A 57645-nucleotide genomic window follows, 5' to 3' on the forward strand; every position below is an offset into this window, starting at 1 on the left:
GCAAACAGCGAGCCCGCCAACCGGCTCGTGGACATCTTTTATAAGTGGAGCGAGTTTGAGTTTGGGGGCCGTCGACGGTAACTGGTATTTGCATATCCGCGCAAAAGATCTGGCGGGCAATATTACCGAGGAAACCTCTTTGCCTTTCCTCCTGGATAACACGGCGCCGCAAATAACCTTGCTGGGTAGCAATCCAATGAATGTGCCAGTGGGGCAAACTTACGTGGAGCCTGGAGCCGAAGCAACGGATAACATGGACGGGGTCTTGCCTCCAAGCAGCATCACGATTACAGGAGATGTAAACTCTGTCGTTCCGGGCGCTTATTCGGTTCTTTATACCTCTATCGACCACGCTGGAAATACCGCCTCACTTTCGCGGAACATCCGCGTCTACGCTGAACAAGTTCCAGCCATCTATCTAGTTGGTTCAAATCCGATGACCGTCGAAATTGGAAGTCATTTTACGGATCCGGGTGCCACCGCTTTCGATCCCGTGGATGGGGCTCTAGCTCCAACCGTGACGGGTACCGTTGATACAAGCAAGATCGGTTCCTACACCCTTGACTATAATGTTAAAAATTCCGCTGATCGCGCGGCGCCGACGGTTACGCGGACGGTTTACGTCAAAGATACCCAGCCTCCAGTCATCACTTTGAAAGGCAGTTCAAGTATATTATTGACGGAAGACGATTCCTTCTCGGATCCCGGAGCAACCGCGATGGATTCGTATGACGGGGATGTTTCCAACCAAATCACGGTAACCGGAGGCGTAAATGTTCATGTGCCCGGAATGTATGCCCTGCGCTATAACGTGAAGGATTTTTCCGGGAATACGGCAGCAGAAGCGGTTCGTACTGTTACGGTAAAAGCTAAATCCACTAGCGGCTCAGGATCTTGGAGTCCTCCGTTATCCGGCAATACCGATCTGAAAACCGTTCGCTTTCAGGTCAACGGAAACGTTCTCCCCATCTCCGCCGAACATGTCATCGAAACCAGCGCGGAAGCCATCCAGATTTATGCGGAAGCCGTTGATCCTGGCAGCAGTGTTTCTCTGCAGAATATACCTTTGACTGAACCAAAATCCATCGAGCTGATCCTTGGAGATAATGCGGTCAATCTGTCCGTCAAAGCTCCTAACGGTGCTGTGAAAATATATACCTATACGGTACACCGCTCCATTGCAGAAGTACCGATTTCGACGCTTTGTCCATTCACGGATATTAAAGGACATTGGGCGGAAGATTACATCTGCAAAGCGGGTACGGCTGGAATCGCTGCTGGGGATCAAACGGGGCGTTTTCATCCGGATGACACCATAACCCGCGCCGAGTTCGCGACGATGCTTTTTCATGCTTTACAAAGTGTAAATCCAGAAGCAAGCTCAGCCACCCACATTTTTCAGGATCAAAAGGACATTCCGGTTTGGGCGAAGACTGCAGTGCAATACGAGTTCGCACAAGGGATTATCGCGGGTTACCCGGATGGAAGCTTTCGGGGACAGCAATCCATTAACCGATTGGAAATGGCGGTCTGGATTGCCAAAGCGATGAATTTTGATATCAACGAAGCAGGCAAAACGGTGTTTAGCGATGATGCAGCCATACCGCAATGGGCGAAGCCCTATGTGGGAGTGCTAGCGCAAAAAGGCATTCTTCATGGAAAAGGTAATAACTTGTTTATGCCCCAAGATAAAGCGACTCGCGCAGAAGCGGCCGTCCTTCTCGTGAAACTGACACGCCAATAGCCCTAATCTATAAAAAAGACCTCCAATCCCGCATTAAAGCGGAGTTGAAGGTCTTTTTTACTCTTTAAGAAAAGTTGCGTCTCTCCTATACTTAACCTTATGCCGCTACGGTAAATGTCATACGTTCGGTATGGACAGCGTCAGCAGCTTATCCTTGTCGGTCAGTCCAGGACAGCGGAAATATGCTCGGTCGTAATGGACCAGTGAGATGTATTCCAGTAGGAGTGTTTATTTTTGATGCAGATGATCTGCGGAGATTGGTGAGTAACTCCGGTATCGGCTGCGATCTGGTTGGATACGGGCCGTGATTCGATCACTTTAACCAGAAGATAATCCGGTTCCGCATTGGGGCTGCCTGCCAAATAGTCATCATATTCTTTCAAAGCATTGGCGCTGACCGGACAGGTCGTGCTGTGCTTGAGAATAACGACCGGCTTATCCGTTGACGCTTCCAGTGCCGACTGCCACTCCTCGATCGTATCAATCTCTCTCCACTTCATCATCATCGCCTCTTTCTATGATTTATCGTTGTAAAAATAGTGGGTTGCTTCCGTCCCATTGCTGCCGATTTCCAAAATGCCATAGCTAAACTGCTTTTGCCAGCGCTTATCGGTTGGCGAACCGGGATTAAAGAGCAGAATTCCATCACTCACCTGCTTGTAGGGGATATGCGAATGACCGAAAATGACGACATCCGCCGTATCCTTGGCAAAAGCGGCGAGAGCCCGCTCCTCCGTTGTTCCCCGGAATCCGTCTCCATGAACGATGCCGATTCGTATGCCGCCAAGAGTCAGGAGCTTGCGCTTGCCGAATTGCCGGTAGATGTCGGGACCGTCATTGTTTCCTGTCACCCCATCGACCGGAGCGATCTGCTCCAGAAGCTCGGCGACATAAGGCGCCGTCCAGTCTCCGGCATGAAGTATAAGATCAACCCCCTGAAGCCCGGCAACAAGGGCTTTAGGCAACCTTTGGCCGCTGTGGGGCATATGAGTATCCGAAACAACGCCGATCTTCATTCCTTTCATCTCCTGCAAACATCCGGTTTATATCATTATAGCCTTTCGAATTAGCTGATTCAAACGCGAACAAACCCGCTTCCGCCGGAATAACTATTCGGCGTGCGGGTTTGCAGCTGGACAGCGTCCATCAAGGGAATTAGCAGCAAAAATGGTGATGTTTCATGCGTAAAATAATGACGAGGAGGACAAAAAGCACCAGGATGATGGGAATATCATTTCCGTGGGTCGGATAGACAGGCGCACTAACGGCAGCTTTTACCGGGTGGTATTCCGTCGGGGCAACCATCGTCGGATAGGGTTGATTGGGCATTGTATACGCCGGAGAGAGCTGAGTATTTGCTGCGGCAGCCATCGGGAAATAACTGTTATTTGACATCTCTCTTCTCCTTTTCATCAAAATGGACTTGGGTCATTACACCACATCCTATGTCAAAGGCGGAGAGACGCTTGTGCAAAAACCTATTATACGCTGCCCAATTCGTGATGATGTCCCAGTTCGGGTGTCGGAGTCGAATCAATCGTTTGCGATTTATACCTCGTCCACACGCTCAATAAACCAGTTCCAACCCTTCCCTACATCTTCTGGTTTATGGGAATCGGAACCGAATACGCAAGGGATTCCCTCTTCCTGGCATCGGGCCAGAAACCACTTTGGAACATAGGGTTTTCCGCAGGTGGCCACCCGCATCCCAGCGGTGTTTACATCAATTCCAACGCCGCATTCTTTTAGAAGAGGAATCAGCCGATGGAGCCTGTCGTTCATTTGGGCTTCATCCAGCGGCGGCAGGGCATCGCGGAATTTTTCAATGAGATTGACGTGTCCTAACCGCTTGCGCATGGACAACCCCGCTGCCCAGCGGATGGCAAGCTCGACATGGTCATAATAAGCGTCGACAACCTTCTCCATCGCGCCATATACCGATAAGAGCCCATCGCGAAAATCCGCCGGTGTGAAATCCAGGCAGCGCATTCCCCCGAAGCCTGGGAGAAAATGAACGGAGACGACAGCATCTTCTATGCGGCTGCCGAAGCGGCGCACAATCTCGTCGGAGTAATCCGTCCGCCCATGCAGATAATCCATCTCTAGGCCGACGGTCACTTCCAGCTTGCCGGCATACTTCGCTTTCGCCTGCTCCACCGCAAGAAAATACTCGGCAAGCTCATGATCCTCCATGGCCAGCTCCCGCATTAACGGTTCATTATCCACCCAGCCTGCAGGAAGCGGCGGGTGCTCACTGATGGTATATCGCTCAAATCCAAGGCGAAGCGCTTGTTCCACATACTCTTCCATTGCTGCTGAGCTGCCGTGGCGGCAGAAAGAAGAATGAGTATGCCCGTCCCATTTGAAATTAGCTTCCATCGTAGGGTTCCTTTCTATTTCCACTTGATCGTTTTCCAGCTAAAACCGCTTTCCGGCCATTCCGGCCGCGATAGCGTCCGTTTTGGCAGCTTCCATTTGAACCGGACCGAAATCATTCTTAATAAAATAACGGAGACGAATAAAATCGCTAACTGGGTTGGCGTTACCGCCAGTTTGAGTCCGACGAACACTCCGCCGATCATCGCCCAGACGGCATAGATTTCATCCCGCAGCACCAGCGGTTTACGGTTTGCCAGCATGTCGCGGATGATACCGCCGCCGATGCCGGTCATCATGGCAGCGACTATGACTGCGCTGACCGGCACTCCCTGCTTGGTTGCAAATAACGCTCCTTGAATTGCAAAAGCAGCAAGGCCTATGGCGTCAAACAACGTCTCCCAAATCTTCCACCGCTCAATCCATCGATGGGGAATGACAAAAACCAAGGTAATGACCGCGATTGCGGTCTTAATCAAGATTCCTTGTTCCCACAAGGTAGTCACCGGAATACCAATCAACAAATTACGGATGATGCCGCCTCCGAAAGCAGTCGCAAGTCCCAAAACATAGACACCGAGAATATCATACTCTTCTTCCATGGCGACGATTGCTCCGCTTACTGCAAATGCGATGGTACCGATCAAGCTGAACAATTCCCAATTCACGCCTTGTTTCTCCCCTAATCCCCTGTTTATATTGAAAATGCCGTACCTACCGTAACACAAAAAAGGAGAATTGTATTTCTACAATTCTCCCCATTTGCCTTCCTTTTTGCAACAGAGTTTCGTCTATTTTCCGTCCAATAGATTGCCAAGTCCACCGAGTATGCTTCCTTCCTCCCGACCTCCGGGAGCGCGGGCTGCAGACAGGACGCGGTCTGCGAGCCGACTGAAGGGAAGCGATTGAACCCATACCTTTCCGGGTCCCCGCAGGGTTGCGAAGAATAGACCCTCACCCCCGAAGAGAGCGCTTTTGACCCCTTTTACAAATTCGATATTATAATCAATGCCGGAGGTCATGGCGACAAGACAGCCGGTATCGAGCCGGAGCACTTCTCCCGCACGGAGCTCCCGTTCAAGCACCAGGCCACCGGAGTGAACAAAGGCCAGGCCGTCGCCTTCCAGCTTTTGCATAATAAAGCCTTCACCACCGAAAAAGCCGGTTCCCAATCTGCGCTGAAATTCGATGCCGATGCTGATTCCTTTTGCCGCGCAGAGAAAGGCGTCCTTTTGACAAATCAATTTACCGCCTAACATGCTCAAGTCCATCGGAATGATTTTTCCCGGATAAGGAGAGGCGAAGCTTACGCTTTCCCGGCCATAACCGGCATTGGTGAATATGGTCATAAACAGACTTTCGCCGGTTAACAGCCGCCTTCCGGCACCCATCAGCTTGCCCATAACCCCCCGGCCACCAGCCCCGCTGCCATCGCCGAAGATCGTTTCCATCCGGATATTTTGATCCATCATCATAAAGCTTCCCGCTTCCGCGACGACGCTTTCCGACGGGTCCAAATGGATCTCTACAACCTGCATTTCCTGGCCGATAATACGGTAATCAATTTCGTGTGCGTTCATGTAGTCCTCCCAATTAATGAAAATAGTCCTTTTTTAGTTCTGCCAATTCATGCAGAGACCGGTCAGCGTATTCCTTTTGCTGCTTAAGGGAAGCGACTTCCGACTCCAGTGCCTCCTTCAGAGATTGTTTGTAATCGGGAACCGGCCCGATGTGGAAAACAATGGTCGGTAAGGGAACGATGATCGTCTCGTTGAGCGCAAGAGCTCTCCGCTGATGAAAAAAACCGATATCGGAGTGATGTGGCTTATGCAAGTCGCCTTGAGCGGGATGCTTCAGTACCGCGAGAACCTTGACGGCAGCCCGGCGATCGGTGAGTTCTACCACTTCGGCTACGTATTCGCCTGATTTATAAACCGCTCTTACTTTATCGCCGACGGCTATGATAGACATTATTCAGCACCTTCCTCTACTAGATATGATCATCGGCTTCACTCAGCCGTTTTCTTCTTGATCATGTATATGGCGAGCACGAAGTTCCGCCAGACTTTCCTCCGCTTCGATCCGAGGCAGTCCGCCTCGCTCCAAAATGTCATCCTTTTTCTCCAACAGGTTGAGGTAAAAAGCAATCCCCTCTTCTACCGCGCTATCGCGAACACTCGGCTGAACATCGGAGTTAAGCAGCCAAAATAATTCGTCCTCGGCATGAGCCCACTCTTCTATGCGGACATAATATCTGAAGAGCGGTAAAGCTAGATTGACAGGAAGCATGTATGGCTTGAGCTTATCAGCTAGCTCGCGGATTCGTTCCATTCCCATAGATCGGGTATCGCCATCATCCTGCTCTAACACGGCCAAAGCCAGGTAGAGCGCTTTCATATAGCGTCGGTACGCCTCGTCCGTCTGATTCAGACTATCGTGAAGTTCTCCCTCCTCCTGCATCAGCTTGCAGAGCATGAGGATTTTTTCTTGTTCCAGAAAGCCGTTAACGGAGAGCATATCGAGAATGTCTTTCGGCGAGAGGGTATCCAACAGCTTGGAGTTCAGCCGAAAAAAGCGACCCAGCAACTCATCCACGAGTTCAAATGCCTGCTCCTGCTTCAACTGCTTCCGAAGGCCCGTCACGGTGCCGATCATTTCCGCCATTTGTTCGATCATACGTAAAATATAATCCCTCTGAAACATGGACGGACTCCTTCTCTTGTTGATTAATGCGAGCTATGTCCTATGTACGAAAAAAGAGCCCTCCGGTTTCATCTTGGAAAAAGCTTCGATAAAATGAACCGCCTTCCATCTTGAAAGGTTCAATAAAGCGGTTCAAGGAGATCCTCAAGAGTTGCCACCATATGCTCAAGCAAACGGGGCAAATCCTCTATCACCTCTTCTCCGAATTTGCGTTCAAAATCAATCTGGATTCCGTTATGAAAAACAGAATCCAAACCTCCATATGGATAAGACAAGGTTTGAACGACTTTCGTTTCCTTGCCCCAAATGTTCTCCATGTTCGTCTGGATGGCCGGGCATTCCCGTTCAGGATCGGTTATCTTCATGCGAAAGGATAAGTCGATTCGGCAGCCCGGCCGAATGCGGGGAAGCTCCAATATTTCTCCGGCCAAATCATCGGTACCTGCCGACAAGCGGATGCACGCCGTCGCTCCAACGCCTCCTCCTAATTGGAAGGAGAGGGAATACTGCCGCGACATCGTGGACAGCTCAATACTGTCCTGGCGGTCCGTCACGATAATGGTCCCGCCAAGGTCGAGATCATAAACCGCTCCCTCGCAAACGACTTTAATATTATCGAAAATCGTCGGGTCAAACATAATCTTCCCCCATCTTTCCATTCCTCAAAATTCGCAGTTACGTTTCTATTATGAACGATGAAGAGATGGCTTACAAATTGAAATGGGTTATTTCCTCCTACGTAAAAACAAAAAAACCGGCGATTCGAATCGCCGGTTTAATCGGTGTAATTATGCGTTCATTTCTTCCCGAAGCTTTTGAATTTCGGGGTTTTCCAGGTATTCGTCGAAGGAGGTCAGCCGGTCGATGAGTCCTTTTGGAGTAATTTCGATAACACGGTTGGCAATGGTTTGCAGCAGCTGATGGTCATGAGAATTGATGATCATCGTGCCGTCAAAATCCCGCAAGCCGTTGTTCAAGGACGTGATGGATTCCAAGTCCAAGTGGTTCGTCGGTTCGTCGAACATAAGCACGTTGGCGCCGGATAGCATCATGCGGGAGAGCATGCAGCGTACTTTTTCGCCCCCGGACAGGACGGACGCCTTCTTCATCCCCTCTTCGCCGGAGAACAGCATCCGGCCGAGATAACCGCGAATGAACTGTTCGTCTTGATCCTTGGAGAACTGGCGCAGCCAATCCACCAGGGTCAAGTCAACGCCGTCGAAGTAACTGGCATTTTCCTTCGGGAAATAGGTTTGAGTCGTGGTCACACCCCAGTTATAGCTGCCGGTATCCGGTTCAAGCTCGCCTGCAAGGATTTGAAACAAAGTCGTTTTGGCAAAGCCGTCGGGGCCGACGAAGGCGACTTTATCGCCTTTATTCAGCACCAGGTTGATGTTGTTCAGTACCGTTTGACCGTCCAACGATTTGCTCAAGTTTTCTACGGTCAGGATTTGCTTGCCCGCTTCTCGTTCCGGTTTAAAGTTGATGAACGGATATTTCCGGTTGGACGGACGGATATCCTCCAGCGTGAGCTTTTCCAACTGCTTTTTCCGGGAAGTGGCTTGTTTGGATTTAGAGGCATTAGCGCTGAACCGGCGGATGAACTCTTCCAGTTCCTTACGCTTTTCCTCGACCTTCTTGTTTTTATCGCCGATGAGCTTGGTCGCCAGTTGACTGGACTCGTACCAGAAGTCGTAGTTGCCCACGTACATCTGGATCTTGCCGTAGTCGATGTCCGCGATGTGCGTACAGACCTGATTCAAGAAATGACGGTCGTGAGATACGACGATGACGGTGCCCTCAAATTTGGACAGGAAGTTTTCCAGCCAGTTGATAGATTCCAGATCCAAGTGGTTGGTCGGTTCGTCCAGCAGCAAAATCTGCGGGTTGCCGAACAGCGCTTGAGCAAGCAGTACGCGCACCTTTTGATTGCCTTCCAACTCGCTCATCTTGAGTTCGTGCATAGAACGGGGAATCCCCAGACCGATCAACAGTTCGGCGGCATCTGCTTCCGCTTCCCAACCGTTCAACTCAGCGAATTCGCCTTCCAGCTCGGCGGCTTTCATCCCGTCTTCATCGGAAAAATCCGATTTCGCGTAGATAGCATCCTTTTCGACCATGATTTCATACAGACGTGTATGACCCATGATGACGGTTTTCAAAACTTCGTACTCATCATACTCGAACTGGTTTTGCTTCAGAACGGCCATCCGTTCATTGGGGGAAACATGGACTTCGCCCCGGGATGGCTCAATTTCACCGGAAAGGATTTTCAGGAAAGTGGACTTCCCGGCGCCGTTGGCTCCAATCAAGCCATAGCAGTTTCCTGGGGTGAATTTAATGTTGACGTCCTCAAAAAGGGCGCGGCTCCCATAACGGAGTGTAATTCCATCGGTACTGATCATTTGAGTTCTCCTCTATCATTAAAATGTTGATTTCTTCCCGGCGATTTCCTCCACCAAGGCGGACAGCTCCGCCCAGCGGTCCATAGCCTGCTCCAACTCCGCATCGACCCGCTGCTCCTCTTCGTAAAGGTCGCGGACTTTATCGTAATCGGCGGCATGTTCCGCTAACTGCTGTTTCAGATGGGCGCTTTTTTCCTCTAGGGCGGCAATCACCCCTTCGATCTGCTCCCATTCCTTCTGCTCTTTGTAGGAGAGCTTGCGTACAGGTTCTTTTCCCCGGTTGGTCGCGGGGGTGTCGTTTGCGCCTGCCGCCGACGATCCGACGTTGTTGCGTGGCGAGTTTACGCTGAGGCTGTCTTTTTCCGCAGCTGCCTCTTCGGCCTTCAATGCATCCATATATTCGGTATAATTGCCCTCGAATTTGCGGATATGGCCGTTGCCGTCAAAGATAAACAGCCGGTCGACGGTGCGGTCCAGAAAATAGCGATCATGAGAGACGGAGACGACCGTCCCGGGGAAACCGTCCAAGTAATCCTCCAGTACCGTCAGGGTCTGAATGTCCAGATCGTTAGTCGGTTCGTCCAGAAGCAAAACGTTAGGCTCGCCCATCAAGGTTTTCAGCAGATAAAGCCTGCGTTTCTCACCGCCGGACAAGCGGGAGATGAAGGTCCATTGCAGCGGGCCGGGAAAGAGGAACCGCTCCAGCATCTGGCCAGCGGTAATCGCCTCTCCATCTGCCGTATGAATGATCTCTGCCGCATCCTTGATGTATTCGATGACCCGTTTGCTTCCTTCCAGCTCCTCATTTTCCTGGGTGTAAAACGCCAGCTTCACCGTTTGACCGGTATCGACGGCGCCACTTTCCGGTATGACACGTCCGGCCAGCATATTGAGCAGCGTCGATTTGCCACTCCCGTTGGGGCCGACGATGCCGATCCGTTCACCGGGCAGGAAAATATGATTGAAGCCCTCAAACAGTTTTCGGCCACCCAAGGTGATTCCCGCATGATCCAGCTCCAGCACCTTGCGGCCGAGACGACTGGCGGCGACGGAGAAGTCGATCCCCTCTTCGGGACCAGCGGTCTTGCGGTCCCTCAGCTCCTCAACCCGCTGGATGCGTGCTTTCTGCTTGGTGGTGCGGGCTTTGGCGCCTCGCTTCAACCATTCCAGCTCGCGGCGAAGCAGATTTTGCCGTTTGGCCTCCGAGGATGCCTCCTGCTCTTCCCGCTCCGCTTTCTTATCAAGAAATACCGAATAATTCCCATCATAACTATAGAGCTTGCCGTGATCAAGCTCCAAAATTCGGTTTGTCACCCGATCGAGGAAATAACGGTCGTGGGTAACCAGGAGCAGCGCGCCCCGATAGCGGGACAATTCGCCTTCCAGCCACTCCACCGTCTGGTTGTCGATATGGTTCGTCGGCTCGTCGAGGATGAGCAGATCGGCCGGCTGGATCAAAGCTGCCGCTAGTGCAACCCGTTTGCGCTGTCCGCCGGACAGATGTGCTACTTCTTTCTTATATTCGCCAACACCCAGTTTGTTCAAAATCGCCTTCGCCAGGGCTTCCGCCTCCCAAGCATGTTGAGTGTCCATTTTTTGCTGGGCGGCGAACAGTTTCGCCTGTTTCTTCTCGTTGGCAGGATCCAGTTCAAGCTCCAGCAATGCTTCCTCATACTCTCGCATGGTACGGATGAGAGGCGAGTTCCCACGGAACAAGTGATCCAACACCGTCACACCCTCGTCAAACTCCGGGTCCTGAACGAGATATTCCACGCGAAAATCTTTGGCGTGGGTGATTTTACCGCTGTCAGCCGGCTCTACACCGGCAATGGCTTTGAGCAGCGACGATTTGCCCGTGCCGTTGACGCCGATCAGGCCGATCCGCTGCCTTTCCTCCAATGTAAAAGAAATATCGGCGAACAGCACTTTTTCTCCATAGCTTTTCGTTAACTGCTCGATGGTTACCAAACTCATGAATCATCACCCTATTCTATCCTGAACGCAGCTAGTCGACGACAGATCCGGTTCAGGCGACTTAACGGTATTCTAAGATTGTGCATTAAAGCGCTTGTGCGTCCTCCAACACGTAGGCGGCAAGCAATGCAATGGTATTCCACAGCGCTTCCTCGTGAGTGCGCTCCATTCCGTGGGAGGCATGGACACCCGGACCGATCAAAGCACCCTTCAGGTTGGCGCCACCACGCAAGGCTGCAGAGGCATCCGAGCCATATTGCGGGTAGATGTCGACAGCAAAGCTCAACCCTTCCCGCTCCGCCAGCCGGATCAGCTTGGAGACCATTTCATAATCGTACGGGCCGGAGGAATCTTTGGCGCAAATAGATACGTCCTTTTCTGTGCAAGATAGGTCGTCACCGATAGCGCCCATATCCACCGCCAACAACTCTGCCACGTCGGCAGGTAAATACGAAGCTCCGTGGCCGACTTCTTCATAATTGGTGATAAACAGCTTGAGTGTTCTCGCCGGCTTGCGGCCTTCCCGCTGCAGCATCTCCAGCAACCCGAACAGACAAGCGACACTGGCTTTATCGTCCAGATGACGGGATTTTAGCCAACCTTCTACCCGTTGCACCCGCGGATCAAAGGAAACGAAATCGCCGACGCGAACTCCACGCTCCAACACCGCCTTTTTGCTGTCCGCATCGATGTCCAAGCGGATTTCCATATTGGCTTCCTCGCGTTTTTGCTCGCGAACGTCTGGGTAAACGTGCACAGAGGGATGGGTGCTGAGAATGGTCCCGCTGATCGTGCCGCCGTCCCGGGTATGAATGAGGCAATATTCGTTTTCCACCGAGCTCATGGCATAGCCGCCGACAGGTGTAAACCGGATATAGCCGTTTTCTTTAATGGAACGGACCATACCGCCCAATGTATCGACGTGTGCAGTCAAGCCGAGCACCTCGTCGGACTCCCCGGGTACCGTGATGATCCCCATGCCCTTCGGGGTTTGGGTGAAGGAATAACCTAAACTCTCTACTTCCTTGCCGATTCGTTTCATGACTTGCTGGGTAAATCCTGTCGGACTCGGCGTCCGCAGCAGTTCCTCGGCGAATGCCAACACATAATCCCGGTTGATCGCTTGTTTCATAACGGCAGCACATCCTTATCGGAATTGGTAAATGCGAGAACACTCCCCGCACAGAAAAACAGTGCAGACCTCCCTTACGGATCCTACACTGTTGGAAAATTGGTTCAATTTTGCGCGCTTGTTTTCGGTCGGCGGTATGGGCGGTATGTATAAACCTTCATCCAGCCGGTTCATCCGATTGCTTCTCAGGCGGTTGACAGTGGGCTGCCCATCTTCAAGTTCTTGATCAGGTTTATCCCGTAATGAGTGATTTTGGCTACCATCTGGCCATTCTCCGCTTTGAAGCGAATCAAGCCTTTATCCGCCAAATACTCGAGTGCAAAATATTTTTCCGGGTCCCGATCTTCAAGGTTGCCGGGGATTAGCGCTTTCTTACCTCTTTCAACGAGATGAAATTGGTAAAGCTCCTGGAGCATATCCATGCGCAACTTTCTTCTCTTGTCCGAAGCCATGACTATCCACTCCCTTAGTCACATCAACAAAAAAATAATTCTTATCTTATGATATATGATGTTGACCAATTCGTCAAACCTATGTAAAATAGAACGTCGCTTCAAAGGGCCGTATTTAGTTGTGAGAAAGCGCACACAAAATTAATGTCAATAAATCGACACAACTCAAAGATCCGAAATATAATCAACCGCTACTGAAGGTTCTCTCAGTGCATCTTTCATATAAGCAAGAACAACCTGGTGAACCGGGTGAACTTGATAAGCGTCCAAATCCTCCAAGGTTTCCACTTTCGTCACAAGGGCGATGTCATAAGCTCTTGCCGCAGAAACGACATTAACGCCGACCTCAATGTGCTTAAGCTGGGGAACCTTTCCCTTCATATTAAGAAGAACTTCGCGAGTCTTGGCGATTCCTTCCGGACTTGTATCCTTCATGCGAAAAAACACGATATGGGTAATCACGAACGTTCCAGCTCCTTTCCCCTTCATTTGACCGTATAACCACCATGCATTATACCATCAACCCTTGGAAATAGAAACTCCCCCATCCTCTCTCCGAAAAATGAACCTCACTCCCGCCGCATCGATCTCATCGCCGTCAACAAGGGCATAATCTTTAAAAGGCAGCAACTCCTGTCCATTATGGCGGGTGCCGTTTTTGGATCCCAGGTCTCGTAGGATATAACCATCATTTGACTTGCGAATTTCTGCATGCTGCCTGGAGATTTCCATCTTCGTCAGGAAAGGTTGAGATAGCTCCGGCTCTCTGCCGATCATGAAGCCGCTCTCCTGCGATGGAATGATAACCGGTATACGCTGGGCGGTACCGTCCTTTTCCCATTCCAGAACGTATCGGGGCTCCTCAACCGAATCCGCTGCATCTTCTTTTCTTAACAATACAGTTTCCTGACTATCCCGTCTGAGCAGTTGAGTTTGTGCAGACAAGCTTGCATAATACTGCTCGGGTGAGACCGGCGAAATGGATTCGTTCTTAGGCTCCTCCTCATGCAATACGGGTTTCTTAAGCTGCGTTTTCGGTTTTGCCTTCGATTGTGCAACCAGACCAGATGTTTTCGCGCCTGGATTGCGCTCCTTCGATCCCGCCCATTTCCGCCAAACGTAAAGACCGTCTGCAGCCAACATCGTCAATCCCAAATCAAAATAAAGCAAACCGTCGCTTGGAACGGTCAGATAGCGGTACCAGCCGATTGTGAGCAGCAGCGCCGCAGAACCAAACGCCAACTGGCTGTTGGTTGGGAAGCTGCGTTTTTTCGCTGGAAGTTCCCCCGTTGAAGAATGAAATTTCTCCGCATTCTTTACCTTCACAGTCGGCTGAGCGCTTATGATGTGTTCCGGCAGAATGGGCAGATTCGTTTCCGTTTCGGGAAGACGCGGAGTTGGCGAAGATTCGGTATACGCTTTTAGCTGCCGCTTGAGAAGAACCAAATCGAAATCTTCTTCGGAGATATTTTCCAAAAGGTTCTGTAGGCTTAGGGGAATGGGGAGCAATGTGCTTACTCGATTTACAAGACGCTTGAGACGTAGAGGTAGAGCGGGAACTTCCTTCATTTGCACAAGAGGAATATACATGAGATAGAGATCTTCCAGTCCTGTGCCGAAATAAATATATTCCAGCTCCAAAATAAAACATTCCGGACTAAGCAAATATCGATCGGCTTCGCCCAACACACTGAGCAAGGCAATCAGAAAACGAACAAAACGTTTTTCCGTCAAGCTGCGATGAGATAGCTCCATGGATAGCGTACGCAAGCCAGTGCGTTTATAGAGCAGCGTAACTTCCCCGTTCCACTCTTCAACTTCAATCGCCAGCAGATGAGGCACTTGATAATGGCGCAACATGTTCCAGTCCGGCTGCAACAAGTCCGACGGCGCAATTGGCGTTTTACCCGTCAACCGCAATAACCGCTGACTCTGAATTTCAACGGATTCGCAGTGAAAATGTTCTAGTTCAAACACTGTCTTCTCTCCTTCGCAATCGTTATGCCCACCATCCGCCCTGCCGCGCCAATAATGTCAAAACAGCCGGAAGCACGGCATACATGAACGGAAAGCGCAGCATCTCGCTTTTTTTCATTCTTAGTACTGTGGTATCCCTCCAGCCCACGAATCCGATGATGCCGAATATCACCGACCCTAATCTTGCAAACAACAGTTTCTTTCCTATTAAAATAGAAAGACCGATTGCACCGGCATAAAGGATCGAACAAATGGAGCTTTCAATGGCGAAAGGTGCTCCCATAAAGGCGCCAATAGCCGCGAATAGCTTCACATCACCAGCCCCAAGAGCTCCGAATAAGTAAAGCACGAACATGATGGCAAAGCCGACGGCCATTCCTTGAGCGGAAGCAAGCAATCCCTGCCACCCTTCTGCAAAAAATCTTCCGCCACTGGCCGCGTTTCCGCTTTGGAGAGCAGGCGTCAGGAAGCCGTTTGCCAAACCAAGCGCTACCCCGCTCAGTGTTAGCGTGTTGGGCAGCTTATGTGTTCGAATATCCGCATAAAATCCCGCTAAAACAAAAACAATCAGCAAACAGCTTGCCGTAACCACAGCTCCACTTCCCATCCGATTAACTACAAACGCAAGATCACCAAGCTCCGATCCAAGCGGTTTCCACCGCCTTTTTCCGTATCGTAATCGTTTTATGGAAAAAGGGAATCGGCAAGGTATAGCGATACTCCAGCACAATCGCCAGCTCCGTCGTTTTATGGCTGTCAAAATCGGGCAGGATCACTTCCTTAACCGTTAATCGATCCGATTTCAGGTAGCCGTCGTCGGCATAATGCAAAACAATCGGTTTGAATGCGGCATTGACAAGAGGATCGACGGATCGGTGCACCAACTCGTTGGCAGTATCCTGGCCGGTTGCCTCCAACTCTACCCGCCGCGCTTTTTCCCATTCTACCCACTGAACAACTGGATCGGGGAGAATGGAGCCCATCCCTTCCGCCATCTCCTCTGCGCTGGTCACTTTGCTGCGGGCATCCTCGATCTTCCCGATTGTGTCTGTTAGCCATATCGAAGCTTTCGTGCCTTGCCATTTCTCTTTGGCAGCCTCATACAGCAGATCGACCGGCCCCATGTGAGTCCCAAGCACTTTTACCGTTTCTCCAGCGGCTTTTTGCACTTTGGAATCTACGACAGCTATACGTATCATGCAATTGAGCGTGATCAGAAAAGCGAGAAAAAAAGGCAGGATGAGGGCGGCTTCCAGCACTATGCTGCCTTCCGTCCGTTTCCAGAAGCGAATGGTTTTAATAACTCATCACCACCGTCTTGGCAATGGTGTACCGGCTTGTCTTTAGCTTGGCGGGCATGAGGCTCTCGCCTAGAGACGCTGCGATCTGCGGCAGAAACCACAGCTTGACGGATGTTTCCGCCCGGGTTTGCACGTACACCGTTTCCTTGGTTAAATCTAGTTCACTGTTCAGTTCAATCAGCGCCTGCATACGGGACAACATGCGCTTGTCATTGCTGTGCAGTAAATAGAAAAGCCGCAAGCAATCCTTGTAGTTGATTTTTATCGCCTGGACTTTCCGCAGAATGGGAACCTCTTTTCCCTCCATGATTCGAGTTGTGTCCAAGAACGCCTCACCAGCAGCTTCTGCAGCAGCAACGAGAATGACCAGCAGCGGCGAACCGACGTTCAGTACTTCGTTTTTCGGATCTGCCAGCTCTTCCGCAATTCGTACAGCGAAAAACAAGAGAAAGGTTTCGCTATAAGCCGCAGTGCGGTTGGCGGCACAAGAGCCGAAGCCGTACAAAATATATTCCGCTTCTTGACCGGAAAGGGCATGGCCAGGAAAAGATGACTCAGTCGAAAGCCGGTTCGTAAAGCGAGCCAAAGCGTACTCGTTAGTGTACATCTCATTGCGCAAGTCTTCGGCCAGTTTGCCTATGCGGCTTCCAAAAGACATCGCCTGCTTTGCGGTTTCCATTGGGCTTCCGGATACTGCTGCCCCTTCTGTGCCAATGACGGCATTATCCCCCGAATTCAACCGGAAGTATTTTTGATATAATCCCGTCTTGCCACTCAAAGGATCGCCATTCAATTGTTTGTAACTGGCGGAATACGCGTCCCCCGATCCAGAAAACCTGCATTGATCACCAGATGCCTGATTTACCTTGTCCAAAACTCCGCTGATTTCTTTTTTCTTGCTGTCCTCTTTATTTTCCAAATCTTTCAGCTTCGCCTTCCGTTTATTTTCCACATCTTGCCTTTGAGTTTTATAGGACTCAATTTTGGCAGCGTATTCGTTTAACCGGTTTGCAGCTGCTGTATAAGCCTCACCCGCGAGCAAGCCTAACCCGTTCCAATAGGAGGCAATGCCACTTGCCATCGATGCGATTTCACCCGTTGCGGTTTTATATTCGGAAAAAAAGGTATCATCCCATGGTACGACAGCATTGTAAATCGCCTTGTCACCGGCAGCAGTTCCATCCGTCGTCTGGGAGAGGAGTTTATCTCTTTCTTCTATTAACTCTTGATTCGCAGCCTTTGCCTGATCGAGCTTACCGGAAAAGCTTGTGTAGCGATCGTACACTTTTTTCGCATCTGGACCGATCTGCTCTTTCGTTTCCGCAAGAAGGGCGGCATATTCAATGATTGCCTCCAACATTTTTGCAACATTGACTTTCTGATCTTGCAGCTTGGTCTTCTCAGCATTTGCCTGGTTTAGAGAGCTTTCCAGTGAATTTATCCGGGTTTCCAGTTCCTTCACGGCATCGGTCGTATCGTTTGCCGATGAGCGGAGCTGAGATAAAGAAGTTTCAGCGGATTGAATGGAACGATGCAGGTCGTCGGTGGTTTTAACCAGAGAAACCAAACTGTCTTCGATGGATTTTAACGAGGCTTGCAACTGCTCCAGAGTATTCAAGCCAAAAACATCGGCGAGAGCATGTAATTGCTCCAACTTGGAGCTGTAATTGCTTTTAAATGAGGAGGCTTCCTGACAAAGTTGGAGCGCCTCATCCCAAGCATCATCCAGTTTTTCATTGACCTCCAGCCATTTCTTCTGCAGCGACTCCGCGTGGTCGATCACTTGCGAGGCGCTGTCCACTTGATCGGCCGCCTTATTTTTCTTGACTTTGGCAAAAATTTCAGTGACGAATTCCACCGGCGCCCGGTATTTCATATCCTCTAAAATTTGACTTTCGAAAATTTTATGATTAGCCAAGCTGTATATGGCCTGTACCTTCGTTTCTTCCGGTATAAGCTTCGTATCGATATAGCGAAAGGATTCTAAGCCGTTATCGCCGGACAAATTACCCGAAACAACAGAAGAAAAGGAGTTTGACATTGCCATTTCGTCGTCTTTTCGCCCGAAAAGCCCATATTCCCGAAGACCCTTATCATATTCGGCGAGGATGGAGCGAGCACCGGCTTTGACGGCATTTTCCGTTTCCCGCTCTGCCAGCTTAATGCGGACGAAATCAATCAAAACAGCATGAAACAGAAAAATCGGAACGATGATGAGAATGAGATAGATCGAAACCGTGCCGTCTTTATTGAAGAAAAACCGCTTCACCTTCCTCCTCCTTCCTTTTTTCTGGACTCGATTGCTAATGCATCACGATCACGATGCCGTTTGCTTCAAGAGCTGCTTTTAATTTGGCGGATAGCTCGTATTTGCCCGTTCCTTTAATAGGGAAGATATGCCAGACGGAGACTTTGATCGCACCTGTTCGTATCAGTTCTACATCCTTTTGAATTTCTTCCATGCTTTGAGCGTCATTACGCAGCGTATACTTCGCTTCATGGGCAATTCCATCCGCGTCTAAAGCATCCAGCTTCCGTTTCCCAAGACTCGTCTGCATATCCGTTTGCTTACCGCCTACCAGATCACGCAAATACGCAGCAGCAGATGCTTCCGAGTTAATGACAACGGGAGGCCGCTCCGCTTTCGGTTCCTTAAAAATATCGGTGGAGCCGCCACTTGAGAAGTATTCTTTCAAGCGTGCCGCATACTCCGTGACAAGATCCACATTTCGGAGAAATTCCACCGGCTCCACGATATAGGAACCGGCGCTCTCTCGATTAGCTTCATTTGGATGGATAGAAAACAGCTCAGGCGTTTGGTTATCGCGATGCAACGCGGCTACCACATAGCGCTCGGCAATTCGATTCCGGTATTCCAGCGTCCCACCCGCTTCCGCGGGAATGTCTGTTGCAGCGTGCAAGAGCTTTCGCTCTGATAAATTTTTTGCAGAATCTTCTGTTGCCGGTAGAGTGATCTTCAATCCGGATGCACCAAACAAACCGAAAAATGATGACCATTCTGAGCCGGAAAGCCGCCAATATAAACCATCGCTTGAGGTTACGGGATACTCCCCCGTCTCAGGATCTTTACTGGAGTTGTCCCATGCAAAGGCAGCTCGCTCCGCCGCTGTCTCTGCCGAAAAGTCAAGGCTCGTTCCGTGAAATAGGAATAGGCAAAAAAACAGGACCGCGATGGTAATCAGCATAATGATCGGAAAAACCATTGCCGTTTCTACCGTCACGCTGCCGGTTTCATCCGACAATCGGTTCGGCTTACGTCCACACTGTCTTAGTAGCTTGAATCGTACCTTCCGATTTCGCTTTTTTCTCATCCTGGTTCTCTCAAGGTCAATGAGAAGCGCGTGCTCATGGCGTCGGAGTTGCCAAATCGCTGGAATCCATCTGATCCGTCACACCCTTGTCGGTTTTTTCAAACAATGCATTCACCCATTTAAAGATCCATTTCCGGAATGCGATAGCGATGAGGACAAGCACCGCGAGAATGAGCAGCAGTTCCAAGGTGCCGATTCCGTCCTCATCCCGGTAAAAACGAATCCATCCATTTTTCACATTAGCAAGCATAGATACACAACCTCTCATTAAATTTGATCCATCATAAACACGGCTGGCGCCGCGACGACAACAGTAACCACAAGGAAAATGACAATCATCGGAAAAGCCATTTTGGAGGACGCTTCTTCCCCCATCGTTTTTGCCAACGACTTTCGTTTCTGCCATAGCTGCCGGTTCAATTCCCGCAGACTGGTTACAAAGTCGTCCCCGCCTCGGTTGTAGTTAAGCAAAATGGTATTGGTGAATAGCGATATTTCCTGAACGCCGCATCGCCTGCTGAAGCTTTCCATCGATGCCTGAAATGATTGATTATGATCCAAATCCCGTACCACCTGATCCAGTTCGTTATAGAGAACGCTTCCGGTTTCATGACGTTCCAGGCATCTCTTCAGCGCTCTCTGCACCGTTTCACCGGCGCTGACCATCAAAGTCAGCTTGCTCAACAACTCTGGCAAATCCAGCAAGATTCGCATCCGCCTCTTCCGTATTCGGATATCGAGATTCCGATACCGGATAAAGGGGACAAAGAGCGTTAATGAACAGCCCGTCGAAAGCAGCAGCTGGTCGCCTGCCAATCCTCCCCCTGTAATGGCAAGGGCTAGCGAAAAGAGCATACCGGCAAAAGTTCGGCTGCAATACCGCCTGGCGGTTTCGGGAGTCGCCTTGGATCCATCCAAAGCGATCAGTTTGAGATGAATCAGCAAAAAAAGCTTGGAAAACCGTTTTTCAAACTGAATTAGCCTGAGTAATCCGTCGCCGATCCTATCCATTAATCGGTATAACGTCATCCTTATACCTCCAACTTCAAGATTCTGCCGCTAACCCAGAAGCAAAGCACCAAAACAGCCATGGATCCCGTCATCACCGCCGCTCCCCGCATGTTTCCATAAAGCGGCTCCATATAATCCGGTGAGGAATAGCGCAGAAAAGCAAGCACCACCAAAGGAGCGACAGACATCACCCGGGATTCGAACTTCTTTTGAGCGGTGAGCACGGCAATCTCCTGCTTGACTTCAATTTTTTCCGTTAACACGCTTGCAGTCCGACGTACGGCCTCCACCAAATTGCCTCCGGTTCGCTTGCAAGTGACAAATACATCTGTAAAGCTGCGAATGTCTTCCACATCCGCCCGTTCTGCAAAGTCGGCCAAAGCCAGTTCAATGCTTTCTCCATTTTCCAGCTTGCCGTTTATCCGCTCCAGCTCTCGAAGAATCGCCGTATCCGGGTCAGGATATAGCAGCTGCAAGTCACCGATTGCCGTGTGAAAAGCATTTTCCACCGAATGGCCGGCTGATAGTAGAGAGGACAGGGAAAAAAGCAATTGCTTGAACTGAGAGGTCAGTTCGTCCTTTCTCGCCTTGATCTTGGTTTTGCGGCGAAACCGGGGATAAACAAAAGCAAGAGGCGTGAGGAGCAGTGCGACGACGGTATTGGAATAAAACAGCATCCCGATACAAAACAATCCGCCCCCTGCAAGGGCAAGGGTGAATACATACTCAAGGAGATTGAACCGGTATTCGTTATAACGAACAACCTGAAGCGCTGCCTTCCCTTGAACGGGAAATGCCGGATTTCTTCCGTCAGCGATTGAGCTTGATCCTTCAGCATCGTGTCCTGCCCGCTTGACTCTCCCTTCCAGCAGCCTGATGGCAAGCCATACCATTAGTCCGCAGGCTAAGGCTATTGCCAGCACCATCATGCCATTTTCCTCCTTTGATACAGGCTAATACCGGACATTGCCAGCTTTCGCTTTTCCTGAAGCGGATTGCCAGTAAAGGTTAGCTGCGCCTGCTGATTCTCATCTTCCTTCAGTAAATAAAGAGGGTTCAGAATAATCTCCCCATCCCGCATCCCGGAAACCTCATGAATTTCTGTCACTTTTCTCGTTTTATCTCTCATCCGCGAGAGATGGACGATAATGTCCAGGGCGGAGGAAATCTGTTTGCGGACGACGGGCAGGGGCAGCTCGGCACTGCTCAGGACCATCGTTTCCAGCCGGCTCAGCATATCCGCAGCCGAGTTCGCATGGCCCGTGGACAAGCTTCCCTCATGTCCAGTGTTCATCGCCTGCAGCATATCCAGCGCCTCCTTCCCTCTCACTTCGCCAACGATGATCCGGTTCGGCCGCATGCGCAGGGATGCCCGTATTAAATCGCGGATGGAGATTTCACCCCTTCCTTCCGTGTTGGCATTGCGGGTTTCCATCGCCACGAGGTTGGGAATGCCGCGGATCTGCAGTTCAGCCGAATCTTCGATGGTGATGATCCGTTCATCAACGGGGATATACTGAGCCAACGCATTCAAAAAGGTGGTTTTCCCAGAGCCGGTGCCCCCGCTTATGAAGATATTGAATTTTGCCCGTACGAGATCGATTAGTAATTGTGCGGCATCGGAAGAAAGCGCCCCACGATTGATCAGCTCCGAAAGAGTAAACGGATTTGCCGGAAATTTGCGGATCGTCAAGGTCGGACCACCTAGAGAAATCGGCGGCAAAACAGCATGAACCCGGGAACCATCGGGCAGGCGGGCGTCGACTATAGGCGAGCTCTCGTTGATGACCCGGTTTACTTTGGCGACTATGGCTTGAATCACATCCTCCAGCTTCTGCCGACTTTCAAATCGACCTTCATAGCGGGTGACAGCCCCCTCCTGTTCGATAAAAATCGTCTCATGACCGTTGATCATAATCTCCGTAATATCCGGGTTGTCTACCAAAGGCTGAAGGATATCCAGACCTCGAAAAGAATGAAAGATCCGCGCCGCCATACTTTTCTTCCCTTCCGCCGTCAATGATCTGCAAGCGGGGTTACGGAACATTTCTTCTTCGATCAAACCGTGAAGCTCATCGTCGGTCAGGGTCGGGGAGCGATCAAGCAACTGCATGATATGGCTCCTCAACTGGGCTACCAATGTATCCTCCTCAGCCATTTGTTCAACCCCTAATCTGAAAAATATCGGCGGATCAAAGCCGCAGCTTCCTCTTGCAACACCGGTTCAGCCAACAATTGCCCGGGATCGGTCACCGATTTCCACTCAGGCACATAAGGCAAGAACGTGGTGCATACGATTCCGAAGGCGGATGTGTCGTTAGCAAAAGCGCCCGTATACTTATTGGCGGCAAATACCGTTTTGTCGATTCGACCGCCGGAATCAAGCGCCAGCGTCCATTCCCGGTGCTGCCGGGATGTTTTGTGCAAAGAGTTGATATCGTCGGTGACGAGCCAGATCACCAGATCGCTGGCATCCATTGCGCCAAGAGTTCGATCATGCAAGCCGGAATCCAGATCGACGACGATATACCCATATCCACATCCAGCTAATGCCTTAAGTAATGCCGCTGCTTCCTCTCTCTTCAATTGCTCCATTTCCTGCTTGGACTCAACAGGCTCCAAACAATCTGCGTTTAGTCGCGGGTCGCGATGAACGAGCTGAGGAAGGCGATAAGGAATTTTTGCCGGATCGGTTTTCAAACAAAACAGCAAACGCTCATAAGATTGCCCTTCGCTGGATGCTTGAGTAAAAGGGAGGGACGGAGTCGCTTCCAGTTGCAGCAGCATTACCCGGCTGCCGTAATAGGCCAGCGCTTTAGCTAAATTGCCGGCTGCAACAGTCTTGCCGCTTCCCCCTGCTGCCGAATATACGGAAACGATCCTGCAGGCACTCGCATCATTCGCTTTTGCCGGTCGGCCGCTGGATTCCCCGTATAACCCGGCAAGCTTTTCTAGAATGCGGTCAATGGGCTGATATTTGTGAACAAAAGGGATTCCCTCCGACAAAGTGACAGGAGAGTCTTCCCCTAATGCCACCTTTATTCCAGGGTGATTCCTGACTTTTTCCGCGTGGATTAAAGGTCCATCCGCAAGGAGGATATCCAACCGTTCCTGGTTCAGGGAATTGCCTAAAAAGTGGGAAGAAGTATAGAATTTCAAAGCGAACCGATGACTCTCCGCTCCGAAGCGGGCATAAGCGCGAAACCGGTTCAAGTACTCCTCGTCATCCGATAAAATGCCAAGTTCGATCATGTTTTCCTCCCTTTCCTAGTCGATCATCATCGCAAGACCGGCTGCAATAAACGCGAGCGCCACTGCCAGTACAACAAGAGCCGTCCGGAATTCCGCAAGTTTGTTCAACCCATATCTCCCCTTTATCCGAAAAAAATAAAACACCGCCGACACAGGATTTCTCCTGTAACGGCGGTGCTTCCGCTCTTATGTATGAATTTAGCACGAGTATAGCACACCGGACAAAAAATGCAACAACCTTTTTTGCGCTTCAGCTTCCAAGTCCAAGTAAACGGCGAAGTGACTTTTTAGGGCGAAACAGCAACTCATCTGGCAGCAGCCTGGATAAAACCGGCTCAAGCGCCTCTTGTAACGGCTCCCTGTACTCGCTTCGATCCTGGGCCAACTCCCCTTTCCACTCTGCGGTAGCCACATACTCAGTTGCAAGCTCCGGAATACAGGCATCTGCCCTGAAGGGCATCGACCTTCTCCATTCTCCGCTCCCAGTGAAATCGACAAACCGGTTTGCACAAAAAACAACGGGGTAGCCAGACTTTTGCATCCCAAGAAGGAGTTCGGATGACTTGCGGAAAAAGGCGCCGTTCAGCTTGGCTGGAGACATTCCGGTAACGCCGATGATCAAGTCTGCCTGATGGCACAGTTCAGCAACGCCGGGTGTCGCCCAATCTGCAGAGATGTCATATACCGCGATTCGGTCTTTTAACGATCGTTGCAAGCGATAGCGCTCTTCCGAGGTGGCCATCGGATGATCACCGCCGGGAATTTGCGGCACCCATGCCGTAAAGCCGTGGGTCCAGCTTTTTTTCCCCGCCCAACCGCAGGAATCAAACAAATCCTGTAAAAAGATAGGCTGAGCCGGAGCATAACGATCTCCGTAAAGCTGGGCATACAATTCCGGTTCTCGCGTAGAAAACTCGATCAAAGCATTTGAAATGCCCATTCGAGCAAGGACCCGGCATAGCGTTACGCCGGCAAAAGTAGCTCCCGCGCCGCTGTAGAGAGCTCCGATAACAACTGTTCGGCTAAATGTTGACGATTTTGCAGGATGAGGTTGATTCCGGGTACCGGCTGATTTGGATTGAGGCTGGTTGTTGGATGAGCTGTCCGGTGAGGGGGGAAAGATTTCCCGAAAAGGCATCGTCTCCAAATCCGCTTTTAGCGAAGCGGCATCGCTGTAGCGGAGAGCGGGATCTTTTTGCATAAGCTTGTACAGGATACGAGCCATTTCCTCGCTGCATAGCCCATCTAGCTTCTTCTCGGCGTCACCTCTTTCGGGTAAATAATAACTGCCCGTAAAGAGATAAAACACCATCGCCCCGAGGGTGTAAAGATCCGTCCGCTCGTCTGTCTGAACTCCGCCGTATTGCTCTGGCGCTGCGAAGCCGACAGTTCCAAGCATGACCGTATCGGCACGGTTGCCGCTGTTACGGCGGCGGGCGATGCCGAAATCGATAAGGCGTACATTGTCCTGATCGTCAATCATCACGTTGGCTGGCTTTAAATCCCGGTAGATAACAGGCTGGGGCTTTAAGCCATGAAGATAGGCGAATAAATCGCATAGCTGCAAACAATATTTCGTGATTTTGCCGCTTGTTAAGCGTCCTCCTTCATACAGGGACTGCAGGTTTTCTCCCCGCACAAAATCCGTCACCAGAAGACTGTACCCATCCGCTCCAGGCGGATAAAAATCAGCCACCTTCGGCAAGAACGGATGGTCCAGTCTGGCCAGCATGGATGCTTCCTCAGCAAAACCTCTGGGATCCTCCGCGTGTCGGCGGGAAGCTTTGACCGCCCACCATTTCCCCGGCAGCTTCACGTCTTCCGCCGCGTAAACGGTACTCATCCCTCCCCTGCCCGCAATACTGCGAATCAAATACCTTCCCTCCACAATCTCCCCGATCTGGAGCGGACCTGTTTGCTCGTGATAAGCGTTCGTTAATATCCCTCCCATGCGTCATTTCAGCCAATGTTAGATATGGCCGCACCTTTCTTCGGTTCAAAATTATAAGCAAAAAAAGGAAATTTTGTCCAGAATGAATTTTATTTAATGCTATAAATGAAAGTAGTTAGCCCTATTAATAAATAAAGAAAAGCCGGCCCTCCTTGAGGAGAACCGGCAATTTCGAAAGAGACTGCTGAGAAATTATTTAAATCGATCCCGTCACCTTGAGCCAGGAGCGGCCGCCATACCAATCCACCGCAAGGGGAACCTGGAAAGCCGCTGACAGGTGTTCCGCTGTCAGCACATCGGCTTTTTCGCCGCTTGCCACTAGCTTCCCGTCGTCGATAAGGGCGACATGGGTGAAGACGGGCATGATTTCTTCGATATGATGGGTGACGTAGATCATGAGCGGTCCTTTATCCTTCATATGCTGGACAATGTTCAGAAATTTTTCCCGTTCGTATAAGTCCAGGCCGGCGCATGGCTCGTCCATGATGAGAATGTCAGGCTCGGTCATAAGCGCACGGGCCAGCAGGATCTTCTTGCGCTCTCCCTGGGATAAGGTACCGAGAAGCTGATCCTTGACCTTGCTAAGTCCGACGAACTCCAACATAGCATGGGCCTTTTCCACCGTCTCCTGGGGAATTGTCTGATAGAAGCGCAAAAAAGCGTAAGCTCCGGTGGCCACCACTTCCCATACCGGGTCTCGCAGGTTCAATTTTTCGAAAAGCGATTGGCTGATATAGCCGATCCGCTTGCGCATTTCTCGCAAGTCGACCTCGCCGTAAAGGTAGCCAAGCACCGTCACCTTGCCCGAACTGGGAAATTGATAGCCGTTCATCATCTCCAGCAAGGTTGTTTTGCCTGAGCCGTTTTTGCCGAGAATGACCCAGTTTTCGTCCTTCTTCATGTGCAGATTGATGTTTTGAATAATGGTTCGCTGTTCCCGGCGAAACACGATGTCTTCCATCTTGATCATTCTATCACCACGCCGTGTCCGTTATAAATAATCTTTACCATTGTAATCGGATTACGGCGGGATTTCTACCCGTTATCAACAATAAGACTATGCCTGTCATGCCTCGCTAGCCAGCTGTCGCACCAGTTCGATCTCCTCGCGATGGGTGCCGTCTGCTCCTTTTTCCGTCTCGAGAATGAACAATTTATCATGCAAAAAAGGCGACTGAGCCACCTCCTTCATCCACGCCAGGCCGATGTGCCCTTTCCCGACGGGGGCATGACGGTCTTTCCGCAAACCGGTAGGATAGCGAGAATCGTTAAAATGGATGGCAATCAGCTCACCCCAATAGCCTAAAGCGTCACCCTGCTCCTCCAGTTTCGGCCAGTTTCTCCCATTCCAGGTTCCGGATGCAAAGAGATGGCAAGTGTCCAGGCAAAATCCGATCTTTTCCGGCGCCTCAGCCAGCTTGCGTATTTGCGCCAATTCGATCAACGTAAGCCCTAGATTATGCCCTTCCCCCGCTTGGTTTTCCAGCAATATCTTGGCCGTACCTTCCCAACCGTGCAATATCCCGTTGAGTGCTGCAATGATGGTGGTGTAATGCTCGAGGGGATCGCCGCCTTTGGCAGTGCCGAAATGCACGACAACACCCAGCGAACCGCAAGCTTCGGCAATCTCCAGATCGTTCCGTACCGAGGCGGCGATCATCTCCCTTTGTCTCGGTTCCGTAGCCGCCAAATTCGTTGGGTAAGGCGTGTGGGCGATAGACATCAGTCCGTGCTCCCGACAGAAAGCCGCGCAGGCGGCGGCATCTGCCTTGTCGAAGGCTTTTACCCCGAGACTGCGGGGATTTTTCGGAAAATATTGAAAGGCGTTGGCTCCGATGGCGATAGCCGTGCGCGCTGCTTCCCGGTAGCCGTGGCGGATGCTGATGTGGCTGCCTGCGTACACCCTTCTTCACTCCTCTTTTCCGCTTTTAGCGAAGATTTGAAGATTAGCTTTGGCACGATTCGCAGCAAAAGGATTTGCGCGACCCGATGTCCCTCCGAACCAAGGGAGCCCCGCAGCGCAAGCACGGCTCATAGGCGCGGTCGTACACGCGGCAAAGAGCGTTGAAGCCTCCAGTGAGCTGGTCGCCAACGTATAGGGGCATCTCCATATAGCCTCCAGCGCGAACCCCTTCACCCAGCACGGCGGAGATCGAGCGGTAAAGGGATGCTTTCTCTGCCGCCTGCAGCGATTGCAGCGTTCGCACCGGCAAAATACGGGCAGCAAAGCAAATTTCGTCGGAATAGCAGTTGCCGATGCCAGCGAGAAAACTTTGATCCGTCAGGGCAACTTTCAATTTGCCTCTCTTCTCCGCCACAAGCCGGTTGAACTCGGCCTCCGTAAGTCCGGGCTTGGCGGTTTCTCCGCTCCCCGCTCCGTTATTCGCACCGGCGGTTGCGCCGCCACTGGCAGCTGTGAACTCCAACGCCTCAGGTCCAAGCTTATCCAGCCGCTCTTTTGCTTCCGCTGCCGAAACCAAGTGCAAATAACCGAGACGCAGCCCGATAAAATGCAGGTGCTCTTCTCCGAAGCTGAGCCTGACCTGTACGGTGCGCTTAGGCTTATCTTCATCTCTTCCCCAAAAAAGAGAGCCGCCCAGCATGAGATGCAGCAGCAGAATGTCTTTGCTGTCCAGCAAAAACAGGAGGTGCTTCCCCCTCCTGCGGATATCCGTTATGCGTTTCCCCGAAACTCTTTTGATAAACTCGGACACTGGCACATTAATGGAATGTTCTCTAGTAACTTCCACCTGGGTTAGCGGACGACCGACTATCCGCGGTATAAGCTGCTGCCTGTATGTTTCCATTTCCGGCATCTCGGGCATGAACCTTCGTCCTTTCGAACATTGGTGTTTACTACCTGTATGTCCGAACGGTCCGGGATTTATTCGGCGGAAAATAAGGAGCCGGCAAAACGGATCTCTGCATGTACTCCGCTTCGTTTCCCTCCAGGTTTCCTTTTAGGGGCAGCTTTCGATAATGCGCTATCCGTGATGCTTTCCGTACATTCCGACTCATAAGCAAGGCGGAGGCTTCGGGTATCCAGCTTCATTTTCAGACGGCGAATCCGTTTTTTGACTTCCTCCTGCTCCGCCCGATGCTTGGCCGTTGACCGCGTCAAAGAAGCCCGCCGCTGCATAAACCGCAGCGCCTCTTCCGCAAACCCAAGAGCGGCGGCATAATCTTTTTCCTTATGCTCATAATGCATGGCGAGCTCGATAAAGGGCTCCGGACTGCCGAAGCTTCGCCCTCCATCTTCTCCAGTTAAGCGTTCGGCGGATCGGTGCCATAACGATATGGCCAGCGGTTCGTTTTTCTTCTTCTTATAATAAGCAGCTAGCGGTGCCCAGTAGGGAGCGCATTCTTCCTCCTCCCGCCGCAACAGTAGGACGAACATCGCTTCCGCCAGCTCCTCTTTCCCCATTTTGTCCAGCCACAATCCCAGCCGAAAAAGTTCCTCCGCCTCCAGGACGAAAGGGTTCCATTCTCCCAGCAGCGCTTTGCCAAAGTGGATGGCAAGACCGGCTAGAGAGAGAATATCCATCTCATTGTGTAGAAACACCCCCTTCATCACTTGGGGATCACCTTCGGCCAAATATTGAAAATAGAGAGCCGGAGCGAGCGAGCCGGGAACATCGTGGTCGCGATTTACCCGAAGCTGCTCCTCTTCCACCTTGCCGAGCCGGCAGGAAGGCATCGTATGCCGCCACAAGCTGCGAGAAGGATAAAGAAAATCCAGATGCAGCGGATTATCCCACGTAAAATCAAGCCGGTTCATAATGAACCGGTTTTGCAAAACCGGCCAGTCAAAGGTGCGACCGTTATAGGAAACAAAGTGGCTGAACCGACTGGCCAACTCGTGGAAGTATGCCAACATGGCCAGTTCCTCCGCAGGATTGCGGATGAACAACTGTTCGACAATGAACTCCGCCTCTTCGTAATAGCCGATTCCCAGCATGAAAGCGACGTTGCCGGCGCCGACTCCGAGCCCTGTCGTTTCCGTATCGAAAAAAAGCAAGGAACCCGGCGTCACATCCGCTTCGGGATAAAAAGCAGTCAACCCGGACGCTATTTGCTGAATATCCCCCAAAAGATGCCGCCCATGAGCGTAATCCAGCGGATACCGGCAGGTACGTTTAACGAAGCTGCCCCAGTCATTGGTGGCAAGGCATGCGCCGATTGCCTCCCAACCTCCCCCCAGAGAAAGAGATGATTGGCACTTGGTTATAGCGTCGTCCTGATCCTCTGCGTCCTCAAGAAACATCTCTTCATGGAGGTTATCCGGCAGAGACGGCTTTTTCTCGCCGCCGGTGCTTTTCGTCAACCGGTTCAGCCGCTCTTTCAGATTGCTCATGGCCTCACTCCTTCCGGAACAGCCAAACGATCCAATAGCTCCAACGCCAGCTTTTTACCCAAGAGGCCCACTTCCTCGATGGGACCGACACAGGCTGGGCAGCCGCTCAGACAGCGGCAGCCTTTGATCAGCTCCCGCGCCTGGTTCATGAGGGTGCCGTGCACATCGTAGAGCCGTTCGCTTAAGCCTACGCCACCGGGATAACGGTCGTAGAAGAAAAGCGTCGGCAGCTTGTTGTGCACCGCCCGTACCTGAGCTACAACCCGAATGTCCATCGGGTCGCACATCAGGTACAGGGGCGCGATATGAACCAGCACGTTGGACAGCCCCAATAGGGCGCTTTGCACATCATTAGCGCTTTTCCCGGCGGTCACTTCCTCGCCGAGCGTAAACCAATAGGAGCTGGTGTGCAGCTCTTCTTCGGGCAGATGAATCGGGCCGGCACCAATATTCTCATGGGTGCGCAAGCGGATTTTTTTGAAAATCGTCGGCTTGGCGTTTACCGTCACCTCTCCGTACTGCCGCGAAATCCCCGGGTGCTCCTGCTCCCGGTGCACGTGCAGCACCTTCAATTGAACGGCTAAGGAGGCGTCGGTAAAATAGTCGACGCTCACCTCCCGAACGTAGGCTTTCTTTTCCTCCCAATCCAGCTTCTCCACCTGAAATTGCACACCTTCATGAATGTAGATAGCCTCTTCATGGATCAGTGTCGGCGCGCCGAAGCGGTCTACCTCGCCCAATACCCGGCTGCCGTGAGTCGTATCGATAATAATGAAGTTTTCCTGGGCTGCCGACCGGAGAGAAATGTCATGAGCGGGAAAGGACTGTTCCATCCAATACCAGCGGTTTTTCACCCTGTGCAGGATATGCTCCTCGGTCAAAAAGTCCAATATATCCTGCAAAGACTCGCCACCGAAGGTTTCCCCTTCCTCGAAAGGCAGCTCGTATGCCGCACATTTGATGTGATCCACGAGAATGATCAAATTCTCCGGATGAATGAGCGCCCGCTCCGGGGGTTTTTCAAAGAAAAATTGCGGATTCTGGATGATGTATTGATCCAAAGGATTGCTGCTGGCCACCAAAAACGTAATCGAGCTCTCCTGCCGCCGCCCGGCTCGGCCCGATTGCTGCCAGGTACTGGCGATGGTGCCAGGGTACCCGTTCATGACGCAAGCCTGCAACTGACCGATGTCGATGCCCAGCTCTAAAGCATTGGTACTGACAACGCCGCGGATCTCGCCACTGCGCAAACCCCGCTCGATCTCCCGCCGCTCCTTAGGCAGATAGCCGCCCCGGTAGCCGCGGATGGTTTTCGGACCTAGCTCTTTTTTGATCAAATCCTGCAGATAGGTGAGCAGAATCTCCATGCGCACCCGGCTGCGGGCGAAGACAATGGTCTGAACGCCGCTTTTCAGCAGAGATCCGGCGATTTTCCGGGTTTCCAGCACGCTGCTCTTGCGGATGCCGAGCTGCTCATTCACCACTGGCGGGTTATAAAAGACGAAATGCTTCTCGCCTGATGGTGCCCCGTTGTTGTCTACCAGCGTGACTATATCGTCTAGGAGCCGTTCGGCGTGCTCCCGGGGATTCTCAATCGTTGCCGAAGCGCAAATGAACTGGGGATTCGAGCCGTAAAAGCGGCAGATCCGCTTTAACCTGCGCACCACGTTGGCCACATGGCTGCCAAATACGCCCCGGTACGTATGCAGTTCGTCGATGATGACATATTTGATGTTTTCAAACAGCTTCACCCACTTTGTATGATGAGGCAGGATAGCGGAATGGAGCATATCCGGATTGGTCACGACGATGTGTCCGGCGTTGCGGATGGCCTGGCGGACATTTGGGGGCGTATCACCGTCGTAGGTATGGGTTTTGATGTTCACTTCCATCGTATTAACCAGTTCCAAAAGCTCCGACACCTGATCCTGTGCCAATGCTTTGGTGGGAAACAGGTAGAGCGCCCGAGCCTCATCGTTGGCCAGAATCGTGTTCAGTACCGGCAGGTTATAGCACATGGTCTTGCCTGAAGCTGTGGGTGTCACCGCCACGACGTGCTCGCCCCGATGAACGGCCTCGAAGGATGCTGCCTGGTGGGAGTATAACTGAAAGATGCCCCGCTCCCGCAAGGCGTTTTGGATTCGATTGTCCAGTCCGGCGGGAAATGGAGCATAAGCCGCATCCCGCGGCGGGATGGTTCGCCAATGGGTAACTTGACCCATCAGCTCCGGGGACGATTTGATCCAATCAATCATTTCCGCAACGGATGCGGCCTTGCCGGTTAACGGATTCATGAACATTTTCTCCTAACTTGTGAAATCCTTATCTTGCCATTTCGATGAAATGTCTGTATCTTATAGTTTATCAGAATATACGTTCGCTTTTCAAACGAATATTCCTTTATAGCAACACGAACAAGATCGGAGTTTTCTGTTAAAACCGTTCTTCCCTATTGTCGGACGGAATGGAGCAATGCTACGATCACGTTATGCCTACGCAAATCAAAAAAACATCAGACGAAAAGGAGGAAGAGAAACCATGAAGGTATTCATGCGGCTCCTCTCCTACATGAAGCCGTACTGGCGATCCATCGCCCTCATCATGCTGCTTATGTCAGCGGGAACGGCCTTCGACCTGCTGGCGCCCTGGCTCTTGAAGCAAGCGGTGGACGTAGGTATGGCCAATAAAGCCATGCACACCATCATCTTCTACTGTCTGCTCTTGGGGGGCGGCCAATTGATGAAAACTGGAACCAACTATCTGCAGGGCTACACCCAGGAAAGGGTCGGCCAAAGCGTCGTTTACAACATGCGCCGCAACCTGTACGACCATTTGCAGAAGCTGCCCTACTCGTACTTCGATAAGGCGCAAACCGGTCAAATCATGTCCCGAATGACTGGCGACATCGAAACGATCAAAAACTTTTTCGCATTCGGACTTATTCAAATCGTTTTAGGCGTGATCACCTTCTTCGGCACCATCGGCGTCATGCTGGCTTTCAATTGGAAAGTTACTTTGATCAGCATGTTGGTCACTCCGCTGCTTATGCTCGCCATTGCGAAGTTCGGCAAAAAGGTCGGGCCGGCTTGGGGCGATGTGCGGGAGCAAATGGGAAAGCTCACGTCGACGCTTCAGGAGAACATCTCCGGAATCCGCGTCGTCAAAGCCTTTGCCCAGGAGAACCTGGAGAAAGGCAAATTCGACGGGCGCAACGAGGACAATTTTGCAACGAACATGAAACGGGCCCGAATCGAGGCTGGCAGCTTTCCGCTGATGGGCTTCTACGGGGGACTGATCTTCCTCTTGATGATTTGGCTGGGCTCCTATTACGTCGTCAAAGGCGAGATGACCTTAGGCACCTTCACTGCCTTCCAATGGTACATCTGGGGTCTCGTTTGGCCGCTGAACATGACGGGCTGGATGATCAACATCGCTCAGCAAGCCATAAAAGCTGCACCGCGGGTATTCGAAATTCTCGATACGGATATCAATATCGCCTCACCTGCAAACGGTGGACAACACGCAGATGGTATGAAGGGCAGAGTGGAATTCCGTAACCTCACCTTCCGCTATGACAAGCAGGCTGACCAAAACGAAGGCTCCGCTGACACTGCTAATAGTGAGACTATCGAAAGTGCCGGAGCTGAAGCCACAACGGCCGAATCCGCCGAAACAGCAAGTCAGGAGATTTTGCGCGACATCAATCTCGAAGTTCAACCGGGCGAAGCTGTGGCCATTCTCGGTGGCACCGGCTCTGGAAAAAGCACCCTGATTCAGATGATCGCCCGTTTTTACGACGCGACAGAAGGCGCGATTCTCATTGACGGCGTTGATGTACGCGATTACAACCTGGAGGAGCTGCGCCGCAAAATCGGCATTGTTCCTCAGGAAACGTTCTTGTTCTCAGCGACCATTCGGGACAATATCGCCTTTGGCCGGCCTGAAGCCAGTCTTGAACAAGTGGAGTGGGCTGCCAAACAGGCGCAAATCCATGATTTCATCCTGACCATGCCGAACGGTTATGAGACGATTGTCGGCGAGCGCGGGGTCGGCCTCTCCGGCGGACAGCGCCAGCGGGTAGCTTTAGCCCGGGCCATTTTGATGGATCCTCCCATTCTCGTATTGGATGAAGCGACCGCCAGTGTCGATACAGCGACGGAATCGGCCATCCACGAAGCGCTTCACAGCGTCATGGAAGGCCGCACGACCTTCATCGTCGCCCAGCGCCTGTCCTCCATCCAAACAGCCGACCGGATTATCGTGTTGGATAACGGCAAGATCGCAGAACAAGGCACACACAAAGAGCTTTACGAGCAAGACGGTTTCTTCCGCAAGCTTTTCAACATGCAGCAATGGGCGGACATGCCAGATCAAGATAAACCTAATACGCAAAACGGCCAGCTGGCCGTTTTGAGAGGAGGTGACGGACGATGAGCCAAATCGAATGGGATAGCGACGAAGATGAGCAGGAAAAAGGGTTTAACCGGGAGTACTTTTTCCGGATGGCCAACTATTTGAAACCGCACAAGAAAACGATGTCCATCGTATCGGTGTTGGTCATCACCGTCATGCTCATCTCCCTGGCGGAGCCGATTCTGATTCGTTACGCCATAGACATAGGCATTCACGATAAGAACATGAGGGTAATCAACATCATCGGATTAGCTCTCCTGGCATCCAAGTTGATCAATTGGGGATTGGACCGGGTGCGCATCCGTCTTGTCAACTTCACCGGTCAGCGGATTCTCTATCAAATGCGCAAGCAATTGTTCGATCATATGCAGACCCTCAGTTTCCGCTTCTTCGACGGCCGGCCGGCGGGAAAAATCATGTCCCGGATCACCAACGATACCAACGCTATCGGAGAATTGATCAACGGCGGCTTGATCACCATCATCATGGAAGTCACCCATCTGGTGGGGATTGTCATCATTCTGCTGATTTGGGACTGGAAGCTGGCACTGGCAGCCTTCACCATGCTGCCCTTCCTGTATATCCTGGTCAGCAGCTTCCGCAATAAAATCGAGAGTGCCTGGACCCGCTCGCGAAAAACGATGTCCGCCATCAACGGCAATCTGAACGAAACGATTCAAGGCGTCCGAGTGATTCAAGCCTTTTCCCGCCAAGAGGAAAATAACAAACGGTTCGACGCCATCAATACGAAGAACAAAAAAGCGTTCATGAAAGCCATCTCCTTGGAAGTCACGGTTTGGCCTCTGGTCGAGCTTATCGGCATGCTGGGCTCCATCATCGTCATCTGGTACGGGTCCAAGCGGGTGATCGACGGAGAGTTGACCATCGGCTTCATCGTCGCCTTCATCAACTACCTGTGGCGCTTCTGGGGCCCGATCAGCGCGCTGTCCAAAGTGTACAGCCAACTGCTTTCGGCCATGGCTTCATCGGAGCGTATCTTCGAAATTCTCGATACCAAACCGGAAATCATCGACCGACAGGATGCCAAGCCGATGCCGACGATCCAGGGAAAGGTCGTTTTCGAGAACGTTCATTTCCGTTACGAAGCTGACAAGCCGGACGTCATTCACGGTTTGAACTTCGAGGTGAAGCCCGGACAACGCATCGCACTCGTCGGACCGACGGGTGCAGGAAAGAGCACCATCGTCAATCTGCTTATGCGCTTTTATGACGCAACGGAAGGCAGAGTGCTCATCGACGGACACGACGTGAAAGACGTCTCTCTCCCCACACTGCGCAGTCAAATGGGTATCGTGCTGCAGGATTCCTTCATCTTCTCGGGAACCATTGAGGAGAATCTGCGCTACGGCAAAAAGGACGCTACTCAAGAAGAATTGGAAGCTGCGGCCAAGAGCGTAAGGGTAGACCAATTCGCCAAGCGCTTCCCTGAAGGTTATCAAACTCAGGTGGAAGAACGGGGCTCCAAGCTGTCCGTCGGACAGCGCCAACTTCTCGCATTCGGCCGGGTACTCCTTGCCGATCCGCGCATTCTCATTCTTGATGAAGCCACCTCCAGCGTCGATACGGAGACGGAACGGCACATTCAGGAGGCGCTGAATACGGTATTGGAAGGACGCACCTCCTTCATCATTGCCCACCGCCTTTCCACCATTCGCGATGCCGATGTCATCATGGTTGTGAAAGACGGCCACATCACTGAAAGCGGCAGCCATGATGAGCTGCTTCGCCGCAAAGGATTATACGCCAACTTGTACTACAACCAGTTCGTTATGCAGCAAAGCTTAGCGGAACGGGCGGTCGGAGCAGAATAAACGAAAAAAAGTAAAAACGAAAAGCCGAGTCGGAAGGTACATCCTCCACTCGGCTTTCTTGCATAGAAGCGGGAATAATCTTGTCGGAGCCGACAGCAATAGCGGCGATTTCGTCGAAAGGAATAGCGAAAAGTAAGAGAATGACGCAGTCAATTGCCAGACAATTCTGTCACTTCCTGCGCTTTCCCGGGAAAAGAAGTTTCATTTCCCACCTAAATGCAGGAGCTTCTTCAGTTTTTCCACATGGCGGCGGTTCGTATCTAAGATGTCCTGAATCATGCGCATGCTTTCCTCATCCAAATCGCCCTTTACGATTTCCTCGGACAGATGGATACCATATTTATCTTCCCCTTCGGCTGCACCCTCGATCCGGTCTTGGTCTTCCCTTGGCACCATTGCCCGAGAGAACCATTCTTGTATGGAGCCTGCCAACCCTTCATCGTCAACGGGACGGCCTCCCAGATTTTGAATCCGTTCGGCGACCAATGCCGCGTGGAGCTTATGATCCTGTTGGATGTCCTGAAATTCTTTTTTCAACGCTTCGTCTTCTGTCTTCTGAATGTAGTTTTCATAAGCGTGAATGCCCATGTACTGTCCTTTGAGAAAAGCGTTCAGTTCTTTGATTACCGTGCTGTTTTCCTCCACGAAAACGACTCCTTTCTTCTTCTTTGTCCCGCAATGCGCGTTCCTATTGGATAGGGTTCGTAAACCGGGAGTCATCCATGCAGTTTGATTTTCGTATCCATTTTCGTTGCGTTATAATAGGCAAAAAAAGGAGGAGAAGTTGCACATGAGCGAAAATCAAAATCCGGTTCAAGCTTCGGCAAATCCGCGTCAAGCCGAGTATCCGATCGATCCTATCTATTTGGAGCGCTGGTCTCCCCGATCTTACCAAGGGGATAAGCCGGTAACGGACGCCGATTTATTCGGCGTGCTGGAGGCGGCGCGTTGGGCGCCTTCTGCCAACAACGGCCAGCCTTGGCGTTTTATCGTGGCGCGTACCCCGGAAGACCGCGCCGTTTTCCATGGATTCATTAACCCATCCAACCTAGTATGGTGCCAACATGCTCCCGTTCTGCTTCTCCTACTGTCCAAAACAACGTTCGAAGCGAATGGCCACCCTAACCGGAAGCACGCCTTTGACGCAGGTACCGCATGGGGCTATCTGGCCTTGGAAGCGGCTCGTAAAGGCTTGTCCTCCCATGCTATGGGCGGCTTCGATGCAGAGAAAGCCCGTGAGGCTTTGGGGATATCCGACGATTATGAACCCCAAGTGGTCATATCTCTCGGCTACCGTGGAGCGATAGAGCAATTGCCGGAAGGACTTCAACTGCGGGAAGTTCCCAGCCCGCGCAAGCCACTTGCGGAAACGGTTATCGAAGGCCATTTTCCTAATCGTTAATGCCATAGACGCTGGTTGTGCCGGTTAATCAACCGAAGACAAGATATACTCATGGAAAAAGGTTTTGGCATGAATTCCGGCGTTACGTCCGTTCAAGCTTTTGCGTATAACGACGACCAAATTTTTCTCCGGCACCACGAACAAATATTGTCCGCCAAAGCCGAAGGCGAAAACGTAATCCACAATCCCATTATGTTCACGCGGGGAAACCCACCAGTGATACCCGTAATAACCGTACAGGGCTGGCCGATATTGGGCCAGTCCTTTGTTTTGCACGGCGGTAGATTCCGCGGTCCAATCCTCTCCCATCAACCTCTCCCCGTTCCAGCACCCTTGCTGCAGGATGAGCTGCCCGATTTTAGCCAAATCAGCCGCTTTCATATACAAGCCTGCTCCGCCTTCAGAAGTATCATCAACCCGATTCCATCGAAAAGCTTCGATCCCTAGCTTTGCAAACAACTCACTCCTGGCGAAATCCTCCGCCCTTCTGCCTGTCACTTGCGCTAAAATGGCGGACAATAGCAGCGATCCCCCGGAATTGTAACCGAAGGCGCTTCCCGGTTCATGAGCGAGAGGCTGCCGAAGAACGAATTCAAGGGCATCTCCGCTCTTCTTCATCTCGTTATAGGGCTTGTCAAAATCGGGCCACTCCAAGCCGCAGGTCATCGTAAGCAAATGGCGAATGCGGATATCCCTTTTCTCATCTGGCTCCTGACGGGTCAACTGTGGAAAAAAATCGCTAAGCGGCAGATCAATGCTGCTGCTCAGCAGCCCTTTATGCAAGGCAATGCCGTAAAGGACGGAAAGCACGCTTTTCGTGCAGGAATAAAGATGCTTGACTCGATCCCGGCCACCCCGATGCCATCGGTATACTAGTTCGCCAGCATGCTGAACGACGATATCGTTGATATTCCATTCATCCATTTGCTTCATCGCAGCTTCCGTCAGCCGCCAAGCCATGTTCATCCCTTCCTCTCATGCGATAGCATCGTTCTTTCCGGCAGCGATCATGCATGGACCCCCCGACTCAACAAAAAAGAGATCGGCGCCTGCCGATCCCTCAGTTTTCTGTTTATTATACACCAGCGAGCAAAGCGGCAGGCTCCAAATAACCCCGGTCTTCCTGGTAGGTTAATTTTGCGCCTAATTGATTAAACAGGCCAATAACATTCTCATATCCCCGCTCAATATGCTCCACTCCGGCGATCTTCGTCGTTCCTTCGGCAACCAATCCGGCCATGATCAAACATGTGCCTGCCCGCACATCGGAAGCATGAACGAAAGCTCCCGTTAGCGGTGCACCGCCTTGGATAAAAGCGCTCCCCCGGCGAACGTCGATTCTGGCTCCCATCCGTTTCAATTGGGCAACATGATTAAACCGCGAGGTATACACCTTCTCCGTAATGATGCTTCTTCCCGGAGCCAGCAGCAAGAGAGAAGTCAGCGGCTGCTGAAGATCCGTGGCAAAAGCCGGATACATGCCGGTGCGAACCCGTGTTGCTTTCAACCGGACATCGCCATAAGCGGTAATGCTGTTATCCTTGATATCGAATTCCATACCGATCTCCCGCAGTTTGGAAATGGCGGAACCCAAATGCTCGGGAATGACATCCTCCACCGTCACAACGCCCCGGGTTACCCCGGCTGACATGAGGAAGGCTCCCGCAATTAGCCGATCGGGAATGACCGTGTATTCGCATCCGCTCAACTGATCGACGCCTTCAATGCGAATGGTGTCAGTGCCTGCGCCGTGAATGTTGGCTCCCATTTGATTCAAAAAATTCGCCGTATCCACAACTTCCGGGTCTTTGGCCGCATTTCGGAGCTCCGTCACCCCTTCGGCCAGAGCGGCAGCCAACATCGCGTTGATGGTGGCTCCCATGGTAATCATATCGAAATAGATGACGGAACCTCGGAGCTGCTTTGCCTCAACAACATAATAACCTTCATGGAACGTGAACTTGGCGCCGAGCGCTTCCAACGCTTTTATATGCTGGTCGATAGGTCTCGATACAAAATTATCGCCGCCAGGATATCCGATGGATACCTTCCCCGTCTTGTGCAGCAGCGCGCCGACAAAATAATAGGAAGCCCGGTAGGAGGATGTTCTCTCCCGATTCAAGTCCGAACAACAGATGGAGCTGGGATCAATCAACAGGTCTCCCCGCTCGTCGCGCTTCATGCCGACTCCCATTCCGGTAAAAATCTCTTCGATAAACCGAAAGTCCAGTATATTAGGTATCCCCTTCAAACGGACTTCACCGTCAGCCATACAAGCAGCTGCAAGAAGGGCTAGCGAACTGTTTTTGGAGCCAGGAATTCTGACGCTTCCTTGCAAAGGGCCGGAACTGTTAACCTCAATCCATTTCATGACGGCTCTATCCCCCAATTCATCCGATCCGTACAATCTTCACATGCAGTCCAGATGCTCATTGTCATTATCTTTATGTTCGATGTTAGTTCTTCAATAGTTCATCGTATCTAATTTCCGCAGGAAGATCCCTTTTTCGGTCAGATCCGTGCAGACGGTCGAGTATGTGTAAACGTGTCAGGTGCCTATATCCGAAAGCCGCTCAATCAACCCGGTGAACCGGTATCACAGGTGATGGCGTTTCACATTAAGTATATGTTACCCTCAACCCTGATGGTGCGAATCAAGCTTGTATTTTCAAGAGCAGCATGGGCATATTTCAGCATTCGCCTGAAAACCCAGCATTTAGAATAGCATACTTTCTTAATGATGAAAATGATTAATTGAGCGAATTGCAAGATTATTTTCAAAGTCATTTTCAAAATCTTGATATGATCTCCGTATCGTAGTCCGCTGCGATGGAAACATGCGGAAAAACCCCTTGGGCTTGCTCCAGCAAAATCTCTTCTTTTCCTTGATACCGAGAGCTGATATGCGTCAACACAAGCCGTTTGACTCCAGCTTCCGCCGCCAATTCAGCAGCTTGCACGGCTGTGGAATGCCCGTAATCCTCAGCCATCTCCTTAAGCTCGTGGGAAAAAGTCGCCTCATGCACCAAAAGATCAGCGTTTCGAGCCAATTTCAATGTAGATTTGGAGTACCGTGTGTCTCCTGCGATGGTGACGATTCGTCCTTTCAAGGGCGGGCCTAAAAAGTCTTTGCCGTCCACGACGGTGCCGTCTGGCAGCGTAATCTGCCCCCCCAGCTTGAGTTGGGCAAAAGCCGGGCCAGGAATAGCACCCATTTCCTTCAATCGGACGGCGTCCAGCTTACCGGGCTTATCTTTTTCCACGATACGGTAGCCGAAGCATTCAATCCGGTGATTGACGTGACCGGCTTCCACGCGAAAAAGCTCATCTTCAAAGACGACTCCCTCTTCAATCTCGTTGATCACGATTTCGTAACCGATTCGCGATTGGCTTAAGCGAAGAGCAGATTTGATGAATTCTGCGATGCCTTTCGGACCGTAGATCGCAAAAGACTTGACCCCGGGACCTACCTGACAAGAGCGGCTAGAAAGCAAGCCGGGAATGCCGAAAATATGATCGCCGTGCAAATGAGTGATAAACAGCTTGTCGATCTTTCCCATTTTGACGGGAGAGGTGAGAATCCGGTGTTGGGTCCCCTCCCCACAGTCGAACATCCAGGCGGATCCCCGCTCGGCCTGCAGATTCAATACAGACGATGTCACATTGCGATACCGCGAAGGCGACCCCGCCCCCGTGCCGAGAAAAGTCAGCTCCATGCCAGAATGCTCCTTTGCTTCATTATTCCAAATCAGGCTACCCAAATATCCTCATCATCTGTAAAAAAGGGCGAAAAGAGAGCATCCCGCACAACTGCCGGATACTCTCCGTCCTCTACTCCATCATACTAAACAAATGATGGAAATCAAATCTTTTCCACGTTGAAGTAACGAGCGTCCGGATGAGCAAAAACGATAGCCGAAACGGAAGCCTCCGGCTCCATCATACAGCCTTCCGTTAGCTCGATCCCAATATCCTCAGGTTTCATCAAATCGAACAGCAGCCGCTGATCTTCCAGATCGGGGCAAGCCGGATAACCGAAGGAGAAACGCTGTCCGGTATATTTTGCGCCGAAACGTTCCTGCATCGTCATTTGCGGATTGTCGGGAATGCCCCACACATCTCTCATGATCTGATGAACCCGTTCGGCAAAGGCTTCCGCCGTTTCCAGAGCCGTCGACTGCAACGCGTGAGAGCGCAGATAATCTCCCGCTTCCCTCAGTTCCCGTGCTTTCTCGTTAATCCCCTGCCCGGCCGTCACTACAAGGAAGCCGACGTAGTCCATCTCGCCGCTTTCCACCGGTCGCAAGTAATCCGCCAAGCACAGATAGGGTTCCGAGGTTTGACGAGGGAATGTAAACCGCTTGATTTCGCGGGTCCTATCATGTGGATCGTAAATAATCACGTCGTTTCCGGAGGCTTGAGCCGGGAAAAAACGGTATATGCCTTGGGTTTTGATGCTGCCGTTTTGCCGGGCGTCTCTCAAAATCCCGTCCACCGTTTCCTTCAATTGCACCGCCTTTTCGTCGCCGGAAGCGAGCAATTGCTCCACCTTGCCCTTTAGCCCTAAATGATGGCCCAAAAGCATTTGCATATTCACATAGGGCAGCAGATGGCTGACTGGGTAATCCCGCAGCACGTGGCGGTCCAGATCCGGCGGCACTTGCACCGGCACCGTGCGGCTCACTTCGGAGGTTTTGGCGCGAGTCAAAACCGGCAAACCTTCCTGTGCCTCCCGGCCTGCCTTCTGCACGTCGGATTCCAACGCATCCCGCAACTCTTGAATCAATTTTTTCCGCTCTTCCGGTTCGCTCATCCGGTTGGCCAAATCAAGGCCCTCCATGGCATCTTTGGCATAAAGAACGGGACCTCCATATTCCGGCGCGATGCGGGTTTTCGTAAATTTACGAGTAAGGGCGGCGCCGCCTACCATAATCGGCGCGTCAATACCCGCCGCCTTCAAATCCTGGGCGGTAAGTACCATCTGCTGAGCCGATTTCACCAACAGCCCCGATAAACCGATCATATCCGGCTTTTCCGCACGGTAGGCATCGATAATTTGCTCCGGCGGCACCTTAATCCCCAGATTGATGATTTTATATCCATTATTAGATAGGATGATCTCCACCAGGTTCTTACCGATGTCGTGGACGTCCCCTTTGACCGTAGCCAGCATGATCGTGCCTTTTACGGCACTCTCTGCTTTTTCCATGAATCCTTCCAGATAGGAAACTGACGCTTTCATCACTTCCGCGCTTTGCAGCACTTCGGCGACGATCAGCTCATTGTTGTTGAACAAACGACCGACTTCTTCCATCCCCCTCATCAGCGGTCCGTTGATAATGGCCAGAGGGGCACTTGTCTTCAACTTCTCCTCCAGATCGGGGATAAGCCCTTCCTTCGTTCCTTCCACCACATAGGATGCCAGCCGTTCATCCAGAGACAGGTTGACGATTTTTTCTTTCTTTTCGACTTTCTTGGTCCGGAAAAAGGCGACGAATTCCGCCAGCGTTTCATCCGTCGTGTTGAAAATAAGCTCTTCCGCCAGCCTGCGCTCCTCTTCCGAGATTGAGGCGTAGCGCTCCAGCTTTTCCGTATTGACAATGGCGTAATCCAAACCAGCTTTTGTACAGTGATAAAGATAAACGGAATTCAACACTTCCCGCCCCGCGTCCGGCAGACCGAAGGAAACGTTGCTCAAACCTAAAATCGTCTGGCACTCCGGCATCGATTCTTTAATGAGACGAATGCCTTCGATGGTTTCCTTAGCGGAACCGATGTACTGCTGATCACCCGTGCCGACAGGGAAAACAAGAGGATCAAAAATGATGTCCTCCGGCCGAAGTCCGTATTTGTTCACAAGCAAATTCCGGGAACGCTTCGCCACCTCAAGCTTGTCGCTAGCCGTAATCGCTTGCCCCCGCTCGTCGATGGTTCCGACGACTACAGCGGCGCCGTAACGGTGAATGATCGGCGTTACCCGCTCAAACTTCTCTTCCCCATCCTCAAGGTTAATGGAGTTAATAATCGCCTTGCCTTGGGAATATTTAAGCGCCAGATCGATGACTTTGCTATCCGTCGTATCAATCATGAGCGGCACTTTGACCTTTTTAACCACCTGCTGCAAAAACTTCTCGATGTCCTTATCTTCTTCACGGTCCGGGTCTTGAACGCATACGTCGATGACATGAGCGCCGTTCTTTACTTGGGCGCGGGCGATTTCCGCGGCTTCCTCATATTTGCCTTCCACGATCAGTTGTTTAAACTTCCGCGAGCCCAGAACATTCGTTCTCTCCCCAACCATGTACGGACGGTTTTCCGCTTCGATATAGACCGTTTCAATACCGGATACCGCTGGTGGATGAGAGCCCGCAAGCGGGCGCGGTTCGTAGTCTTTAAGCACTTCTGCCAATGCGCGAATATGATCGGGTGTGGTGCCGCAGCAGCCGCCGGCTATATTCAGCCAGCCCTGCTCGGCAAAACCGGACATTTTCCGGGCCAAGGAGTCAGGAGACTCATGATAGTGTCCGTCTTCGTCCGGCAGGCCGGCATTGGGATAACAGCTTACCCCGATATCCGCCAGCTGCGACAAGGTGCGGATATGGTCCCGCATAAACTCCGGACCAGTAGCGCAGTTGAGGCCGATGGAGATGGGATTCAAATGCTCCAAGGAGATGTAAAAGGATTCGATCGTTTGGCCTGCTAACGTAGTGCCCATCGGTTCGATTGTTCCCGATAGCATAATCGGTAATGTCATACCCAGTTCATCAAAGGCACGGCGAATGCCTACGCTGGCTGCCTTGGCGTTAAGGGTATCTTGCGTCGTTTCAATCAACAGCGCGTCGACGCCGCTTTCCGTGAGCGTTTTAGCCTCTACATAATAACTTTCCACCAATTCATCAAAGGTGATGCCGCCGGTTACGGTCAGCGTCTTCGTCGTCGGGCCCATAGCACCCGCCACATAGCGAGGCCACTCCGGCGTAGAATAACGGACTGCCGCTTCGACAGCCAATTGGGCTGCCGCCTTGTTGATTTCTACAGACCGGTCTTGCAGGTTATACTCAGCCAGCACTACGCTGGTGGCGCCAAAGGTATTGGTTTCTATAATATCCGAGCCCGCTTGCAAATAGGCTTCGTGAATCTTCGTAATCACATCCGGACGGGTCAGCACCAACATCTCGTTGCAGCCTTCCAGATCCTCTCCACCAAAATCGGCGGCCGTTAAATTTTCCTGCTGGATCATGGTGCCCATGGCACCGTAAGGATCAATATCTTGCGTTTCATTTGCTCCTGCAATGCAATCTTGCTCATTCTGGACTCCCTCTCCCGCATCTCTCTGACCTCTCACCGTGAGCCAACTTCATGCATGCTGGCATAAGTTAGCGCCTTTTTCAGCACATTTTCACTTTAGTGTAACAGAATTGACATACGAAAAAAAGATGATCTTGGCTTGATCAACTTACGAATCCTGGCGTTCGCGGAACTCCGTCGGCGGCATTCCCTTCCATTTGCGGAACTGACGAGTGAAAAAAAGAGGATCGTTATAGCCTACCGAGGCTGCCACTTGAGCGATGGTAAAATCTCCGGCGAGCAGCTCCTCCGCCTTCTCCATGCGGATTTTGTGCAAATACTGCCACGGGGATAGACCCGTTTCCTCCTTGAACAAGCGGCAAAGATGGGCGCGATGGTAGCCCAATGATTTGGCCAATTGGTCGATGGAGATCGGCTGACTATACTGCACCATCATAAGGCGAATCGCAAGGTCTAGTTGGCGATTGGATTTTCCGGGCTTTCGTGTTTCCGCACTTCTGTTCACGTTGCCTGAACCCAGTTCCGAGAGCAGCAGACGCAACTTTCCTCCCGCCTCCAAGTCAGCCAAAAATGGATGGTCGACGATCTGCAAGCTTTGCCGCAGCCCACGGTACAACGATTCCAATTTGGGCAGGTTGCTTTTGTAAACTACCGGCGTTTCTGGCGTGATACCAAGGCCAGCCAATATATCCGAGCCGCACGTTCCCGTAAAACCTACCCACAAGTACTTCCACGGAGTGGCGTCGTTGGCTTCGTATTTGACTACCCGATCCGGAAAAATGACAAACGTATCCCCTGCTGATAAGGAATAGGCTTTATCCAACAGCTCGAACGCTCCTTCCCCTTCCAGCACCGTATGAATGAGAAAATATTCATGAACTTTGGGTCCGATCTTATGGCCTGGCACTGGATGGCCCCAACCGCTGAACATAACCGTAAGCTCGCCGCTTCCGGAATGGGGATTTACAAGCACCTCCGTCGCCGTATGCTCCATCACGCTATCTGCAGCTCCTCTCATTTTCAATTGCTTTGAGAGTAGCATGATATGCAACAATAATCCATATAACTCTTTCATCCTTCCATACCGAAAAGCTACGATACCTCTTATAGTTAAAGAAGATTCGATTACCAATCAGGAGGATGATCCCATGTCAAAAGTAACGTTTATCGGGGCGGGAAGCACCGTATTCGCCAAAAACATTCTCGGCGACATCATGCTGACTCCGGCTTTGCAAGACTTCGAGCTGGCGATCTTCGATATTGACGAAACGCGATTGCGTGATTCTGAACGCATGCTGAAAACGATCAAAGAAACCTCGGGGAGTACCTGCCACATTCAGGCTTATACGAACCGGAAAGAAGCGCTTCGCGGCGCAAAATACGTAGTCAACGCCATTCAAGTTGGCGGCTATGATCCGTGTACCATCACCGACTTCGAGATTCCAAAAAAATATGGTCTGCGTCAAACCATCGCCGATACCCTCGGCATTGGCGGCATATTCCGCAACTTGCGCACGATTCCGGTCATGCTGGATTTTGCACGGGATATCCAAGAGGTGTGTCCGGACGCTCTCTTTTTGAACTACACGAATCCCATGGCGGTACTGACCAACGTCATGAACACCTACGGAGGTGTAACGACCGTCGGCCTGTGCCACAGCGTACAGGTATGTGTCCCCAACCTGCTGAAGGACTTGGGTATGGAATACACGGAAAGCATCAAATCGAAAATCGCCGGCATCAACCATATGGCCTGGCTATTGGAAGTCTCTCGTGACGGCGTGGACCTGTACCCCGAAATCAAGCGCCGGGCGGTGGAAAAACAAAAAGAAAAACATCACGACGTGGTCCGCTATGAGCTGATGTTCAAATTCGGCCACTACGTTACCGAGTCGTCCGAACACAATGCGGAATATCATCCTTATTTCATTAAAAGTCGCTACCCGCACCTGATCGATGAGCTAAACATCCCGCTTGACGAATATCCACGCCGCTGCGTTAATCAGATCGAAAACTGGAAAACGCTGCGAGAGACCCTTGTTAACGACAACCGTCTCGAACATAAGCGTACCCATGAATATGCTTCGTATATTTTAGAAGCCATCGAAACGAACGTTCCATATAAAATCGGCGGGAATGTCATGAATACCGGGCTGATCCCCAATCTTCCGAAGGAAGCGTGTGTGGAAGTTCCCTGCCTGGTGGACGCCAGCGGAGTGACGCCAACATTCGTCGGCGATCTTCCGCCCCAATTGGCTGCGCTTAACCGCACAAACATCAATACCCAACTGCTAACCATCGAAGCTGCCATTACCGGCAAAAAAGAGCACATCTACCACGCAGCTATGCTGGACCCCCATACATCCGCAGAGCTGAGCCTGGATGATATCGTTTCCCTGTGCGACGATTTGATTGAGGCCCATGGTAACTGGCTGCCTTCATATAAATAATCGGCATCCTTCACAGAAAAAAGCCATAGCTGCAGTTGGCAATACGCCAACCGGCTATGGCTTGTTTTTTGGGTTCGTCAACCCTTACTTCATCAAATCATCGACGATGGGAAGCAAATCTTTAAGCCTTTTGATTTCATAGGTTGGAATGATTTCATCAGTGCGGTTTACATTATGAGCGTTGATCCATGCATTGGACATACCGATGCTTCCCGAGCCGAGAATATCAGTCGTCAGCTTATCTCCAACCATCAAGCCTTCTGCAGGCTCAATATCGAGAAGCTCAGCTGCACGGTTAAATATCGCTTTAGACGGCTTCCCTTCACCAAATTCACCGGAAATGATGATGTGATCAAAATACGCAGTCAATTCGGGGAATCCGGCAATCTTTTCCTTTTGCAGATCAGGCGCCCCGTTGGTGAGAAGCAGCAGTTTCACTTTGCCTCGCAGAGTGTCCAACACCTCGAAAGTTTCTTCATAAGCAAGCGGCCGGGAACGGCGTTCCTTGGGGAACAGCTCCGCAAGTTCTGCGCCTAACTCCTCGTCGTTTACGTTAAGTGCTTTAAGCCCCCGTGTCCAAGCTTCTTTCCGGTACCCCGGCGCAAAACTTTGCAGCAAGCGGAAGCTCTCATGCTCCCCTTCCGTAAAATTCGCCCACAAGGCTTCAAAAGGGTTAATGCCGATCATTTTAGTAAATGGGAAGGCTTCGAATGCTTCATAGATCCCTCTGGCTTCCCGGCGGACCTCTGTCTCCAACTGATCCGCATCCAGCTGCGGATATTTCGCTGCTGCAGTGCGGCAAGTAGCGGCGAATGCCTCCTGAACGCTGCGCTCATCCCACAAAAGCGTATCATCCAAATCAAACAGTACGGCTTTAAGCGTCATCTTAGCTCTCCCTCTCTACCTTATATGTAACAGCAACCCGGTGCTTAGGAAGCAACCGGGTTGCGTGGTCTAACTTAATTTTTCGGCTTAGTTGCGTCCGCTAGAGGAACTCCATTGCGTTCCGCGAAAGTCCGCAGCTTGTCTGTTACTTCCGGGATGGGGAACATGTGAGTGAGTTTCGTATACATCCAGCGTTTTTTCGCCTTGGTTTCAATCATCACGGCACCCTTCATCAGATCGATGCGGGCAATCTCCGAAGCATGCACCAGTTTATCCCCGGTAAATCGACGGGATACCAACGTATCCTTGCCGATCTGAAGCATCGGACGGCGGATAAAGTACATAAACACGGCCAAAGCCACATAAAGCACTAAAGTCCAATAGGACATCGAAGAATTTTTCGAATTTTCCGCATGCATGGCCAACGGAATATTCAGGGTTCCGATCAAAATGAGAAGCACTGGGAAACCCCAGCTTCTGCCTTTGAACACTTCGCGCTGTTCGCGTTTCGGCGTGCCGATGGTGGCTGCGCCCGATTTTTTCCGCTTGGCATTTACCTCTTTGCGGTTTTTCTCAACCATCCGTTCCCATTTACGGGACATTGTTTTCTTCATCCTCTACATATTTGATGGAATCAAGCTGATGCTTGACGGAACGCCGAAAAGCATCGATATAGATCCGCCTAAGCTCGTTTCTCTCTTCAATTTCCCCATCGGTCAAACCTTCAGCTTTCGCCTTGCGGGCAAGCTCATTAATGCGGTTGACCGTATTCTCTATACTCATGATCTACCCTCCAAACGGTCCTTATTCTCTATTACTTTGCCACCCGGAGACAAGTCTGTCAAGGGCGCGGGCATGCAAAAAAGCCCTATAGCCGATCCAGATAAGATCAAGGCAGTATTAGGGCGACATCAGGTCTCAAATATGCAGAAATGAAGCGAATGGATGATGCTTAGTCGACACAGGAACAATTGTTCGTTCCGTTCGTTTTGGTCAATTAACTGCTTCATATAAAGGAAGACAGAAAAGTTCTATCCAAGACGACCCTCGCCAATCTGAAGCTGGGTCATCAGATTGGCTCTCTCCGTTAGATCATAGAATAGATACCTTATGGCAAATAGAGAATTTGCCCGATCTGCAGCGTATTGTTTTCTAGACCGTTCAATTGCTTCAAATCTCGTATGTAGCTCTTCATATTACGGCCGTCCGCATGATCCCTGGCGATACTCCACAGGGATTCACCGGTACCAACGTCGATCACAGCATGACCTTCTGTACGGACGCGTGGGTCGTTGCTGGCGCCGGCGTTCGCTTTCATAATGAGAGTAAACGAAAAAACTAGAGTGATCAGCAGGCTAACCAATACAAGACGAAGGAACAATTTGCGTTGGTGCGGATTCTGACCGTTGCCAACATTGATCTTATAAGTTGAACGATTGGATAACGACGGTTCGCTTAAATCCCAAGTATAACAAGTCATCTTCTTCAGCCCCCAAACAAATGTTCTGTTATCAAAATAACACGAACATATGTTCATGTCAACCGAATATTCGAACTTATGTTTGTACGAACTCCGGTTCTGTGTTATACTTTTGCTAACAAATACCTTGATGGAGTGATTCCCCGTGAGTAAATTATCCGGCCGCCAACAGGCGATACTTGATTTCATAAAAAACGAGGTGCGGGAGAAGGGCTATCCGCCTTCCGTCAGGGAAATCGGGGAAGCCGTTGGCCTAGCCTCCAGCTCTACCGTCCACGGTCATCTGGAGCGGTTGGAGAAGAAAGGCATGATCCGCCGCGACCCGACCAAACCCCGGGCAATTGAGCTTCTCGGTACTCCGGAAGACACCCTCTTTTCCTTTTCTGTCGCCCGCGTCCCTTTGATCGGGAAAGTAACGGCTGGCGTTCCTATTGAAGCCGTAGAAGACATACAAGAATATTTCCCTCTCCCCACTCATTTTGTCGGCGATAACACCGTCTTCATGCTCACCGTATCCGGCGAGAGCATGATCGAAGCGGGCATTTACGACAGAGACTTGGTCATCGTCCGTCAACAGAAGACCGCCAACAATGGGGACATCGTCGTCGCCATGACCGATGAAAACGAAGCGACGGTGAAAACCTTCTACAAAGAAAGAGATTATTTCCGTTTGCAGCCGGAGAACTCCACGATGGAGCCGATTCTTTTGAAGAACGTCGAAATTCTCGGCAAAGTAATCGGCATCTTCCGGGATATTCATTAAAACAAGAAAACCGTCCGCACAGGGGATTGTAACTGCCCCCCGCCGGACGGTTTTTATATGCTCATTTTACGGAATATATTGCTGGACAATCTTTGTTACGACTCCGTCAACCAAAGTTATGTGGTATGGAAAAGCCTTCAAGTCAATACCTTCTGACGCCCCGAATAACTGGATAAAGGTATTCAAGTTCAACTCTTCATTCCAATGGATATCCCGGTTACCATAAATTTGCATCAGCACTTGGGCGTCTTCCCGATATGGATAAACGTCGCGGTCTTCCCGATCATTGACGATGTAATAACCGTCCGGCGTCCCTCCGATTTCAGCAGCAGCTTTCGGCTCACGTTCGGCAAAGACCCGATCTGCTTCCGCCCCTTGATACCACTGGATCTCATCGAAGACAAGCGTATTCAATCCATCGGCATGGATCGACTTGATGTAGCCGGTTAGGACCTTTTCCGAATGACCCGTTATGCCCTTTTCAGCTTCCGCCTTGTTCCCCCCAACGTCATGAGCGGCAATAAGTGAAAGTAACAACAGTGCCAGCATGACAACTCCGAATAAGATTCGTCTGCGGTATCGTTCCCGGTTGCGGATTTGCATATTTCTCAGTCTCCCCTTATGATGGCAAGCTTGCCAGTCCCATTAATCCTTTACCCACAATCAGGCAAGAACTAACGGATTTTCTATATAGTAAGACGATTTCTTGCTAAAAAAGGTTACAGGTAAACCGGCGGCACTCAGCCTTTTTTTTAGGAACTTAAACTTGGCAGAACCTGTCTGCCATTTCTAAAGATCGATGCATTTCGTTGGGCCTATACCCTCATGATTGGTTGAGGTACTAAGTAACTTCTCAAGTGGAAAATGAGCAAATAAAAGCCCGATGAAAACGGAATGTTCCGTTCTACCGGGCTTCTCGGCTTCTCTATTTCAATAGTTCCAATCCCTTTTATGAAGGACATAATGATGATAAACTCGATTTTCGATTTCAATATCATCGAGATAGGTAAATCCATTCTTTTGAATGACTCGGTTTGAACGGATGTTTTCGGGCAACGCGAGAGCGTTCATAAGTTCGATGTCCGTTTCCATGAACAAAAAATCAAGAAGCGACTTAACCGCTCTCGTCATGTATCCCTGATTCCGGTAATCGGTTGAAATGGCATAAGCAATTTCTCGATTGGGGGCAAGCAATTCATCCTTAATTCCCGTGCACACGAAACCGATCATCTTGTTGCTGATCTTATGAATAATAGCTAATTTCAGCATGCCATGGAACGGATTTATCCCTTCTATATGCGGCAATGAGGATAAGAAAGCTCGATTGGATGGGAGTTCATATTCTGTTAAGTAAAATGTACGCTGCTCCTTCGTCGTTCTCCAATCGGGTAAAAAATGGTAAACTTCCGGTTGTGAAGTGATTTCCACAATCGCGTCTGCGTCTTCAATCGTGAATTCTCGGAGAAAAAAATCACCGCAGTCTATTATGAATAAATCGTCCATGTTAACCACCCTTACTATTAAAAAGCATTAGCATGTTTCTTCCATAGCATCCCATAAGGCGTTCATGGTTTCCAGGGTGTTTTTTGATACATGAAAACTTTCCTACACCCTTCGCTATACAAACAAAAGCCCGATGAAAACGGAATATTCCGTTTCACCGGGCTACTTAGTGTTTGTTTGGCTTAGTACAGAGTGATGTACTGATTCCGCTCCCAGTCGTGGACTTGGGTGCGGTACATATCCCACTCGATTTCCTTCAACTCATAGAAGTGGGCCAGGGCGTGATCGCCCAAAGCATCACAGATGACTTCGTCACGGAGCAGTTCATACAAGGCTTCCTTCAAATCGCCAGGGAGGCTGGGAATGCCTTGGCTCTCCCGCTCTTCTTCCGTCATCACGTAAATGTTACGGTCCGTCGGAGCCGGCAGCTGCATCTTCTTGCGGATACCGTCGAGACCTGCCTTCAGCATAACGGCAAGAGCCAGGTACGGGTTGGCCGCCGGATCAGGATTGCGCACTTCGATCCGGGTGCTGAGGCCGCGGGATGCGGGAATGCGGATCATCGGGCTGCGATTGCTAGCCGACCATGCCACGTAACAGGGTGCTTCATAACCTGGAACGAGACGTTTGTAAGAGTTGACCGTCGGGTTGGTGACAGCCGCGAAGGAACGGGCATGCTTCAGAACGCCGGCCATATAATAACGGGCTTCTTGGCTCAAGCCCAATTTGTCACTTTCTTCGTAAAGCGCATTCTCGTTACCGCGGAACAGCGATTGATGGCAGTGCATGCCCGAACCGTTCACACCGAAGAGCGGCTTAGCCATAAAGGTGGCGTGCAGGCCGTGCTGGCGGGCAACGGTTTTAACAACCAGCTTGAAGGTTTGAATTTGGTCCGCAGCTAGGATGGCGTCAGCGTATTTGAAGTCGATCTCGTGTTGTCCCGGAGCCACTTCGTGGTGGGAGGCTTCGATTTCAAAGCCCATTTCTTCCAGGGTCAGTACGATGTCGCGGCGGCAATTTTCGCCCAAGTCCGTCGGCGCAAGGTCAAAATATCCGCCTTGGTCGTTCAGCTCAAGAGAAGGATTGCCTTTGTCGTCGGTTTTGAACAGGAAGAATTCCGGCTCAGGACCAACGTTCATGGTGGTGTAGCCCATCTCTTTGGCTTCCTTCAAAGCGCGTTTCAAGATGCCCCGCGGATCGCCAGGGAACGGTGAGCCGTCTGGAAGGTAGATGTCGCAAATGAGGCGGGCGATACGGTCTTCCGTTACCCAAGGGAAAATCACCCAAGTGCTCAGGTCTGGGTACAGATACATATCCGACTCTTCGATGCGAACGTAGCCTTCGATGGAGGATCCGTCGAACATCATTTTGTTGTCCAGCGCTTTTTCCAGTTGGCTTACTGGAATTTCCACATTTTTAATGGTTCCCAGCAAGTCGGTGAACTGCAGACGGATAAAGCGAACGTTTTCCTCTTTAGCAATCCGCAAAATATCTTCCTTCGTAAAATCCATTGGTGCCACTTGCCGATCTCCTCCTCCGAATACAAGCCTGAATTAAAATATCCTCAAAAGTATATCAAAGCATGAAAAGAAATTCTATCCGGTTTCATCGCAAAACTTCAAACGGCTGTGAAGCAGGAAGGCACTCAAATACTTCAACAGCAAATAAGCCGTAAGAGCAGCTTCTAGTGGAAGAAGCGGGACAGCTCTCCTTGGATCAGCGAAACCTGGCCGGGGCGGCGTTCCGCCAGCAGCTGCTGTTTCAACATGCGGTGCAGTTGGGTTTCCGACAATTCCTTGCGTTTTTGCTCCGTTTGCTCCGTGATAACCGTTGCTTCCTCCGAACTCTCCGATACCGGCAAGAGCACTTGTTTGATCCCGGCGATATTTACGCCCTTCTCAATCAGGGATTTGATTTCCAACAACCGTTCTACGTCGATAAAGGAATACAGGCGTTGATTGCCTCCTGTACGAGCAGGTTTTACCAATTCATGCTGTTCATAGTAACGAATCTGCCGCGCCGTAAGGTCTGTCAGCTTCATTACAATACCAATGGGGAAAAGTGCCATATTTCGGCGTATTTCATCATTGTTCATCTTAACCACTCCTTCAAACTTGTAAGGGTGCCTACCATCATTGTATTCGCTTTCCGGAAATGTGTCAAGATATGTTAGGTTTAATTACAGTAAACCGCGTGTTTTCATGTTATTCAGGGCAGCGAGTACACCGAGCTTGGCGTGGGAATACGTCAATCCGCCCTGCATATAGGCAATGTAAGGCTCGCGAATCGGAGCATCGGCTGACAATTCCAGACTGCCCCCTTGAATAAAGGTTCCGGCAGCCATGATAACGGGACTGTCGTATCCGGGCATATCCCACGGTTCCGGCACAACGTGTGCGTCCACTGCGGATGCTTTCTGAATGCCTTGAACAAAAGCGACCAGATGATCGGCTTCCGTAAACCGGATCGCTTGAATCAGATCGGAGCGTGGGTCTTGCCAGCGGGGATGGGATTCAAAGCCAAGAAGCTCGAAGACCCCTGCGGCAAAAATACTTCCTTTTATCGCTTGTCCGACGAGATGCGGAGCGAGAAAAAGACCTTGGTACAAACTGCGGGTCGTTCCCAGCATCGCGCCGACTTCCCCACCGATGCCCGGCGCCGTTAAACGGAAAGCAGCTTGTTCCACTAACTCTGCCTTACCCGCAATGTAGCCACCGGAAGCCGCCAAACCGCCTCCCGGATTTTTGATCAATGACCCGGCGATCAGATCGGCCCCGACTTGAGTCGGTTCAAGCTCCTCCGTAAACTCTCCATAGCAATTATCAACGAATACGAGAACATCCGGTTTGATGGATTTTACGAAAGCAACCATTTCGCCGATTTGCTGTACCGTAAAAGAGGGTCGCCAAGCATAACCGCGGGAGCGCTGAACTCCCACTATTTTTACGTCGGATGTTAGTTTGGTGCGAATTTCATCCCAGTTCGGGTTGCCGTCCGGCATCAGCTCGGCTTCATCGTAGCCGATACCCCAATCAGCCAAAGAACCGGTTCCGTCCCCTGGTTTACCGATCACGTTATGCAAGGTGTCATAAGGTTTTCCCGTTATGTAAAGCAGCTTGTCTCCCGGCCGCAGCAACCCGAAAAGCGCAGTGCTGATGGTGTGCGTCCCCGAAACGAAATGCGGACGAACTAGGGCCGCTTCGGCTCCGAAGACATCGGCGTACACCAGGTCCAGCACTTCCCGTCCTCGGTCGTTGTACCCGTAGCCGGTCGATGCGGCAAAATGGTAATCACTCACTTTATGGTTTTGAAAAGCTTCTATTACTTTCCATTGATTGCGGTCAATCAGCCTGTCCACTTCTTTTCGTCTTTCTTCTGTCAGCCGTTCCGCCGATTCCGCCAGCTCGGCAATTTCAGGTGCGATATGCATCGTTTTTTACTCCTTAGCCATCTTTTACATTTATGGTCGAATCATGAGCGACAACGCGAGCAAAAAAAGAAGGTGCTCATCGCCCCTTCTTTATATATCTCAATTTACAGATGAAAGTCAATGTGCAGCTGCCGCCCCGGAACCCGCTTCGGCTTCGTAAGCCGCCAGCAGATGGCCCGATTTCTCCAAATCGGCGGAATCCACCTCAACTTTCAGCAGCATCTCGTTCTCCTCGACTTGGGAGTCCATCACTTCGCCTATCCGATAAGCCAATGAGATCAGATCTCCTCGATCCGCGGGAATCCGGTACCATTTTACGCCGCCGGACAGCTTATCCTGCACCTTCAGCTTGATGCGCTCCAAATCTGCCGGATTATAGGCCGATACCAGCATAAAGTCTCCGGATACCGTAAGCAGACTCCGTTCTTGCTCAGGCAACAGATCGATTTTATTGAAGAGTGTTACCATTTCTTTTCCGGATGCGCCAAGTTCTTGGAGCACTTCTCCAACAACGCGCATTTGGTCGTCGCGCATTTCCGATGCACTGTCCGCCACATGCAGAATCAGATCAGCCTCGTTCGCTTCTTCCAACGTAGCACGGAAGGCCGCAACCAGATCATGAGGCAGGTTTTGGATAAAGCCGACCGTGTCGGTCAGAACAATTTCTTTGCCACTAGGCAGCTCTAAGGTACGGGACGTCGGATCGAGAGTAGCGAACAGCTGGTTTTCCACATAAACATCGGCATCAGTCAACTGCTTGAGAAGCGTCGATTTTCCGGCATTGGTATAACCGACCAACGCGACTTGAAAGACGCCGGTTTTTTTCCGCCGCTCCCGATGCAAGGTGCGATGCCGCACCACCTCGTGCAGTTGCCGCTTCAGTTCGTCAATCCGGTTGCGGATATGTCGGCGGTCAGTTTCCAGCTTCGACTCGCCGGGGCCTCTGGTGCCGATGCCGCCACCCAGACGCGAGAGGTTTTTGCCGTGTCCCGACAGACGGGGCAGCAGATAACTTAGCTGAGCCAGCTCCACTTGCAAAATTCCCTCGCGGGTTTTAGCACGCTGAGCAAAAATATCGAGGATCAGCTGGGTGCGGTCGATGATCTTGACGTCCAGCGCTTCTTCCAAATTGCGCACCTGGGCGCCGGAGAGCTCCTGATCGAAAATCGCCGTATTGGCTCCGGTTTCTTCAATGATCGCCTTGAGTTCTTCCACCTTGCCCTTGCCGATGAACCATTTGGAATCTGCGGTTTCCCGATTTTGCGTCAGCGTTCCTTTTACTGTTAAACCCGCCGTTTCGGCGAGGCTAATCAATTCGTTCAGCGAGTGTTCTGCCTGTTCGGCGCTCATATGGCGACTTTGAGTGACAAGACTGACCAGCACCGCTTTTTCTTCGATGTGGCTTTTGATTTCATGGATGGTTTGTTTCATATAGAATGCCTCCTTTGCTGCTTAACCCTATTCAATTTCTTAGAAAAAATGGGTGGTCGCGCCGTTCCGTTCATTGCCCGACAGCGGCGAAAAATCATCTGGACGCAGAGTCATCAGCTCCTGTTTGGAAGGCACGCCGACTGTGCCATTCTGTAAGAGGCGTACCGCCTGAGTGCGCAGCGCCTTCTCCAGCAAGTTGCGGACGTAGCGCGCGTTGCTGAAGGCGTCCTCCGTCAACCGCTTCTCCCGTTCAATCAGCTGCTTCAGCTTCCACTCTGCCTGATGGGTCACGACGTAATCCCGTTCTTTCAGCATGAGATCGGCGATGCGTTGCAGCTGCTCGACGGTGTAATCGGGGAACTGAATGTGTACGGGAAAACGAGACGGCAAACCGGGATTCGCTTGCAAAAAATCGTCCATCTCCTCCGGGTAGCCCGCGAGAATGAGGATGAATTGATTTTTATAGTCTTCCATAGCTTTGAGCATGGCACCGGATATACGAAAAATACATCATCCCGGTTTCCCGATGCGGTATTTAATCCGCAGGCGGTTGCCGGAGTCGAAGGTAATCCGTTCGACGGCAAGCTGGAGCAGCTGGCTGCGCGTGGCTGCGTCCGCCGCGGCCCCCGCGAGAGCCGCTGCCGGCCGGGCGGCGCATGGAGCGCTGGCGGCTCGGGCGCGGAACCCCTGGAGCAGGGTCTCCGACACCTGCTCCCACACCCGCGCCTCCACCGCCGCTGCGCTCCAGTAGCGCCCGCATGGCGGCGCCACAGCGCCTGCGGCG

Annotated in this window: 53 protein-coding genes and 1 pseudogene; 7 read left to right on the plus strand and 47 right to left on the minus strand. The window is 51.2% G+C overall.

What is annotated here, in order from left to right:
• The coding region (locus tag TJ79_RS25720) for an immunoglobulin-like domain-containing protein (RefSeq protein ID WP_155987780.1) at window positions 1-1744 on the plus strand (1744 nt) is incomplete at its 5' end.
• 161 nt (window positions 1745-1905) lie between these two features.
• Here TJ79_RS25720 and ytxJ read toward each other — a convergent pair.
• The 30 genes from ytxJ to TJ79_RS05225 all read right to left on the minus strand — a co-directional run bounded on the left by ytxJ (window position 1906) and on the right by TJ79_RS05225 (window position 32258).
• The gene (gene ytxJ, locus TJ79_RS05075) at window positions 1906-2247 is read right to left on the minus strand and encodes a bacillithiol system redox-active protein YtxJ (RefSeq protein ID WP_202903293.1); all 342 of its coding nucleotides are present in this window, start codon (window positions 2245-2247) and stop codon (window positions 1906-1908) included.
• A gap of 12 nt (window positions 2248-2259) precedes the next feature.
• On the minus strand, window positions 2260-2760 hold the full coding sequence (locus tag TJ79_RS05080) for a metallophosphoesterase family protein (protein WP_040949217.1): 501 nt from the start codon (window positions 2758-2760) through the stop codon (window positions 2260-2262).
• Window positions 2761-2899: 139 nt separating this feature from the next.
• Window positions 2900-3139 carry a hypothetical protein gene (locus TJ79_RS05085; RefSeq protein ID WP_040949218.1) on the minus strand — a complete coding sequence of 80 codons (240 nt, stop codon included), beginning with the start codon at window positions 3137-3139 and terminating at the stop codon, window positions 2900-2902.
• 153 nt (window positions 3140-3292) lie between these two features.
• Window positions 3293-4123: a histidinol-phosphatase HisJ gene (hisJ, locus tag TJ79_RS05090; protein WP_040949219.1), complete on the minus strand. Its 831-nt coding sequence runs from the start codon at window positions 4121-4123 to the stop codon at window positions 3293-3295.
• Between the two features lie 14 nt (window positions 4124-4137).
• The gene (locus TJ79_RS05095; protein WP_052339294.1) at window positions 4138-4788 is read right to left on the minus strand and encodes a trimeric intracellular cation channel family protein; all 651 of its coding nucleotides are present in this window, start codon (window positions 4786-4788) and stop codon (window positions 4138-4140) included.
• Window positions 4789-4911: 123 nt separating this feature from the next.
• Window positions 4912-5700 carry a TIGR00266 family protein gene (locus TJ79_RS05100; protein WP_040949220.1) on the minus strand — a complete coding sequence of 263 codons (789 nt, stop codon included), beginning with the start codon at window positions 5698-5700 and terminating at the stop codon, window positions 4912-4914.
• Window positions 5701-5713: 13 nt separating this feature from the next.
• Window positions 5714-6091 (minus strand): kinase-associated lipoprotein KapB, encoded by a 378-nt coding sequence (kapB, locus tag TJ79_RS05105; protein WP_040949221.1) that lies wholly within the window; start codon window positions 6089-6091, stop codon window positions 5714-5716.
• 42 nt (window positions 6092-6133) lie between these two features.
• Entirely contained in the window at window positions 6134-6823 is a 690-nt protein-coding gene (locus TJ79_RS05110) for a DUF6483 family protein (RefSeq protein ID WP_040949222.1), read from the minus strand.
• Between the two features lie 119 nt (window positions 6824-6942).
• Window positions 6943-7461 carry a hypothetical protein gene (locus TJ79_RS05115; protein ID WP_040949223.1) on the minus strand — a complete coding sequence of 173 codons (519 nt, stop codon included), beginning with the start codon at window positions 7459-7461 and terminating at the stop codon, window positions 6943-6945.
• Between the two features lie 150 nt (window positions 7462-7611).
• On the minus strand, window positions 7612-9228 hold the full coding sequence (locus tag TJ79_RS05120; RefSeq protein ID WP_040949224.1) for an ABC-F family ATP-binding cassette domain-containing protein: 1617 nt from the start codon (window positions 9226-9228) through the stop codon (window positions 7612-7614).
• Between the two features lie 18 nt (window positions 9229-9246).
• The gene (locus TJ79_RS05125; protein ID WP_040949225.1) at window positions 9247-11202 is read right to left on the minus strand and encodes an ABC-F family ATP-binding cassette domain-containing protein; all 1956 of its coding nucleotides are present in this window, start codon (window positions 11200-11202) and stop codon (window positions 9247-9249) included.
• 85 nt (window positions 11203-11287) lie between these two features.
• Complete coding sequence (locus tag TJ79_RS05130; protein ID WP_040949226.1) at window positions 11288-12334, minus strand: M42 family metallopeptidase; 1047 nt, start codon at window positions 12332-12334, stop codon at window positions 11288-11290.
• Between the two features lie 185 nt (window positions 12335-12519).
• Window positions 12520-12786: a hypothetical protein gene (locus TJ79_RS05135; RefSeq protein ID WP_040949227.1), complete on the minus strand. Its 267-nt coding sequence runs from the start codon at window positions 12784-12786 to the stop codon at window positions 12520-12522.
• A gap of 165 nt (window positions 12787-12951) precedes the next feature.
• Window positions 12952-13275 (minus strand): Dabb family protein, encoded by a 324-nt coding sequence (locus tag TJ79_RS05140; protein WP_337588926.1) that lies wholly within the window; start codon window positions 13273-13275, stop codon window positions 12952-12954.
• Between the two features lie 30 nt (window positions 13276-13305).
• Window positions 13306-14763 carry a DUF6382 domain-containing protein gene (locus TJ79_RS05145; RefSeq protein ID WP_040949228.1) on the minus strand — a complete coding sequence of 486 codons (1458 nt, stop codon included), beginning with the start codon at window positions 14761-14763 and terminating at the stop codon, window positions 13306-13308.
• A 22-nt stretch (window positions 14764-14785) separates the two neighbouring features.
• Window positions 14786-15370, minus strand: a complete 585-nt coding sequence (locus TJ79_RS05150) for an A24 family peptidase (RefSeq protein ID WP_081756714.1) — start codon at window positions 15368-15370, stop codon at window positions 14786-14788.
• A 22-nt stretch (window positions 15371-15392) separates the two neighbouring features.
• The gene (locus TJ79_RS05155; RefSeq protein ID WP_155987781.1) at window positions 15393-15962 is read right to left on the minus strand and encodes a hypothetical protein; all 570 of its coding nucleotides are present in this window, start codon (window positions 15960-15962) and stop codon (window positions 15393-15395) included.
• A gap of 97 nt (window positions 15963-16059) precedes the next feature.
• Window positions 16060-18333 carry a hypothetical protein gene (locus TJ79_RS05160; protein ID WP_040949230.1) on the minus strand — a complete coding sequence of 758 codons (2274 nt, stop codon included), beginning with the start codon at window positions 18331-18333 and terminating at the stop codon, window positions 16060-16062.
• 34 nt (window positions 18334-18367) lie between these two features.
• On the minus strand, window positions 18368-19396 hold the full coding sequence (locus TJ79_RS25725; protein ID WP_081756715.1) for a TadE family protein: 1029 nt from the start codon (window positions 19394-19396) through the stop codon (window positions 18368-18370).
• Between the two features lie 34 nt (window positions 19397-19430).
• Window positions 19431-19646 carry a Flp1 family type IVb pilin gene (locus tag TJ79_RS05170; RefSeq protein ID WP_040949231.1) on the minus strand — a complete coding sequence of 72 codons (216 nt, stop codon included), beginning with the start codon at window positions 19644-19646 and terminating at the stop codon, window positions 19431-19433.
• Window positions 19647-19663: 17 nt separating this feature from the next.
• Window positions 19664-20425: a type II secretion system F family protein gene (locus TJ79_RS05175; RefSeq protein ID WP_052339297.1), complete on the minus strand. Its 762-nt coding sequence runs from the start codon at window positions 20423-20425 to the stop codon at window positions 19664-19666.
• 2 nt (window positions 20426-20427) lie between these two features.
• Complete coding sequence (locus TJ79_RS05180) at window positions 20428-21336, minus strand: type II secretion system F family protein (RefSeq protein ID WP_040949232.1); 909 nt, start codon at window positions 21334-21336, stop codon at window positions 20428-20430.
• A complete protein-coding gene (locus tag TJ79_RS05185) occupies window positions 21333-22565 on the minus strand; it encodes a TadA family conjugal transfer-associated ATPase (protein ID WP_040949233.1) in 1233 nt (410 codons plus the stop codon). Before TJ79_RS05185 ends, TJ79_RS05180 begins: the two co-directional genes overlap by 4 nt.
• An 11-nt stretch (window positions 22566-22576) precedes the next feature.
• Window positions 22577-23659 carry an AAA family ATPase gene (locus TJ79_RS05190; RefSeq protein WP_040949234.1) on the minus strand — a complete coding sequence of 361 codons (1083 nt, stop codon included), beginning with the start codon at window positions 23657-23659 and terminating at the stop codon, window positions 22577-22579.
• 250 nt (window positions 23660-23909) lie between these two features.
• Window positions 23910-25532, minus strand: a complete 1623-nt coding sequence (locus TJ79_RS25730) for a serine/threonine protein kinase (protein ID WP_052339298.1) — start codon at window positions 25530-25532, stop codon at window positions 23910-23912.
• Window positions 25533-25806: 274 nt separating this feature from the next.
• Window positions 25807-26580, minus strand: a complete 774-nt coding sequence (locus tag TJ79_RS05205) for an ABC transporter ATP-binding protein (protein ID WP_040949236.1) — start codon at window positions 26578-26580, stop codon at window positions 25807-25809.
• A gap of 96 nt (window positions 26581-26676) precedes the next feature.
• Entirely contained in the window at window positions 26677-27513 is an 837-nt protein-coding gene (locus tag TJ79_RS05210) for a deoxyribonuclease IV (RefSeq protein ID WP_040949237.1), read from the minus strand.
• A gap of 43 nt (window positions 27514-27556) precedes the next feature.
• Complete coding sequence (locus TJ79_RS05215; RefSeq protein WP_040949238.1) at window positions 27557-28435, minus strand: Fpg/Nei family DNA glycosylase; 879 nt, start codon at window positions 28433-28435, stop codon at window positions 27557-27559.
• A gap of 59 nt (window positions 28436-28494) precedes the next feature.
• Complete coding sequence (locus TJ79_RS05220; protein ID WP_052339299.1) at window positions 28495-29964, minus strand: ribonuclease H-like domain-containing protein; 1470 nt, start codon at window positions 29962-29964, stop codon at window positions 28495-28497.
• Entirely contained in the window at window positions 29961-32258 is a 2298-nt protein-coding gene (locus TJ79_RS05225) for a DEAD/DEAH box helicase (RefSeq protein WP_040949239.1), read from the minus strand. The genes TJ79_RS05220 and TJ79_RS05225 overlap by 4 nt, the downstream gene beginning before the upstream one ends.
• A gap of 244 nt (window positions 32259-32502) precedes the next feature.
• On the opposite strand from TJ79_RS05225, the gene TJ79_RS05230 reads away from it, so the two are divergent.
• A complete protein-coding gene (locus tag TJ79_RS05230) occupies window positions 32503-34398 on the plus strand; it encodes an ABC transporter ATP-binding protein (RefSeq protein ID WP_081756717.1) in 1896 nt (631 codons plus the stop codon).
• Window positions 34395-36209 carry an ABC transporter ATP-binding protein gene (locus TJ79_RS05235; protein ID WP_040949240.1) on the plus strand — a complete coding sequence of 605 codons (1815 nt, stop codon included), beginning with the start codon at window positions 34395-34397 and terminating at the stop codon, window positions 36207-36209. The genes TJ79_RS05230 and TJ79_RS05235 overlap by 4 nt, the downstream gene beginning before the upstream one ends.
• 201 nt (window positions 36210-36410) lie before the next feature.
• On the opposite strand, the gene TJ79_RS05240 is transcribed toward TJ79_RS05235, so the two are convergent.
• Window positions 36411-36854: a ferritin-like domain-containing protein gene (locus TJ79_RS05240; protein WP_040949241.1), complete on the minus strand. Its 444-nt coding sequence runs from the start codon at window positions 36852-36854 to the stop codon at window positions 36411-36413.
• A 145-nt stretch (window positions 36855-36999) separates the two neighbouring features.
• Here TJ79_RS05240 and TJ79_RS05245 point away from each other — a divergent pair, with 145 nt between their 5' ends.
• On the plus strand, window positions 37000-37611 hold the full coding sequence (locus TJ79_RS05245; protein ID WP_040949242.1) for a nitroreductase family protein: 612 nt from the start codon (window positions 37000-37002) through the stop codon (window positions 37609-37611).
• Window positions 37612-37635: 24 nt separating this feature from the next.
• On the opposite strand, the gene TJ79_RS05250 is transcribed toward TJ79_RS05245, so the two are convergent.
• From TJ79_RS05250 to TJ79_RS05275, 5 genes and pseudogenes are all read right to left on the minus strand, one after another.
• The gene (locus TJ79_RS05250; protein ID WP_081756719.1) at window positions 37636-38577 is read right to left on the minus strand and encodes a serine hydrolase domain-containing protein; all 942 of its coding nucleotides are present in this window, start codon (window positions 38575-38577) and stop codon (window positions 37636-37638) included.
• 109 nt (window positions 38578-38686) lie between these two features.
• A complete protein-coding gene (gene murA / locus TJ79_RS05255; RefSeq protein ID WP_040949243.1) occupies window positions 38687-39982 on the minus strand; it encodes a UDP-N-acetylglucosamine 1-carboxyvinyltransferase in 1296 nt (431 codons plus the stop codon).
• A gap of 418 nt (window positions 39983-40400) precedes the next feature.
• Window positions 40401-41327: a ribonuclease Z gene (gene rnz / locus TJ79_RS05265; protein WP_040949245.1), complete on the minus strand. Its 927-nt coding sequence runs from the start codon at window positions 41325-41327 to the stop codon at window positions 40401-40403.
• 146 nt (window positions 41328-41473) lie between these two features.
• A pseudogene (metH, locus tag TJ79_RS05270) lies at window positions 41474-44919 on the minus strand (methionine synthase).
• 148 nt (window positions 44920-45067) lie between these two features.
• Window positions 45068-45961, minus strand: coding sequence for an AraC family transcriptional regulator (locus tag TJ79_RS05275; RefSeq protein WP_238322807.1), 894 nt, complete (start codon window positions 45959-45961; stop codon window positions 45068-45070).
• Between the two features lie 106 nt (window positions 45962-46067).
• Between TJ79_RS05275 and melA the strand changes: the two genes are divergently transcribed.
• Window positions 46068-47369 (plus strand): alpha-glucosidase/alpha-galactosidase, encoded by a 1302-nt coding sequence (gene melA, locus TJ79_RS05280; RefSeq protein ID WP_040949246.1) that lies wholly within the window; start codon window positions 46068-46070, stop codon window positions 47367-47369.
• 84 nt (window positions 47370-47453) lie between these two features.
• Here melA and TJ79_RS05285 read toward each other — a convergent pair whose 3' ends face one another.
• The 4 genes from TJ79_RS05285 to TJ79_RS27955 all read right to left on the minus strand — a co-directional run bounded on the left by TJ79_RS05285 (window position 47454) and on the right by TJ79_RS27955 (window position 49572).
• Complete coding sequence (locus TJ79_RS05285) at window positions 47454-48254, minus strand: HAD family hydrolase (protein ID WP_040949247.1); 801 nt, start codon at window positions 48252-48254, stop codon at window positions 47454-47456.
• A gap of 74 nt (window positions 48255-48328) precedes the next feature.
• Window positions 48329-48856 carry a DUF986 family protein gene (locus TJ79_RS05290; RefSeq protein WP_040949248.1) on the minus strand — a complete coding sequence of 176 codons (528 nt, stop codon included), beginning with the start codon at window positions 48854-48856 and terminating at the stop codon, window positions 48329-48331.
• Complete coding sequence (locus tag TJ79_RS05295) at window positions 48846-49037, minus strand: DUF896 domain-containing protein (RefSeq protein ID WP_040949249.1); 192 nt, start codon at window positions 49035-49037, stop codon at window positions 48846-48848. The genes TJ79_RS05290 and TJ79_RS05295 overlap by 11 nt, the downstream gene beginning before the upstream one ends.
• A 325-nt stretch (window positions 49038-49362) precedes the next feature.
• A complete protein-coding gene (locus TJ79_RS27955; protein ID WP_238322809.1) occupies window positions 49363-49572 on the minus strand; it encodes a LysM peptidoglycan-binding domain-containing protein in 210 nt (69 codons plus the stop codon).
• Window positions 49573-49879: 307 nt separating this feature from the next.
• Here TJ79_RS27955 and lexA point away from each other — a divergent pair, with 307 nt between their 5' ends.
• Window positions 49880-50497 (plus strand): transcriptional repressor LexA, encoded by a 618-nt coding sequence (gene lexA, locus TJ79_RS05305; RefSeq protein WP_040949251.1) that lies wholly within the window; start codon window positions 49880-49882, stop codon window positions 50495-50497.
• 66 nt (window positions 50498-50563) lie between these two features.
• Here lexA and TJ79_RS25735 read toward each other — a convergent pair whose 3' ends face one another.
• The 7 genes from TJ79_RS25735 to TJ79_RS28510 all read right to left on the minus strand — a co-directional run bounded on the left by TJ79_RS25735 (window position 50564) and on the right by TJ79_RS28510 (window position 57176).
• Entirely contained in the window at window positions 50564-51100 is a 537-nt protein-coding gene (locus TJ79_RS25735) for a hypothetical protein (RefSeq protein ID WP_052339301.1), read from the minus strand.
• Window positions 51101-51427: 327 nt separating this feature from the next.
• Window positions 51428-52000, minus strand: a complete 573-nt coding sequence (locus tag TJ79_RS05315; protein ID WP_040949252.1) for a GNAT family N-acetyltransferase — start codon at window positions 51998-52000, stop codon at window positions 51428-51430.
• A gap of 182 nt (window positions 52001-52182) precedes the next feature.
• Window positions 52183-53511, minus strand: coding sequence for a type I glutamate--ammonia ligase (gene glnA / locus TJ79_RS05320; RefSeq protein WP_040949253.1), 1329 nt, complete (start codon window positions 53509-53511; stop codon window positions 52183-52185).
• 173 nt (window positions 53512-53684) lie between these two features.
• Window positions 53685-54095 carry a MerR family transcriptional regulator gene (locus TJ79_RS05325; protein ID WP_040949254.1) on the minus strand — a complete coding sequence of 137 codons (411 nt, stop codon included), beginning with the start codon at window positions 54093-54095 and terminating at the stop codon, window positions 53685-53687.
• Window positions 54096-54179: 84 nt separating this feature from the next.
• Window positions 54180-55430: a methionine gamma-lyase family protein gene (locus TJ79_RS05330; RefSeq protein WP_040949255.1), complete on the minus strand. Its 1251-nt coding sequence runs from the start codon at window positions 55428-55430 to the stop codon at window positions 54180-54182.
• A gap of 117 nt (window positions 55431-55547) precedes the next feature.
• Window positions 55548-56861 carry a GTPase HflX gene (hflX, locus tag TJ79_RS05335; RefSeq protein WP_040949256.1) on the minus strand — a complete coding sequence of 438 codons (1314 nt, stop codon included), beginning with the start codon at window positions 56859-56861 and terminating at the stop codon, window positions 55548-55550.
• Window positions 56862-56900: 39 nt separating this feature from the next.
• The gene (locus TJ79_RS28510) at window positions 56901-57176 is read right to left on the minus strand and encodes a hypothetical protein (protein WP_337588927.1); all 276 of its coding nucleotides are present in this window, start codon (window positions 57174-57176) and stop codon (window positions 56901-56903) included.
• Between TJ79_RS28510 and TJ79_RS28515 the strand changes: the two genes are divergently transcribed.
• Window positions 57144-57645, plus strand: a 502-nt coding sequence (locus TJ79_RS28515) for a hypothetical protein (RefSeq protein ID WP_337588928.1), incomplete at its 3' end; no start/stop codon positions are given. The genes TJ79_RS28510 and TJ79_RS28515 overlap by 33 nt on opposite strands.

The organism is Gorillibacterium massiliense (assembly GCF_000455485.1).
Classification (GTDB): domain Bacteria; phylum Bacillota; class Bacilli; order Paenibacillales; family NBRC-103111; genus Gorillibacterium; species Gorillibacterium massiliense.

Bases quoted from the DNA above. Each gene is read 5' to 3' on its own strand.
- ytxJ (WP_202903293.1), bottom strand. From the start codon at position 2,247: ATGATGAAGTGGAGAGAGATTGATACGATCGAGGAGTGGCAGTCGGCA.
- TJ79_RS05080 (WP_040949217.1), bottom strand. From the start codon at position 2,760: ATGAAGATCGGCGTTGTTTCGGATACTCATATGCCCCACAGCGGCCAA.
- TJ79_RS05085 (WP_040949218.1), bottom strand. From the start codon at position 3,139: ATGTCAAATAACAGTTATTTCCCGATGGCTGCCGCAGCAAATACTCAG.
- hisJ (WP_040949219.1), bottom strand. From the start codon at position 4,123: ATGGAAGCTAATTTCAAATGGGACGGGCATACTCATTCTTCTTTCTGC.
- TJ79_RS05100 (WP_040949220.1), bottom strand. From the start codon at position 5,700: ATGAACGCACACGAAATTGATTACCGTATTATCGGCCAGGAAATGCAG.
- kapB (WP_040949221.1), bottom strand. From the start codon at position 6,091: ATGTCTATCATAGCCGTCGGCGATAAAGTAAGAGCGGTTTATAAATCA.
- TJ79_RS05110 (WP_040949222.1), bottom strand. From the start codon at position 6,823: ATGTTTCAGAGGGATTATATTTTACGTATGATCGAACAAATGGCGGAA.
- TJ79_RS05115 (WP_040949223.1), bottom strand. From the start codon at position 7,461: ATGTTTGACCCGACGATTTTCGATAATATTAAAGTCGTTTGCGAGGGA.
- TJ79_RS05120 (WP_040949224.1), bottom strand. From the start codon at position 9,228: ATGATCAGTACCGATGGAATTACACTCCGTTATGGGAGCCGCGCCCTT.
- TJ79_RS05125 (WP_040949225.1), bottom strand. From the start codon at position 11,202: ATGAGTTTGGTAACCATCGAGCAGTTAACGAAAAGCTATGGAGAAAAA.
- TJ79_RS05130 (WP_040949226.1), bottom strand. From the start codon at position 12,334: ATGAAACAAGCGATCAACCGGGATTATGTGTTGGCATTCGCCGAGGAA.
- TJ79_RS05135 (WP_040949227.1), bottom strand. From the start codon at position 12,786: ATGGCTTCGGACAAGAGAAGAAAGTTGCGCATGGATATGCTCCAGGAG.
- TJ79_RS05140 (WP_337588926.1), bottom strand. From the start codon at position 13,275: ATGAAGGGGAAAGGAGCTGGAACGTTCGTGATTACCCATATCGTGTTT.
- TJ79_RS05150 (WP_081756714.1), bottom strand. From the start codon at position 15,370: ATGGGAAGTGGAGCTGTGGTTACGGCAAGCTGTTTGCTGATTGTTTTT.
- TJ79_RS05155 (WP_155987781.1), bottom strand. From the start codon at position 15,962: ATGATACGTATAGCTGTCGTAGATTCCAAAGTGCAAAAAGCCGCTGGA.
- TJ79_RS25725 (WP_081756715.1), bottom strand. From the start codon at position 19,396: ATGAGAAAAAAGCGAAATCGGAAGGTACGATTCAAGCTACTAAGACAG.
- TJ79_RS05170 (WP_040949231.1), bottom strand. From the start codon at position 19,646: ATGCTTGCTAATGTGAAAAATGGATGGATTCGTTTTTACCGGGATGAG.
- TJ79_RS05175 (WP_052339297.1), bottom strand. From the start codon at position 20,425: ATGACGTTATACCGATTAATGGATAGGATCGGCGACGGATTACTCAGG.
- TJ79_RS05180 (WP_040949232.1), bottom strand. From the start codon at position 21,336: ATGATGGTGCTGGCAATAGCCTTAGCCTGCGGACTAATGGTATGGCTT.
- TJ79_RS05185 (WP_040949233.1), bottom strand. From the start codon at position 22,565: ATGGCTGAGGAGGATACATTGGTAGCCCAGTTGAGGAGCCATATCATG.
- TJ79_RS05190 (WP_040949234.1), bottom strand. From the start codon at position 23,659: ATGATCGAACTTGGCATTTTATCGGATGACGAGGAGTACTTGAACCGG.
- TJ79_RS05205 (WP_040949236.1), bottom strand. From the start codon at position 26,580: ATGATCAAGATGGAAGACATCGTGTTTCGCCGGGAACAGCGAACCATT.
- TJ79_RS05215 (WP_040949238.1), bottom strand. From the start codon at position 28,435: ATGCCCGAGATGCCGGAAATGGAAACATACAGGCAGCAGCTTATACCG.
- TJ79_RS05220 (WP_052339299.1), bottom strand. From the start codon at position 29,964: ATGAGCAATCTGAAAGAGCGGCTGAACCGGTTGACGAAAAGCACCGGC.
- TJ79_RS05225 (WP_040949239.1), bottom strand. From the start codon at position 32,258: ATGAATCCGTTAACCGGCAAGGCCGCATCCGTTGCGGAAATGATTGAT.
- TJ79_RS05230 (WP_081756717.1), top strand. From the start codon at position 32,503: ATGAAGGTATTCATGCGGCTCCTCTCCTACATGAAGCCGTACTGGCGA.
- TJ79_RS05235 (WP_040949240.1), top strand. From the start codon at position 34,395: ATGAGCCAAATCGAATGGGATAGCGACGAAGATGAGCAGGAAAAAGGG.
- TJ79_RS05245 (WP_040949242.1), top strand. From the start codon at position 37,000: ATGAGCGAAAATCAAAATCCGGTTCAAGCTTCGGCAAATCCGCGTCAA.
- TJ79_RS05250 (WP_081756719.1), bottom strand. From the start codon at position 38,577: ATGAACATGGCTTGGCGGCTGACGGAAGCTGCGATGAAGCAAATGGAT.
- murA (WP_040949243.1), bottom strand. From the start codon at position 39,982: ATGAAATGGATTGAGGTTAACAGTTCCGGCCCTTTGCAAGGAAGCGTC.
- rnz (WP_040949245.1), bottom strand. From the start codon at position 41,327: ATGGAGCTGACTTTTCTCGGCACGGGGGCGGGGTCGCCTTCGCGGTAT.
- TJ79_RS05275 (WP_238322807.1), bottom strand. From the start codon at position 45,961: ATGCTACTCTCAAAGCAATTGAAAATGAGAGGAGCTGCAGATAGCGTG.
- melA (WP_040949246.1), top strand. From the start codon at position 46,068: ATGTCAAAAGTAACGTTTATCGGGGCGGGAAGCACCGTATTCGCCAAA.
- TJ79_RS05285 (WP_040949247.1), bottom strand. From the start codon at position 48,254: ATGACGCTTAAAGCCGTACTGTTTGATTTGGATGATACGCTTTTGTGG.
- TJ79_RS05290 (WP_040949248.1), bottom strand. From the start codon at position 48,856: ATGTCCCGTAAATGGGAACGGATGGTTGAGAAAAACCGCAAAGAGGTA.
- TJ79_RS05295 (WP_040949249.1), bottom strand. From the start codon at position 49,037: ATGAGTATAGAGAATACGGTCAACCGCATTAATGAGCTTGCCCGCAAG.
- TJ79_RS27955 (WP_238322809.1), bottom strand. From the start codon at position 49,572: ATGAAAGCGAACGCCGGCGCCAGCAACGACCCACGCGTCCGTACAGAA.
- TJ79_RS25735 (WP_052339301.1), bottom strand. From the start codon at position 51,100: ATGCAAATCCGCAACCGGGAACGATACCGCAGACGAATCTTATTCGGA.
- TJ79_RS05315 (WP_040949252.1), bottom strand. From the start codon at position 52,000: ATGGACGATTTATTCATAATAGACTGCGGTGATTTTTTTCTCCGAGAA.
- glnA (WP_040949253.1), bottom strand. From the start codon at position 53,511: ATGGATTTTACGAAGGAAGATATTTTGCGGATTGCTAAAGAGGAAAAC.
- TJ79_RS05325 (WP_040949254.1), bottom strand. From the start codon at position 54,095: ATGAACAATGATGAAATACGCCGAAATATGGCACTTTTCCCCATTGGT.
- TJ79_RS05330 (WP_040949255.1), bottom strand. From the start codon at position 55,430: ATGCATATCGCACCTGAAATTGCCGAGCTGGCGGAATCGGCGGAACGG.
- hflX (WP_040949256.1), bottom strand. From the start codon at position 56,861: ATGAAACAAACCATCCATGAAATCAAAAGCCACATCGAAGAAAAAGCG.
- TJ79_RS28510 (WP_337588927.1), bottom strand. From the start codon at position 57,176: ATGCTGAAAGAACGGGATTACGTCGTGACCCATCAGGCAGAGTGGAAG.